Source organism: Tenacibaculum salmonis (assembly GCF_041053065.1).
GTDB classification, from domain to species: Bacteria; Bacteroidota; Bacteroidia; order Flavobacteriales; family Flavobacteriaceae; genus Polaribacter; species Polaribacter pacificus_A.
The window spans coordinates 1,160,686-1,218,356 of the sequence record NZ_JBFCVV010000001.1 but is presented as its reverse complement, the minus strand read 5'-3'; the positions used below and the strand labels follow the sequence as shown (position 1 = coordinate 1,218,356).

Genomic DNA, 57,671 nt, shown 5'->3' with positions numbered 1-57,671 from the left:
AAAGAAAAAGTTGTTGCTGAAAAAAAACTAGGTAAACAGCAAAAATATGATGTTGATTTAACTTATATCACTTCAAGAGGAAATTGGTATGATGTTTCTTGGAAAGGTGATCAAAGTAAATCAGGAGGAATTGCAACAAATATTGGTGTTCATTTTTATGATATGCTTTCTTGGGTGTTTGGTAATGTTCAAGAAAATATAGTGCATTTAAGAGAAAAAGATAAATCAGCAGGTTATTTAGAGTTTGAAAATGCAAGAGTGCGTTGGTTTTTATCAATAGATGAAAACTCATTACCTAAAGAAGTTCAAGAGAAAAATCAAAGAACATACCGTTCTATAACTGTTGATGGAGAGGAAATTGAATTTAGTGGAGGTTTTACAGATTTACATACTGAAAGTTATAAAGGGATTTTAAAAGGTAACGGTTTTGGATTAATAGATGCTAAACCATCTATCGAAATAGTTCATGATATTAGGAATTCTCCTATCGTAATTAAGGGTGAAAAACATTTTTTTTTAAATAGATAAAAGTATATTTGCCAAGCGAAAAAGAATTAAGAAAAAGAAAAAGAATGAAAGTAGGTGTCACATTTAGTGCTTTCGATTTGCTTCACGCAGGTCATGTTAAAATGTTAGAAGATGCAAAACGTCAATGTGATTATCTTATCTGTTGCTTGCAAACAGACCCTACCATTGATCGTCCAGAAAAAAATAAGCCCATACAATCAGTTGTTGAAAGGTATATCCAATTAAAAGGGTGTAAGTATGTAGATGAAATTGTTCCTTATGCAACAGAACAAGATTTAGAAGATATACTACGTTCTTTTAAAATAGATGTACGAATATTAGGAGATGAATATGCTGATAAAAATTTTACAGGAAGAGAATACTGTGAAAACAATGGGGTAGAATTGTTTTACAATAAAAGAGAGCATAGGTTTTCTAGTAGCGGATTAAGAAAAGAGGTCGCTGAAAAAGAAAGCCTAAAGATTAAAAACTAAAAAAAACATGAATATAGCAGTTGTCGGTTCAGGTTATGTTGGATTAGTTTCAGGAGCTTGTTTTTCTGAAATGGGTAATAAAGTAACTTGTGTTGATATTGATCAAAATAAGATAGATAAATTACTTGAAGGAGTTGTTCCTATTTATGAGCCAGGTTTAGAGAAAATGGTTCTTAAAAATATAGAAAAAAAGACACTTCTTTTTACAACTAAATTAGAAGAAGCTATTTCTGATGCAGAAATTGTTTTTATAGCTGTAGGAACCCCTATGGGAGCTGATGGATCTGCTGACTTACAATATGTTTTAGCTGTAGCTAATGAAATAGGTCAAAAAATGAATAGTCGCTTAATCATTGTAGACAAATCTACCGTTCCAGTAGGAACTGCTGATAAGGTGAAAGTAACTATTCAAGAGCAATTAGATTTAAGAAATATTTCAATTAAATTTGATGTTGTCTCTAATCCTGAATTTTTAAAAGAAGGAGATGCTATTAATGATTTTATGAAGCCTGATCGTGTAGTTATTGGTGCTGAAACTGAGTATGCTTTTGATAAAATGAGACAATTATATACGCCGTTTACCATGTCACACGAGCGTTTTATAACTATGGATATTCGTTCAGCAGAAATGACTAAGTATGCTGCAAATGCTATGTTAGCTACTAAAATTTCATTTATGAATGAAATTTCAAATATTTGTGAAAGAGTAGGTGCAGATGTAAATAATGTTAGAGTAGGAATTGGTTCTGATAGTAGAATTGGATATAGTTTTATTTATCCTGGAGCTGGTTACGGTGGATCATGTTTTCCTAAAGATGTAAAAGCTTTAAAGAAAATAGCAGAAGAAAATGGTTATAATGCACAATTAATTACTTCAGTAGAAGAGGTTAATAATCGTCAGAAATTTGTAATTTCTGAAAAAATTGTAAAAAGATTTGGTGAAGATTTATCAGGAAAAACTTTTGGTCTTTGGGGATTAGCCTTTAAACCAGGAACAGATGATATGCGAGAGTCACCAGCTATTTATGTAGTTAAAGAACTTGTAAAAAGAGGTGCTAAGGTAAAAGCATATGACCCTAAAGCAATAGATGAAGCACAGTATTTTTATTTAAAAGATGTTCAAGGGATTTCGTATTTTGAGTCAAAATATGATGTATTAAAAGATTCTGAAGCTTTAATTATGTTAACAGAATGGAAAGAATTTCGTTCTCCTGATTTCTCTGAAATTAAAAAACAATTAAGTTCTCCTATAATTTTTGATGGAAGAAATCAATATAATGCATTTAGATTAGAAGAGCAAGGTTTTGAATATTATCAAATAGGAAAAAATTAATGAAAATATTAGTTACAGGAGCTGCTGGTTTTATTGGTTTTCATTTAAGTAAAAGACTTTTAGAAAAAGGGTTTGAGGTTGTTGGTGTTGATAATATTAACGATTATTATGACATTAATCTTAAATATGCTAGGTTAAATGAACTAGGTGTTAAAAGAGAAGAGGCATCTCTTTTTTATAAGGAGTCTAAGAGTGAATCAAATGATAAGTTTAAATTTATCAGACTTAATTTAGAAGATAAAACAGAATTATTTGAGTTATTTAAAACTCAAGAATTTGATGTTGTTTGTAACTTAGCAGCACAGGCAGGTGTGCGTTATAGTATTGAAAACCCTGATGCATATATTCAAAGTAATGTTGTAGGTTTTTTAAATATTTTAGAATGTTCTAGGCATCATGCTATAAAACATTTAGTATACGCTAGTAGTTCTAGTGTTTATGGAGCTAATGCAAAAATTCCTTTTTCAGAAGAAGATAAAGTTGATGAGCCAGTAAGTTTGTATGCAGCTACTAAAAAAAGTAACGAATTAATGGCACATACGTATAGTCATTTATACAAAATACCAACTACAGGTTTACGTTTTTTTACGGTTTATGGACCTTGGGGAAGACCTGATATGGCACCTGTTTTATTTGCTGATGCAATGATAAATAATCGTTCTATAAAAGTTTTTAATCATGGAGATATGGAACGTGATTTCACCTATATAGATGATATTGTTACAGGTATTGAAAAAATAATTGTTAAACCAATATCAACTAGAAATCTATATAAAATATATAATATTGGAAATAACGATTCGGTAAAATTATTAGATTTTATTACTGAAATAGAAAAAAATATAGGTAAAGTAGCTCAAAAAAAAATGTTACCAATGCAACCAGGTGATGTGAAAAAAACATGGGCGAATGTAGATGAATTAATTAAAGATTATAATTATCAACCTACAACCTCTTTAGATAAAGGAATTAAAGAGTTTATTAATTGGTTTAAAATATTTCAAATTGAAAAGTAAAATAACATTTAAAAAAGAAATAATAAAAGCTGTTTTTATTATTTTTCTATCATTTTTTAGTTTTGTGGTATCTGCTCAAGGTGTATCATCACAGTTGAATAATATTCAAGTTGATAATCTTTCAGATAAACAAGTTGTTAGTTATCGTGATAAAATAAAACAACAAGGGTATACTTTAGAACAAGCTTTAGTTATGGCTAAATCTAAAGGAATGCCTGAAATAGAAGCTCAAAAATTAAAAACGAGAATACTTAATTTAGGAAACTCGAGTGTAGCTAAAACAGATGGAAATAAAATATTAAAAACTCAAGATAATATTTACTTTGGGTTAACAGGAAAAAGAAGTGAAGCTCAAAAAAAAGAAAAACTTTTTGGGTATGACTTTTTTAATAATCCGAGTATTTCTTTTACACCAAACTTAAATGTAATAGCTCCTGAAAATTATATTATCGGAGCAGGAGATGTTATTTCTGTTGATTTATGGGGTGCAGCTGAAGTTAATTACGATAAAAAAGTAAATAAGCAAGGAGCAATTAATATTCAAGGAGTTGGATATATTCATTTAGTAGGGTTACCTATTAAAGCTGCCAAATCAAAAATCAAAAATAATTTAAAGAAAATTTATGCTGGAATTGGAGCTTCTTCCAATAGTTATAATAAAGTTAATATTGCAGTTTCTATAAAAGAAGTACGAAATGTTCAAGTGAGTATTGTAGGTGAAGTTAAAGTACCTGGTTCATATTCGTTAAGTGCATTTTCTACTGTTTTAAATTCATTATACGCAGCAGGTGGACCAACAAAAAATGGAACACTTAGAAATATTAGGCTTTTTAGAGCAGGAGAAAAAGTTGCTGATTTTGATTTTTATGATTTTTTAGTAAACGGATTAGAGAAAGGAAACATAACAGTACAAGATCAAGATGTTATAATTGTTAAACCATACGATAAATTAGTAACAATTGAAGGAGCTGTTAAAAGACCAGGTTTGTATGAAATGAAAACTTCTGAAACTGTTTTAGATTTATTAAAATATTGTAGTGGTTTTGTTTCTAACGCATACAAACAAAATATTGTTGTTGAAAGAGTTAATGGGATTCAAAAAGAAATTTTAGAAATACCTCAAGCAAAATTATCTGTAGAAAAATTAAGAGATGGCGATTTTATAAGAATTAATCAAATTACAGATAAATTTTTAAACAAAATAACTATAAAAGGAGCCGTATTTCAACCTGGAAATTATCAATATAAAGAAAATTTATCGGTTGCTGACTTATTAAAAAAAGCAGAAGGAATTACTCAAGAAGCTTTTTTAGATAGAGCTATTATCACTAGAACTTATGATCAAACAAATAAAGAAACAATTTCATTTTCATTAAAAGAAAATAACGAAAATTTGTTCTTAAAAGCAAATGATAAAGTTTATATTTTTAGTAAAAATGAGCTAAAAGAAAAAGAGTTTATTACTATTAATGGTGCTGTAAATAAAGTTAAAAAAATTGATTTTACAGAAGGTTTGCAAATAGAAGATTTAATAGCGCTTGCAGGAGGTTTAAAAGATGGTGCAGATGCTACTAATATTGATGTTTCAAGAAGATTAAAGGATGGGAGTTTTGAAACCGTTAGTAAGAATTTTAACCTTAGTGCAAATACTAGCTTGAAGGGAACTGCTAGTAATAATTTCACTTTAAAACCTTTTGATATTATTTCTGTAAGATATTTAAAAGGATATACTAAACAGAAAAATGTGTTTATTAAAGGAGAAGTTAATTTTAAAGGTGCATATTCAATAGGATTAAAAAATGAAAAAATATCAGATTTAATTAAAAAAGCAGGTGGATTAACAAAATTTGCATACGTTCAAGGAGCTTTTTTAACGAGAAAAAATAATAAAAAAGAAGATAAAAAACAATTAGAAACACTTGTTGAAAATACTTCAGGTGTTAATACATCAGAAATAAAGAAGAATAAATCGTTTAAAGTAGGAATAAATTTACATAAAATATTAGCCAAAGGAGGTGAATCATCAAAATATAATTTAATTCTAGAAGAAGGTGATGAACTGTTTATTCCTTCAGAAAGACAAACCGTAAAAGTAGAAGGAGAAGTATTATCTCCATCATTAGTTAGATACGAAAAGTCAAGGAGTTTTAAACAGTATATTGAAAACTCTGGTGGTTTTTCTTCAAAAGCAAAGAGAAATAGGGCTTATGTAATTTATGCGAATGGTGATATTAAAACAACAAAAAGTTTTTTATTTTTTAAATCATATCCAAAAGTAAAAGCAGGCTCTGTAATTTTAGTACCTAATAAGCCTCAAAATGTTAGAAAAGTATCAACACAGGAAGTTATTGCTATAACAACAGGTTTAGCTACGTTAGGGATTTTAGTTAAAACATTAACAGATAAATAGTGAGCAATATGGAAGATAAAAATACATACAATACTTCTGATGAAATAGATTTATTGGGTTTATTTAAAACTATTTGGAATGGAAGAAAAACAATACTTCGTTTCTTACTTATTTTTGGATTTATAGGATTATTTATTGCTGTTTTTTCAGCCAAACAATATACTGCTTCTACTATTTTAGTACCTCAATTGTCAAAGAATAATAGTAGTAATTTAGGTGGGTTAGCAGCTTTAGCAGGGGTTAATTTAGGTAGTGGAAATACTGAAAGTATCAGTCCAAATTTATATCCTAAAATTACAGAAAGCATTCTTTTTAAAAAAGAATTGTTAAATATTCCTTTGAAATTTTCTTATCTAGAAAAAGAAGTTACCTATAAAGAATATTACCTCAAACATCAAAAAACAAACGTACTCTCTTTTGTAAAGAGTTATACTATAGGACTTCCTGGTAAATTAATTGGATTGTTTAGGAAAAAACCTAACGTTATAATAGAAACAGTAAAAGAAAACGATGGTATTTATAGGTTAGAATTACAAGAAATAAACCTTTTCAGAAACTTAGGGAATCAATTAGATTTAGATATTAATGGTAAAGAAGGGTATGTGAAAATCTCTTTTTCGATGCCTGAAGCTTTGCCTGCTGCACAAATGGCTAAAAAAGTAAAAGAGTTATTACAAAAGACAATTACTGAATTTAAGGTACAGAAAGTAAAAGAGGAATTTATTTTTATAGAAGAACGTTACAATGAATTAAAAACAGACTTCGAAAAAAAACAAGTAACATTAGCTAGTTTTAGAGATAGAAATCAAGGATTAATAACCTCGCGCTCAAAATCTCGTTTACAAAGTTTACAATCTGATTATAGTTTAGCACACACCGTTTATTCTGAATTAGCGAAACAATTAGAAACACAAAAAATTAAATTAAAAGAAAATACACCGGTATTTACAGTTATAGAACCTGTAAGTGTACCTCTTCTGAAATCTAAACCTAGTAGAGCAAAGATTTTTATAATATGGTTACTCCTAGGAGCTATAATAGGAGTAGGAACTATTTTTGGGAGAAATTGGATTAAAAAATTAAAAGATGATTAGGGTGTATTATTAGTTTAAAATTTGTTTTTTATGAGAATAAAACTTAAAAGTATTTTACATTAGCTTCTTAATAATTTAATTAAACACTATAAAAATTTCTTTACTATATATAAGGTAGAGTGACATATAAAAAATGACAAAAGAAAAAAAATCTAAAAATGTATTAATAACAGGTGGAGCAGGTTTTATAGGTTCTAATTTAGTAGCCTATTTTTTAGAAAAAAAGTACAAGGTTACAGTGTTGGATAATTTTTCAACGGGGTATCATCATAATATTGAACCTTTTTTTAATAATCCTGATTTTAATTTAATAGAAGGAGATATTAGAGATTTAGAAACGTGCAAAAAAGCCTGTGAAAACAAAGATTATGTTTTACATCAAGCAGCTCTAGGTTCAGTTCCTCGCTCTATTGAAGACCCAGTTACAACTAATGATGTTAATACTTCAGGGTTTTTAAATATGTTAGTTGCAGCAAGAGATGCAAGTGTAAAGCGTTTTGTATATGCAGCAAGTTCATCTACTTATGGAGATTCTGAATCTTTACCAAAAGTAGAAGATGTTATAGGGAAACCATTATCACCTTACGCTATTACAAAATATGTAAACGAATTATATGCAGATGTTTTTGGTAAAATGTATGGTTTAGAATGTATTGGTTTACGATATTTTAATGTTTTTGGAAGAAAACAAAATCCAAACGGAGCTTATGCAGCGGTAATTCCTAAATTTGTAATTCAGTTGATGAATTATGAAAGCCCTATTATTAATGGAGATGGAACATATTCAAGAGATTTTACATATATCGATAATGTAATTCAAATGAATGAAAGAGCAATGCTTGCTGATTCTGAAGTTGCTATAAATACTGTTTATAATACTGCTGTTGGAGATAGAACAACTATCAAAGAAATGGTTAATTTATTGAAAGAATATCTTTCGGAATATGATGCTAAAATAGGCGATGTTGAAATTACACATGGTCCTAACAGATTAGGAGATATTCCTCATTCATTAGCATCTATTGAAAAAGCAAAGAAAAATTTAGGGTATAAGCCAACACATGAATTCACAAAAGGATTAAAGGAGGCTGTTTCTTGGTATTGGGAAAATTTAGAAAAATAGTTAAAAGATGATTAAAAAAATTGCAGTTATAGGTTTAGGATATGTAGGATTACCATTAGCAAGATTATTTGCTACAAAGTATCCTGTAGTTGGTTTTGATATTAATGAAGCAAGAGTTTCTGATTTAAATAATGGACATGATGATACTTTAGAGGTATCTGATGAATTATTGCAATCTGTATTGATAAAAGAAAATCCATTTAAGCAAAATAATAACGGGTTATTATGTTCTGCAAATACACAAGATCTTAAAGATGCAAATATATACGTAGTAACAGTTCCAACACCTGTAGATAAAAACAATCGTCCTATTTTAACACCTTTAGTAAAGGCTAGTGAAACAATAGGTAAGGTTTTGAAAAAAGGAGATATTGTTATTTATGAATCTACTGTTTACCCTGGAGCAACAGAAGAAGAATGTATTCCTGTATTAGAAAGAGTTTCGGGAATGAAATTTAATGAAGATTTTTATGCTGGATATTCTCCAGAAAGAATTAATCCAGGAGATAAAGAACATACTGTTGAAAAAATATTAAAAGTAACTTCAGGTTCTACACCAGAAATAGGAGTAGTAGTTGATGGAATTTATAAATCGGTAATTACTGCTGGTACACACTTAGCACCAACCATTAAAGTTGCCGAAGCGGCAAAAGTAATTGAAAATTCACAAAGAGATATTAATATCGCTTTTGTAAATGAATTGGCAAAAATATTCAATTTAATGGATATTGATACACATGCAGTTTTAGAAGCGGCTGGTACAAAATGGAATTTTTTACCTTTTAAACCAGGTTTAGTTGGCGGGCATTGTATTGGTGTTGACCCTTATTATTTGGCACAAAAAGCACAAGAATTTGGCTATCATCCAGAAATTATTTTAGCAGGAAGAAGGTTAAATGATTCTATGGGTAAATATGTAGCCGAGCAGGTTGTTAAAACCATGATTAAAAAAGATATTCCTGTAAATAAAGCAGAAGTATTAATGCTAGGAGTTACATTTAAAGAAAATTGCCCTGATGTTCGTAATACTAAAATTATTGATGTGATTTTAGCCTTAGAAGATTACGGAATGAAAGTAACCACCTACGATCCTTGGGCTAATCCGGCAGAAGTGAAGCATGAATACGCAATAGAAAGTACACAAGAATTACCTAAAAAACAGTTTAGTGCTATTGTTTTAGGTGTTGCACATAATGAATTTAAAGACTTAGATTTAAGATTATTGAAAGAAGAGCAGTCTGTAGTTTATGATGTAAAAGGTATTTTAGGACATAGTGATAATAGGTTATAAATTAGTAATATGAAAAAAAATTTAATAATATTCGGAACTAGACCTGAGGCAATAAAAATGGCTCCTTTAGTTAAAGAATTTAAGAATAGTAATAATTTTGAAACGAGAGTTTGTGTTACTGCACAACATAGAGAAATGCTCGATCAAGTGTTAGATTTTTTTGAAATTGCACCTGATTATGATTTAGATTTAATGAAGCCTAATCAGAATTTATATACTCTTACAGCTGATATTATAACAGGATTAAAACCCATATTAGACGAGTATCAGCCGGATTATATTTATGTACATGGAGATACTACTACTACTATGGCCACATCAATAGCTGGTTTTTATAGTGGAGCAAAAATTTGTCATGTTGAAGCTGGATTGAGAACATTTGATAAGCATTCGCCTTTCCCTGAAGAAGTAAATCGTCAAGTAACGGGACGAATAGCTGATTATCATTTTGCACCAACAGAACAATCTCAAAAAAATCTATTAAGAGAGTCAGTTAAAGATACTTCTATCCTTGTTACAGGTAACACGGTTATAGATGCTTTAATGACAAGTATTGAGAGGGTGAATAATATAAAGGATGATGAAATTACTAAATTAAAAAACACTATAGATAGTAATAAAAAACTAATTTTAGTAACAGGTCATAGACGAGAAAATCATGGGCAAGGATTTATTAATATTTGTCAAGCACTAAAAGAAATAGCAATAAACAATAAAGATGTGCAAATTATTTATCCTGTCCATTTAAATCCGAATGTACAGAAGCCTGTTTATGAGCTTCTTGGGGAGATTGATAATATTCATTTAATTTCACCATTGGCATATCCTGCTTTTGTATGGTTAATGAATCAATCGTATCTAATTATTACTGATAGTGGGGGAGTACAAGAAGAAGCACCTAGTTTAGGAAAACCTGTTTTAGTAATGAGAGATACAACAGAGCGTCCAGAAGCTGTAGATGCAGGTACTGTAATATTAGTAGGAACAGATAAAAATAAAATAGTAAGTGAATGCCAATTGTTATTGACTGATGCTGTGAGATATAAAATGATGAGTGCATTGCATAACCCATATGGTGATGGTAAGGCATGTAAAAGAATTGTTGAATTTATTAATAATAAATAGATATCTATATTGAGTAATTTAGTTAAAAATAAAGTGATAGTGACTAATGTGTTATTCTTATTTATAAGAATGGTAATAACAGTTCCTATTTCTCTTTATATCTCTCGTATAGTTCTTGATTTACTTGGTGCTTCAGATTATGGTTTGTATAATCTAGTTGCTGGTTTTGTTATGATGTTCAGTTTTTTAAGTGCTTCAATGTCAAGTGCTATACAGCGTTTTATGTCTTATGAAATAGGTAAGAAAAGTAATATTAGTCTAAATCAGGTTTTTTCTATTGTTTTTAAAATACATGTATTATTAGCTACTTTAATGTCTCTCGTTCTTTTTGTAGTGGGTTTTTGGTTTATTGAAAATAAGTTATCAATACCTGTAGAAAGATTAGATGTTGCAAAAAAAATATTTATTATATCGAATGTGTCTTTTTTTATTAATATACTAATCGTTCCTTTTAATGCTTTAATTTTTTCTCATGAAAAGATGAAAGTATATTCTTTTGTTACAACGTTTCAAGTTTTACTTAAGTTAGCAGTAGCTTTACTATTATCATACATAACTTTTGATTTATTATTATCATATTCACTATTATTATTATTGGTAAGTTTAATAACAAACGTTATTATTGTTTACTACTGTTTTAGAAATATTAAAATTAATTATTTTTACTCTTATTGGAATTCTGATAAATTTAAAGAAATATTAAGTTATGCTAGTTGGAATGTATATGGTAACGTATCAGCCATAGCAAAAAATCAAGGTTCAGCAGTTATTTTAAATATATTTTTTGGAACAATTATAAATGCTTCTTACGCAATTTCAATGCAAGTTTCTAATGCTATTAAAGGTATAGTTAATAATTTTCAGGTAGCATTATATCCTCCAATAGTAAAAGCACATGCTAGTGGTGAAGATGAATATTATAAAAAATTGATGTTTTTTGGTTCTAAATTATCTTTTGTGTTGCTTTTTGTTGTTGTTTTACCATTATTTATGGAAATGGAATATGTTATATCACTTTGGTTGAAAAATGTGCCTGAAGGTGCTGTTGTTTTTTCAAAGTTATTATTGTTGAATTTATTGTTAGATTCTTTTGGTGGAATTATAGCTTCGGGTGTTCAGGCTACAGGTAAAATTAAAGTATATCAAATTGTAGTTTCTACACTCAATATTTTACCTATTATAATTGCTTATATATTATTTTACTTTGATTTTTCAGCTGATTCACTTTTCTACAGTATAATTGTGTTTTCATTTATATCGATGTTTACTAGGGTATATATTTTATCAAAAGTCAATGATGTAATTAGTTTTTATGAATATGTAAAAACTGTTATTTTTCCTGTTTTTATGGTGATAATGTTTTCAGGTATAATAACTCAGTTATGCTTACGTCAATTTGATAGTAGTTTTTTAAGGCTTCTATTAATGTGTTTTTTATCTTTAATCAGTATAGCATCAGCGTGTTTATTAATATTATTTGATAAAAATGAAATTTCAAAAATAAAGCCATTAATAATGAAATTTCAAAAAAAAATCACAAATAATTAAAATTGAAAAAGAATAAAGATGATGGGTATGTTTAATATGTTAAAAAAATACAAATTCAGAAAAACATTAAAAACACTAAAGAGTTATGGTGAGTTTAATGATATCAGTTTGGATACATTATTTATTTTTTCAGATAAAATAAAAATAGGATCCTATATTTATATAGGACCAAATGCATCTATTAATGGTCTTGGTGGTATTGAAATCAAAAATGGAACAATTATAGGACCAAATATTATTATTCATTCTGCTAATCATAATTTTAAAAAACCTAAAAGTATTCCCTATGATGAAAATTTTGAATATAGGAAGGTTATTATTGGAGAAAATGTTTGGATAGGTGGTAATGTTATTATTACACCAGGTTCAATAATAGGTGAAGGTTGTATTATTGGTGCAGGTACTGTTGTTTCTGGTAAAATACCCGCATTATCAATAGTTGTAGGAAATCCTTGTCAAATTATAAAGAAAAGAGATGAAGAAGAATATTATTCTTTAAAAGAACAGGGTTTGATTTATATGAAGTTAAAAAAAGAATTAAAGACAGTACAACCAAATTATGAATAATATAATTAATATAAAAGGTGCATACGGAGAAGAAAACTTTGGAGATGATTTATTAATGAAAGTTTTTGAGGGTTTTTTTAATCAAGAACTTGATTCTAATGTAGATTTTCAGGGTCTGAATGCAGAGTATCCTGAAAGTATTTTAGAGTATTATACTTATATGAAGAACAAACTGGATGATGGTTTACTTGTTTATGGTGGAGGAACGCAATTTTTTTCTTTCTCTAATGTAAATTTATTTTCATATAAAGGATTTGTTTTATCTTTAAAAAGAATTGTTAAAGATGTTATTTATAATGAGGAAAAAATAACTCCTGCTTATTATTTAGGTATAGGTTTAGGTCCTTTTTCAGATAGTTATATTGAAAGAAAGACTAAAAAAGCATTAAGCAATGCTCATTTTATTGGTGTAAGAGATGAAATATCATTTCAATATGCCCAAAAATGGGGGATAGACGTAACTTATGGAGCCGATGTAGTTTTTTCAAAATATTTTCAACTTCCTATAAAAATGGTAACTCCTGAAAATAAAAAAAAGAAAATAGGTGTTATTGTTAGAGATTGGAATTGGACAGATGAAGGTAGAGCATATTTAGATAAAATTAAACGACTGAAAGATAGAGAGGATTTTGATGTTCAATTTATTATTTTTTCTTCTTTGAAAGATCGATTTTGTATGGAACATTTTAAATATGATGATACTTTGATTTGGAACCCCAATTTGCACAGTATAGATGATTTTATTGTTAAATTAAATCAATTTGATGTTTTTGTTTCAGCACGATATCATGGAGCAATTATAGGAACATTATTATCAAAACCAGTAATATGTGTAGAGGTTGAGTCTAAAATTAACGGATTGGTTAATGATATTCCTGAATTAAATTTATGGGAACAACCATTTGAAGAAGAAAATTTAGATAAATTATTAAGTAAATTGGATTATAGTGTTGATTATTCAAAATCCATAGAAAAATTATCTAACAGAGCAAACGATATGTTAGAAATCTTTAAAAGAGAAATAAATGAATAAAAATATTGTTTTTTATTTACCAAAAGGTAGTTTGAATGATGCAACTAATTATTATGTTTCACTTATTGAGGAGTCTTTTGTGGAACTAGGCTGTTCTGTAACTAGAGTTGAAAATATTTTGGATGTTAAAGGTGCTGATGTTGCTCTTACAATTGAAACTCTACCATTTTTTAGAGTGAAAAAAAGATTTCCTTTTATGAAACAAATGAATTGGTTTCAGGGAGTGTTTCCAGAGGAAGCATATCTAAATAGAAGAAATATTTTTTATTATTATATATTTAATTGTTTAGAAATATTGTCATTAAGTTTTTCTAAATTGAATATTATGGTGTCAGATGCAATGTTAAAGCATTACGAGAATAAATATAGGCTTAAGTTGGCAAATAAAAGTGTCGTAATGCCCTGTTATAATAAATCATTGATAAAAGAATACTTTAATATTTTAGGTAGGTACGATAAGCCAAGTTTTGTTTATGCAGGTAGTCTATCTAAATGGCAATGTATTGAAGAAACCTTACAGATATATAGTCAAATTGAAAAAGAGATACCTAATGCTACTTTAACACTTTTAACCAAAGAAAAGGAGATAGCATTAGAGCTGATAAAAAAATACAATATTAAAAATTGTACTATTAATTATGTTTTGTTAGAGGATTTAGATAAAGAATTGTCAAAATATAAATATGGTTTTTTAATAAGGAAAGATGATGTTATTAATAATGTTGCGACTCCAACAAAGATGAATTCATATTTAGCGACAGGTCTTATTCCTATTTTTACCGATGTTATTTATGACTTTAATCAACATATTAATATGGAAGAATATGTGATAAAATTAGATAATAATAAAGAAATAGATAGTTGGGTTAGAAAAATAATAGATTTTGAGACTAACACTAAAATAGACTTTAATGATTATTTTATAGAAGTGGAAAAATGTTTTAATAATTATTATTCTGATTTGCTTTACAAGAAGGAAATTAAGAATAAAATTAAAGAAATATTGAGTTAGAATTTATGAAGAAAATACTATTTACCATATCAAATGTAGAAGCAAGAGGTGGTACAGAGCGTACTACTTATATTGTTGCGAGTGGTTTGGCTGAAAGAGGATATGATGTGTATTTGTTTTCTACTAAAGGAAAGGTAGAAGATATTGCTTATGAATATAGTGATAAAATTAATTTTATTATTCAAGAAACAGGTACAAATAAATTATTTTCATTTATACGTTATATTTATTGTTTAAGTAGGTTTTTAGTGAAAAATAAAATAACTACTTTGGTTAGTGTAGAAGCAATGTCTGTATTATTTACTTTCCCTACATTGCTACTTACATTTAGAAGAAAAAAAACACAATATGTTGTTTGGGAGCATTTTAACGCTTCGGTTACATTGGATAAGAAATTAAGAGTTTGGTGTAGGATGTTAGCAAGTAAATATGCAAATACTATCGTTACTTTAACACAAAGAGACGTAGCCTTATGGCAAGATAAATTCAATGTAAAAGCACAAATATTATCTATATCAAATGCATCACCTTTTGAAGTTTCTAACAAAAGATATGCTTGTGATAGTAAAAATGTAATCGCGATAGGTCGTTTAAGTTACCAAAAAGGTTTTGATAAGTTAATAACTATTGTTTCAAAATTGAAAGAAACACAAGATATAACAGGTTGGAAACTTCAGATTATAGGTAGTGGGGAAAATAAAGAAGCTTTAGAAAAACAAATTAAAGATTTAGATGTTGAAGATGTAGTAGAGATGGTAGCTAATACACCTAAGATAAAAGAATATTATCAAAACGCATCATTTTTAGCTATGACCTCTCGTTTTGAAGGACTACCTATGACATTACTTGAAGGGCAATCTTATGGATTACCACTTATTGCTTATGATTGTTTAACAGGACCTTCAGAGGTAATTAATGATAGTCATAACGGATTTTTAATACCTGATGATAATGAAGATTCTTTTATAAATAAATTAAAGGAGTTAATGAATAATCAAGTATTAAGAAAGCAAATGAGTACACAAGCAAAACTAGATGTCGCTAATTTTTCAGAGGAAAATATTATTAATAAATGGGTTGATTTGATAAATTAATGAATAAAATTTTAAAAAATATTATTCCTTGTTTTTTTGCTATTCTTTATGCACTATGGCTATCCGCGTTACCTTTCTCTTTATTTGCTGACAGAGATAATTATCTTGATTATGCAACAGATTCAGAAGGCTTAATTGATACATACAAGCAATTAGGTGGTTGGATTGTTTTGTTTTTTAGAGAACCTTTGTGGCTGTATTTTAATAAATGGTTAATCTTTTTAGAGGATCCTGAATTAACGGTGCAAATATTTGTGTTTTTTGTTTGTTTTTCTGTGTTCATTTTTCTTTATAAAAACACTGAAAATATTTTCTTTTTTCTTGTTTTTCTGATATTTCTGTTTTTTAATGTACAGGCATTTGCTATGCAGTTAGTTACTTTTAGACAAGGTATTGGTGTTGCTTTTTTATTTTGGTATATCTTATTATTTAAAGAGCATTTAACACATAAAAAACTAATCGTTTTATTTACATGTTTAGCCTTAATTCACGCTTCTTTTTTTATAATACTTGCTGTTATTATATTAGACTGGTTTTTGTTAAATTATTTAAAATTTAAAAACGTTTATTTAAGGGTATTTACATTTACTATTGTATTTTTAATCATAAATATTTTGATTGCTCAGGTTGCTAAATATTTAGGAACAAAAGCACAATTAAATGGAGAGATTAGTGTGGGCGGAGGTGCATTTTTAATGTATGGAGTTATTTTCTTGTATCTTCTTTTTGTAAAATCTAAAAAACAAGAAAATAGAGTACAAGAATTTTATTATATTTTTGCTTTGTCAGGATTGGTTATTTACCTTACTTCTTACTTTACCTCGGGTATAGGTGGACGTTTGATAGGTACTTTTATTCCATTTTTTTATTTAGCAATTATGTATAGGGCAAAAATGCAAGATTTGTTATTTGTATTATTACTAATCTTTGTAAATTCATCTCTATTTTTTAAAGGAGCAATTGAAGGGTTTACTAAGGTTTCAGTAGATGAATTATTAAGTGAAATTTTTAGTTTTAATATATTATGAGAATACTACAAATAATAAATAGTCTTGAGACAGGAGGAGCAGAAAAATTGATGGTTGATAGTGTACCTGTCTATTCTAAACAGGTAGAAATTATTGATGTATTGTTGTTAAAAGATTCTCAAACTAAATTTAGAGAAAAATTACAAAGTAAAAGTATAAAAGTAACTAGCTTAACAAAAGGCTCATTATATAATCCATTATTAATTTTTAAAATTATTCCTTTTTTAAAAAAATATGACGTAATACATGCACATTTATTCCCTACATTATATTGGGTAGTGTTAGCTAAGTTAATAAGTTTTTCTAAAATATCTATCGTTTATACAGAACACAGTACAAACAATAAACGAAGAAATAATATTATTTTTAAGTTAATAGATAAATTCATTTATGCAAAATTATCAAAAATTGGTTGTATATCAGAAGGAACATTTAGAAATTTAGAAGAACATATAGGAACTTCAGAAAAATTATCTGTTATTACTAATGGGATTGTATTGGAGGATTTCAATAATCAACAAGTAAAACAAAAAGCATTAACGTATGATTTTTTTTCAAAAGAAGATTTTGTGTTAATTCAGGTTTCTAGTTTCAGAGAGCAAAAAGATCAAAAAACATTGATTAAATCGCTACAATTATTACCTAAAAAAGTTAAACTATTATTGGTTGGTGATGGACATTTAAGGAAAGAAAATGAAATGCTTGCAAAAGAATTAGATTTAATAGATCGTGTAAAATTCTTAGGAAATCGATATGATATTCCTGAATTAATGAATTATGCGGATGTTGATGTATTATCTTCTGTCTATGAGGGTTTTGGTTTGGTTGTGGTAGAAGGAATGGCAGCCGGAAAACCTGTCATTGCAAGTAATGTTTCAGGTGTTAAAGAAATTGTTAAAAATAGTGGTTTATTATTTGAAGTAGGTAATGAAAAAGAACTATCTAAAAAAATACAGTTTTTAATGAATGAAAATAATTATAATGAAATAGCCGATAAGTGCTATTTGAGAGCACAAGATTATTCAATAAAAGAAATGGTAGATAATTACATTAAAATTTACAAATCATGTATAGTAAAAAACTAAAATTTCTTGTTTTTATACTTTTTTTGAGTTTAAACTCTTGTGTACATAGTCAAGGGTTTCATTATAAAAAAGTAGATGGTATTCCTGTTTTTATTAAAGATTTTAAAGAAGGAAAAGAATGTAGAGCTTTATTAAAAAACACAGAATACACTGATGTTACGGATTACCTTCCTGCTAATTATATTAAAGATGCAAGCGTAGACTATACCAAGTATTTACAACAGGCTATTGATGAAAATTTGAATATTTTAATGCCTAATTTTCCTGTTTTAATAAATGATAAAGGATTGTCTTTAAGAGATAATCAAAAAATGGTTTTTAAACGAAAATCTAAATTAATTTTAAAGCCCTCTTTAAAAACTAATTACGAAATGCTTCGTGTAAATAATAAAACAAACGTTTATATTTTTTCACCTAAATTAGTTGGTGATAGATACGAACACTTGAATGTAAAAGGAGAGTGGGGAATGGGTATTTCTATCAAATCATCAAGTAACATAGAAATAATTAATCCTCAAATTAAAAAGTGTTGGGGTGACGGAATCTACTTAGGGCAAATAGGTGATAAAATAAATAAGAATATTTCAATTAATTATGGTCTTATTGATGAAAATAGAAGAAATGGAATCTCTATAATTAGTGTAGATGGGCTATCTATCTCTAATTTAACAATAGCTAATACAAATGGAACTAATCCACAAGCTGGAATTGACTTTGAGCCTAATGCAAATAATGAAAATTTAAATAATATAAAAATTCATAATTTATATACATTTAATAACAAAAATGTTGGGATGTTATTTGTGTTAGGAAATTTAAATCTTGAAGATAATAGGGCAAATTTTTATATCGAGAATTTTTCTGATAGTTTTTCTAAACGATCAGTTGCATTTCATAATATGAAAAATACAAATATACATGGGGATGTTTTTATTAAAAATTTCAACTCTAATAATTGTAAAAATCCTATACATGTATTCAAAAACTCGTTGCCTGCAAATTTAAAAATAAAGATTGATGTTGGTAATAATAAATTAAATACAACTAATATTCAGTTGATGAATATTAAGCTATTGTATGACTAATTAAAAAGATAAATAAAACCTTAAAACGGAACTAATAATAAATGAAAAAACCAAAAATAATACGCATAACTACAGTACCTCAATCTTTAAGTAGATTACTAAAGGGGCAACACCGTTTTATGTCTGAACAAGGTTTTGAAGTGGTTGGGGTTTCTTCTAAAGGCAAACGATTAGAACAAGTAGCTAACGAAGAACAAATACGAGTGCAAGCTATAGAAATGTCTCGTAAAATAACACCTTTACAAGATTTAAAATCATTATGGAAAATGTATTTGTTTTTGAAAAAAGAAAAACCAGAAATTGTACATAGTCATACTCCGAAAGCAGGAACTATTGGTATGATGGCTGCAAAATTAGCATGCGTACCACATCGTTTACACACTATTGCAGGGTTACCCTTAATGGAAGCCACAGGTAAAAAACGATACTTATTAAATGCTGTAGAAAAATTAACTTATGCTTGTGCTACCAAAATATATCCTAATTCTAAAGGCTTATATGATTTTATTTTAGAACAAAAATTTACTTCAAAAAATAAATTGAAGGTAATAGCAAATGGTTCTTCGAATGGAATTAATATAGAAGACTTTAGTACTAAGCAAGTAAGTGAAATTACCAAAACAGAATTAAAAGAATCATTAGGGATTAAACAACAAGATTTTGTTTTTATATTTGTTGGTAGGTTAGTAAGTGATAAAGGAATTAATGAGTTGGTTGAGGCTTTTCAGCAAATAAAAGATAATACAAGTAAATCAGTTAAATTACTATTAGTAGGGTCGGAAGAAAGAGAATTAGATCCTTTAGATGAAAAAACTATAAAAGTTATAGATGAAGATACTAATATTATTGCAGTAGGTTATCAGAAAGATGTACGTCCTTATTTTTCGATAGCAAATTGTCTAACTTTTCCTAGTTATAGAGAAGGATTTCCTAACGTAGTTATGCAGGCAGGAGCTATGGAATTGCCGAGTATTGTATCAAATATAAATGGCTGTAATGAAATAATTGAAGAAAATAAAAATGGATTTATTATTCCTGTTAAAAATGTAGATGCTTTATATGATGCAATGCTAAAAATGATGCTAAATTCAGATATGAAATTAAATGCAAGAGAAATGATAACAAATCGCTTCGAACAAAAAGTTGTTTGGGATGCATTGTTAAATGAATATAAAACCCTTTAATAATGTATAAAAACTATATTAAACGTATTTTCGACTTTCTAATTGCTTTAGTGGCGTTAGTTTTACTAAGTCCAATATTTATAATTGTGTTAATTTTATTGAGCATTTACAACAACGGAAAACCTTTTTTCTTTCAACAAAGACCTGGTAAAAAAGAAAAAATATTTAAGGTTATTAAGTTTAAAACCATGAATGATAAAAAAGATGTTGAAGGGAGCTTATTATCAGATGAACTTAGGTTAACAAAAGTTGGTAATTTTGTTCGTAAAACATCATTAGATGAACTTCCACAATTATTAAATGTTTTAAAAGGGGATATGAGTTTAATAGGCCCAAGACCTTTATTAATAGAATATTTGTTATTGTATAATAACGAGCAGAAGAGAAGACACAATGTAAGACCAGGTATAACAGGTTTAGCACAAATAAATGGGCGTAATGCAATTAGTTGGAAGAATAAATTTGAATATGATGTTCAGTATGTTGATAACCTTTCTTTTATTTCAGATGTAAAAATATTTTTTAAAACTTTTTTTAAGGTATTTAAATCAGAAGGAATTAGTAAAGAAGGAGAAGCTACAACAACAAAGTTTTTAGGTAATGAATAAAAGAATTTGTTTGTTTGGAGCGAGTGGACATGGAAAGGTAATTAAAGATATTGCTATCAATAATACTATTGAAGTACTTACTTTTGTTGATGATAATCCAAAATTGGAAGTGTTACATAATATTTCGGTTATAAAATCAGCAGAAATAAAATCAGTTGACACAGAAAATTTTATTATATCAATAGGAAATAATGAAATTAGAAAAAAAATAGCAAATAAATTAAATGTTAACTTTTCAAGTTTAATTGATAAAACAGCTATTATTTCAAAATCAGCAAAAATAGCAGAAGGTACTGTCGTAATGCCATCAGCAGTTATTAATGCTGATGTTAAAATAGGAAAACACTGTATTATTAATACAGCTTCAATTATAGAACATGATTGTATTATTGAAAACTATGTTCATGTATCACCAAACGCAACAATAACAGGAGCTGTCTTAATTAAAGAAGGAACTCATATTGGAGCAGGAGCTATTGTAATACCTGGTGTTAAAATAGGGAAATGGGCTACTATTGGTGCAGGAACTGTGGTTATTAAAGATATTCCTGATTATGCAGTTGTTGTTGGGAATCCAGGTAGGATTATAAAATATAAAGAAAAAAATAATGGATAAAATTTGGCTTTCTTCTCCACATATGGGAGGAACAGAACAAAAATACGTGCAAGAAGCATTTGATACAAATTGGATAGCACCACTTGGGCCAAATGTAAACGGATTTGAAAAAGATTTAGAAAATTATATCGGTGAAAATTCAAGTGTTGCTTGTTTAGTATCTGGTACTTCAGCAATACATTTAGCTTTAGTATTATCAGAGGTTGGTTTAAATGACGATGTTATTTGTCAGAGTATGACATTTTCAGCATCGGCAAATCCTATAAAATATCAAGGTGCAAATCCTGTTTTTATCGATAGTGAAAAAGATACTTGGAATATGTGTCCGATAGCACTAGAAGAAGCTATTGAAAAAGGAATATCAAAAGGTAAAAAACCAAAAGCTATTATTGTAGTTCATTTATATGGAATGCCTGCAAAAATGGATGAAATTTCTGCTATTTCAAAAAAATATGATATTTCTTTAATAGAAGATGCCGCAGAAGCATTAGGTGCTACTTATAAAGGTCAAAAATGTGGAACTTTTGGGGATTTTGGAATATTATCATTTAATGGAAATAAAATTATTACAACATCAGGAGGTGGTGCTTTAGTTTGTAAATCAGAAAAAGATAAACAAAAAGCTGTTTTTTTAGCAACGCAATCAAGAGATGATGCAGCGCATTACCAACATTCAGAAGTAGGGTATAACTACAGAATGAGTAACGTTGTTGCAGGTATTGGTAGAGGACAAATGGAAGTTTTAGATAAACACATTGGTTATCGAAGAGCTAACAATGAATTTTATCAAGAGTTATTTAAAAATGTTGATGGGATAACTGTATTTAAAGAACCAACGCAAGATTATTATTCAAATCATTGGTTAAGTGCTATTATTGTTGATGAAAATATCACAGGATTTTCTAGAGAAGATTTGAGATTAAGTTTATTAGAAGATAATATAGAATCTCGCCCTTTATGGAAGCCAATGCATTTGCAACCAGTTTTTGAAAGTACTGATTATTATGGAACTGATGTATCTGAAAAATTATTTAATGATGGATTATGTTTGCCTTCAGGTTCAAATTTAACAGCTGATGATAGAAACAGAATTCAAGAAGCTGTACATAAATTATTGAAAAAATAATTACTAAAAAAGATTTAATAATAAAGTATATAAAAAATAAGCTCAAGGTAATTCTTGAGCTTATTTTTTATAAATTAGACGATATTATCATAAAAAAATGAAAGGCATTATTTTAGCAGGCGGATCAGGAACACGCTTATATCCGATTACAAAAGGAGTATCAAAACAATTACTTCCTGTGTACGATAAACCGATGATTTATTATCCGTTATCAGTTTTGATGCTTGCGGGAATCAAAGAAATTCTTATTATTTCAACACCTAATGATTTACCTAGTTTTGAAAAATTATTAGGCGATGGAACTGATTTAGGAATAACGTTAACTTATGCTGAACAACCATCTCCAGATGGATTAGCACAAGCTTTTATCATTGGTGAAAAATTTATAGGAAATGATGATGTTTCCTTAATTTTAGGCGATAATATTTTTTATGGTCACGGATTACCAGAAATGTTAGCTTCGGCAATCAATAATGTTCAAAATGATAAAAAAGCAACTATTTTCGGTTATTATGTAAAAGATGCAAAACGTTACGGAGTCGTTGATTTTGATGATAATGGAAACGCAATATCAATTATTGAAAAACCTGAAAATCCGAAGTCAAATTATGCAGTTGTTGGATTGTATTTTTATCCGAATAATGTTATCAAAATAGCAAAAAAAGTAGTTCCTTCAGAAAGAGGTGAGTTAGAAATAACGTCTGTAAATCAACAATATTTAGAAGATAAACAACTAAAAGTTGAACTTATGGGACGTGGTTTTGCTTGGCTCGATACAGGTACACACGATTCATTATTAGAGGCAAGTCAATTTATTGAAACCATCGAAAAAAGACAAGGTTTAAAAGTAGCTTGTTTGGAAGAAATCGCTTTATATATGGGCTATATTTCTAAAGAAAAAGTACGTGAATTAGCTGAACCGTTAAAAAAGAATGGCTACGGACAGTATTTATTAAACTTAGTAAATAATTAATATAGTCAAATGAAGTTTATTAAAACAGAAATTGCTGATGTGGTTATTATTGAACCAACTATTTTTAAAGATGAAAGAGGTTATTTTTATGAATCGTTTAGTCAAGAGAAATTTGATGCCAATATAGGTGAAAATATACAAACGACTAATTTTATTCAAGATAACGAATCAAAATCTACTTTTGGAGTTTTAAGAGGTTTACATTTTCAAAATCCACCTTTTGCACAAGCAAAATTAGTGCGATGTAATAAAGGAAAAGTATTAGATGTTGTAGTCGATTTACGTAAAAAATCAGCTACTTACGGTAAACACGTTAGCGTTTTTTTATCCGAAGAAAATAAAAAACAATTATTTGTTCCAAGAGGTTTTGCGCATGGTTTTGTGGTTTTATCCGAAGAAGCTATTTTTTCGTATAAAGTAGATAATAAATATGCACCTTCGCATGAAGATGGTATTTTATGGAACGATAAAACACTTAATATCGATTGGAATATCGAGCAAGAAAAAATAATTTTATCAGCAAAAGATGAAATTTTAGGAACATTTGAAAACTTTGATTCGCCTTTTTAATTAAATACTTTAAGAATTGTAAATTTGAAATCTATCTTAAAAACAATTCTTTTAATGAAAAGTATTTTAATTACAGGCGGTGCAGGATTTATTGGTTCACATGTTGTTCGATTATTTTCGAATAAATATCCAACATATCAAATTATTAATTTAGATGCTTTAACCTATGCGGGAAATCTAGGTAATTTAACAGATGTTGAAGATAATTTAAACTACACTTTTATAAAAGGAGATATTTGTGATGAAATTTTAGTTAAAAATATTTTTGAAGATTATAATATAGATGCTGTAATTCATTTGGCTGCGGAATCGCATGTTGACCGTTCTATTTCAGACCCATTTTCGTTTGTTAAAACAAATGTTTTTGGAACTTTAAACCTGTTAGAAAATGCCAAAAATAGCTGGAAAAATAATTTTGAAGACAAATTATTTTATCATATTTCTACAGATGAGGTTTACGGAAGTTTAAAAGAAACAGGTTTTTTTACTGAAAAAACAGCTTACGATCCTCATTCGCCTTATTCTGCATCAAAAGCATCATCTGATCATTTTGTAAGAGCTTTTTATGATACTTATGGTTTGCCAATTGTAATTTCTAATTGTTCTAATAATTATGGACCAAATCAATTTCCAGAGAAGTTAATTCCTCTTTTTATCGATAACATCATCAATAAAAAAATGTTACCTGTTTACGGAAAAGGCGAAAATATTAGAGATTGGTTATATGTAGAAGATCATGCAAGCGCAATTGATGTGATTTTTCATCAAGGAAAAACAGGTCAAACTTATAATATTGGTGGCGATAATGAATGGAAAAATATTGATTTAATTAAGCTATTAATTAAAGAAGTAGATATTGCACTGCAAAATGAAATAGGTACTTCTGATTATTTAATTACATACGTTACTGATAGGGCAGGACATGATTATCGATATGCTATTGATTCATCAAAACTTAAAAATGACTTAGGTTGGAAGCCTTCTTTACAATTTGAAGAAGGTATTCAAAAAACAATTCAATGGTATTTGCATAATCAAGAATGGTTAGGAAACATAGCAAAAAAGAAGTTGTAATTTTATTTGAAGCAATTTCCCGCTTTCCGCACTCGCTTTTTTTTGAAGAAAAATCAAAAAAAGAGCTCAAACAAATGCTTCAATCGGGGCTAGAGATTTTTACTTTATTTTAAAAACTAGACAAAACAATAAAAAAAGCGCACATTTAAAATGTGCGCTTTTTTATGTAACTTAATTACATAATGTAAATTGTTTATTTCAGTCTAGTTAAGCTAAGATCTTTATTATATTTTACAATAAATAAACCTTTATTACTCATACTTCCTGAGCTTTTCTGATAATCAAATTTGTTTTCTAAACGAAGAGATACCCCCTTATTAAAAGTATCTAATAGTTCATTTCCTGATGCTAATCTCATTAAAACATCATAAGTAATATCAAAACCTTTAATAGCGTAATCTGAAGGAATTGTATTGTTTTTTTTGTAATATTTTTTATTGAAAGTTATTACATCTTTTGAAGATTCATCAGTAAAAGTACCTGATACATATGTAAAATCAACACTTGCTAATTTATTATTTTCTATTTTATCGTACGATTTATGTTTTTCTACGGCAAAAACATGCACTTTTACATTATCAGGAATACCAATCATACTATTTAAAACATCAGCAATAGCTACATTATCGTTTGATGTTATAATCACCCAGTTATCTTTTTTAGGAGTCATTTTACTAGTAAATAATGATCTTTTAATATATCCTTTTGTAGGTTTTAGAACATGTATTTTTTTAATAGAATCATGACTTTTTAATTGAGGTACAATTTTATATATTTTACTATTAGAATCATGTTCTCCATCACCTACTACAAAAATTTGTTGCCCATTATAAGTTTCTTTTAAATGAGAAATTAAATAATCAGTATAGTTCTTTTTATCAGGAGCAGTTTTAATTAGTTTAGTTGCTGAAAATTTGTCTTGGCTACTAGAAAAGTGAGGGAATATTACAGGAACATTAACTTTACGCGCAATAACTTCTGCTTTATCTGAATAAAAAGGACCAATAACAACATCAGTATCTTTTAATTTCTCTTCAGCTAATATTGAAGTAATATTTTTACCTCTATTTCCGGTATCAAAAAGATTTACATTTATATTGATACCTTGTTTTTTTATCGAATCGATAGCTATTTCTGAACCTAAATAAAAGTCAGTAACCATATTTGCTAATTTAGCCGAGCTATTTTTTTCTTTACTGAAAATATCAACAGCATTAGCTTCAGTGTATTCTTTTGCTTTAAAAGGAAGTAAAATAGATAAGTTAATACTTGTGTTTTCCTCAATATGATCTTTATAAAAAGAATAGTTTTCATTTGGATTTACATCTCCAATTGATTTTATTTTTAATAACTGACCAACTGATAATTGATTGTTCGCTATTTCGGCATATTCAGGATTTAAACGAACTAATTCTTCTTTTGAAATATTATAAAACCGTGTTAAACTATAAACGGTTTCTTTACTTTTTACGGTGTGCGTTAAAAACTGTTCTAAAACTTCTTTTCTGTCAATTGTTATTGATTTTTCAATAGCATTTACATTTAAAACTTCTCCAACATTTAGAATATTCTTTTGAATACCTGGATAGTTAGGATTCCATTTTATTAAGTCATTCTTAGAAACATTGTATTCTTTTGTAATTCGATATACTGTTTCACCTGCTTTTACTGTATGAGTTTTATACTCATAAATGGTTTGTTTAAAAACAGTTTTAATACTGTCAACAGCAATAGAATTACTTGTGTTTTCCGAAACTTTATCTTCAGATTTATCGGTAATAACCTCATTTTCTTTGGCTATATTAGATGAAGAAGTTCCTTTTTTTGTTTCAGTATTTGGAATTACAATTACTGTATTTGCACTTGGTCGTCTGCCAACATCAGGATTTAAACGTAATAAATCCCTAGTCTTTATATTCAATCGGTTTGCAATGTCTCGCATTGTTTCTCCTTTTTGAACTTTATAAGAGATATACCTTTTCTGCTGACCGCAAGAAACGGTGAATGTTAAAATGCAAATTAAAAGTAAAAATTGTAACTTCTTCATCTAGTAGCTTTTTAGTGTAAGGAATTTATTCCCATTCAATTGTAGCAGGTGGTTTAGAGCTTATGTCGTAAACAACTCTGTTAACACCTTTTACGTTATTTATTATTTTGTTTGATATTTTTTGTAAAAACTCATAAGGTAAATTTACCCAATCAGCAGTCATACCATCAGTACTTTCAACGGCACGTAAAGCAACTACTTTTTCATAAGTTCTTTCATCACCCATAACTCCAACAGAGTTTACTGGTAATAAAATTGCTCCGGCTTGCCATACTTTGTCGTATAAACCATCTTCTTTTAATCCGTTGATAAAAACAGCATCTACTTCTTGTAAAATACGTACTTTTTCTTCAGTAATATCACCTAAAATACGAATAGCTAATCCAGGACCAGGAAAAGGGTGACGACCTAATAAGTCTTTATCAATTCCCATAGAAGCTCCTACACGACGAACTTCGTCTTTAAAGATCATTCTTAAAGGTTCAACTATTTTTAACTTCATAAAGTCAGGTAAACCACCTACATTATGATGACTTTTAATAGTTGCCGATGGACCTCCGTTTACAGAAACAGATTCAATTACATCAGGGTAAATAGTTCCTTGAGCTAACCATTTTGCGTTTTCAATTTGATTTGCTTCTGCATCAAAAACATCAATAAAAGCTTTACCAATAGCCTTACGTTTTTCTTCAGGATCACTTAATCCTTCAAGTTCTTTCATAAAACGTGCCGAAGCATCAACTCCTTTTACGTTTAAGCCCATTCCTTCGTATTGCTTTAATACATCGGTATATTCATTTTTACGTAATAAACCATTGTTAACAAAAATACAGTGTAAGTTTGCTCCAATTGCTTTGTGTAATAATACAGCTGCTACGGTAGAATCTACGCCTCCAGACAATCCTAAAACTACTTTGTCGTTTCCAACTTTTGCTTTTATACCAGCAACTGTTTCATCAACAAAAGAATCAGGAGTCCAAGTTTGAGCTACATCAGCGATGTCAACTAAAAAGTTTTGTAATAATTGTTTACCATCTGTAGAATGATATACTTCTGGGTGAAACTGAATTGCGTATGTTGATTCTCCTTCAATTTTATAAGCAGCATTTTCTACATCGTTTGTGCTTGCTAATAAAGTTCCGTTTGTTGGTAAATTTTTAATAGTATCTGAATGACTCATCCAAACTTGACTTCCTATTGAAATTCCTTTAAGAAAAGCTTCTCCTTCTTTTACAAAAGATAAATTAGCTCTACCATATTCTCTTGTATTTGAAGGTGCTACTAATCCACCAGAAAAGTGAGCTAAGTATTGCGCTCCATAACAAACAGCTAATACAGGTTTTTTACCTCTAATTTCTGCTAAATCTGGATGTAAAACCGCTTCTGAACGAACAGAATTTGGGCTACCAGAAAGAATTACGGCTTTAAAGTCGTTTAAATTTGTTGGAATTTTGTTATACGGATGAATTTCACAGTAAATGTTCAATTCTCTCACTCGGCGTGCAATAAGTTGTGTGTATTGCGATCCGAAATCTAAAATAAGTACGTTGTGTTGTTGCATACGCAAAAATAGTACTTAGGTTTCAGATTTTAAGTATTTGATTTTAGATTTTTTAAACTTTTTTAATGGCGATAAACAATTGCGTTTATATTCATTCCTGAACCTACAGAAGCAAGAATGATTACATCTCCTTTTTTTACTTCCTGATTTTTTATATTTCCTTTCAAAACCATATCTAATAAAGTAGGTACTGTGGCAACAGAACTGTTTCCTAACTCATGAATAGTCATGGGGGTTATTCCTTGAGGAACGGTTTTTTCATGAAGCTTATAAAAACGTTTAATTATGGCATCATCCATTTTTTCGTTAGCTTGATGGATAAATATTTTTTTTACCTCGTCAATTTCAATACCACTTTTATCTAAAGCTGTTTTCATTGCTTCGGGCACATTTTTTAAGGCGAATTCATAAATTTTACGCCCGTGCATTTTTAAATAACGAACATCTTTATTTAAATTCTGATTAAAAGAGCTTCCGAAAAATAAAAAATAAGCTTCTTCTTTGGTATATGTTTGTGTAGCATGGCTTAAAATTCCGCTATTACTATCTTCTTTTTCTTCTAAAATACAAGCTCCAGCACCATCACTATAAATCATAGAATCACGGTCATAATTGTCAACAACTCTTGATAAAGTTTCACTACCAATAACTAAACATTTTTTTGCAATACCTGCTTTAATAAATGCTTGTGCCTGAATAACACCCTCAACCCAACCAGGACATCCGAATAAAAGATCGTAAGCAACACAATTCGGGTTTTCTATCTGTAATAAATGTTTTACACGACTCGCTAAACTTGGTAACATATCACTTTGGATTGTACCTTTTTTAACATCACCAAAATTATGAGCAAATATGATATAATCTAAATTTTCAGGATTGATATTAGAATCTTCAATAGCTTTTTTAGCTGCTAAATAACCTAAATCGGAAGAAGTATATTCATTTTTTGCATAACGACGCTCTTCAATACCTGTTATTGATTTAAATTTTTCAATAATAACAGCATTATTATTTTTAAAAGAAGTTCCATCAGCATTTAAAAATGAACTTTCTAAAAATTGATTATTTTCTTTTTTGATAGAAGGAATGTATGAACCTGTTCCTGTAATTACTGCTGATGTCATTATAATTTTTTTGATTAAGAATACAAGTAAAGCATTTAAAATTAGATTTAAGCTTTAATGAATGTTCTTTTTTATATAATTATAGATTTCTTAAAAAAACAGGGGTATAATTAGTTATTATTAATACTAATCTTCTTTTTATTGTTGATATTTAATTACAAGTAAGAACTATCAAATGAAAAAGGTAACAAAGAAAGGAGGGAAGTTGTTTTTACAATTTTACCAATTTCTCCCATAAATAATACTTCTATCGGTTCTTTTTGATTTATTTCATATTCCGATAATGTTTGTCTACAACCTCCACAAGGACCTACAGGTTTGTTTACCGTTAAGTTTTCCGAAGCAGCAGTAATTGCTAATTTTTTTATTTTTATTCCAGGGAATTCCGAACTAACTTTCCAAACACCAACTCTTTCGGCACACATTCCTGATGGATAAGCAGCATTTTCTTGATTATTTCCTAAGATAATTTCACCATTTTCTAATAAAAAAGCAGCACCAACTTTAAATTTTGAATATGGAGCATAAGCTTTTGTTCTTGCTTCAATAGCTTTGTTCATTAATAGGGTGTCGTCTTGTGTTAATTCGGCTAGATTTTCATAAACGGTAACAGAAGTTTTTAATTCTAATTTTTCCATAATAAATAGTTTTAGTCAAAAAAAGCAGCCTTTTAAAAGACTGCTTTTATATTATGATATTAAAAAACTAAACTTTAATAATTGTCGTAAAGTTCACCTAAATCAAATGATAAAGAAAAGCGTAATGTGCTTTCTAAAGGATTATTAATTTCTGATGTATTTACTAAATATGATAAATCAATATTAAATGCTTTAGCTTTAAATCCTGTACCTAAGCTTAAAAATTGTCTTTGTCCTTTTTCTTTACTTTCATGAAAATAACCAGCTCTAAGTGCAAATGCATTATTGTATAAATACTCAGTACCTAATGCCCAAGTTGTTTCTTGAAGCTCTTCACTAAAAGGTCTATCGCTTAAAGAAGTGAACATTCCATCGAACCAACCTCTAGTTGACCCTGGAGTTGAAGGAACTAATAATTTATTAAATTCTAAATTAAGTCCTAATATGTTTTTACTATCGATTATAAAATCAAAACCACCACCTAATTTAGCATTAGTAGGAATAAAATTTTCAGTTCCAGGAGTATACTCTACTTTAGGACCAATATTTGTAATATTAAAACCTAAACGGTAACGACCATTAAAATTCCCATAATTTCTTTCATCTGATTGATAATAACCAGAAACATCAACAGCAAAAGTATTTATAGCACTAATACTATTGTCATCAACATCTAAGTTTGAATTGATGTACTTTAAGCCAATACCCATTGAAAATTTTTCACTTAATTTCATTGAGTAAATACCTGTAATAGCAAATTCACTTGGATTTTTATAACCTAAATTAATAAGCTTATCATCATTACCTAGCTTATTAAGCTCAATTTTTCCAAGAGAAAAATATTTAACATCTACTCCCCAAGCTGCATTTTCTTTAAACCTATTAACATATGAAAGATTTCCAACAAATATATCATTAGTTAAATTACTTAACCAAGGTGTGTAATTTAAACCAACACTTACTTTATTTTTATTGAAAGCGGTTTTAGCAGGGTTATGAAAAATAGAAAAAGCATCTGAAGATGTTGCTACACCTATATCGGCCATACCCCCAGCACGAGCATCAGTTGATATTAATAAAAACGGGGTTGCTGTTGTAATTTGCGTTTTAGTTTGCGCTTTAATTTGAAAGGATAGAAAAGCAATAGACAAAAAAAAGATTAATTTTTTCATGTAATATTTTGAATTATTTAGTTGAACAAATATAAGGTTTTCTTATAAAAAGTGAATTAATAGGTTTAAGTAAAACGGTAGGTATAATTAATTATTGTAATTTTTTATAAATTCATTTGTAAATGTAATTATTCTCTAATGTTTTAAGTTAAAAGTACTCTTGTAATTAGCTAAATAATATTATTTAAAGTTTTATTTTTTATTTTTTTAATATAACTTTAATACTAAATATCAAAAACATTCGTTTCTAATTTTAAGAATAAGTCTGTTTATGTTTCAATTTATATATAAATTAGTTGTTAGGAATAAGAAATATTGTAAATTGCGCCAGCCTTAAAATAGTTAAAAACACATGAAAAGCACGTTAAAATTATTTAGTTTATTGGTTATCACGACATTATTAGTTGCTTCCTGTAAAAGTAATAGTTCAAGTAAATCATCATTAACCGGATGGAACTTTAATGATCCAAATTATGGTGGATACATTAAAGGAGAAGATAAGAAAGGAAAAGAGATCCCCCCAGGAATGACTCACATAGAAGGTGGAAGTTTTACTATGGGATTAGTACAGGATGATGTAATGTTCGATTGGAATACTACACCTCAAAAAATGCACGTTCGTTCTTTTTATATGGATGAAACAGAAGTTACAAATGCTGAATACGGTTTATTTATGCAGTATACAAAAGATGTTTTTCCTCCAGAAGAAGCTCAATTTAAAAATATTTATCAATCTGTTTTACCAGATACTTTAGTTTGGAGAAAAGGATTAGGAAATACGAATTTATTATCAGAAAGTTATTTAAGACACCCTTCTTATGCAGAATACCCTGTAGTAGGTGTTAGTTGGTTACAAGCTAATAAATATTGTAAGTGGCGTACAAATGCTGTGAATTTAAAAATTCTAATGGATAAAGGTGTTATTAAAAACATTTTTAAAGAAGATTCATTAAGTTTTAAAGGTAAAAATAATTTTGATACTGATACTTATTTAACAAATCCATATGCATTGTTTGAAGGTGATTCAACAATTTATAAAAAAGGAATTCCTGTACCAAGAAAAAAAGGAGACCCTAAACCAGATAAAGATAAGTTTTCTGGAAGACAAGTTACTTCATCAGATGGTATTTTAGCTCAGAAATTTAGACTTCCTACTGAAGTTGAATGGGAATATGCTGCAAAAGCAATTTTTGAAAACCGTGAGTATAACAATATCCGTGGTAGAAAAAAATATGCTTGGAACGGTAAATATACTCGTGATAGAGATAAAAGAAGAAGAGGTGACCAATTAGGAAACTTTAAACAAGGAAAAGGAGATTATAGTGGTATTGCAGGTTGGAGTAGTGATGGATCGGATATTCCTAATGCAGCAGCAAGTTATCCTCCAAATGCTTTCGGATTATTTGATATGTCAGGTAACGTTGCAGAATGGGTACAAGATGTATATCGTCCTATAATTGATTCTGAAGCAAATGATTTTAATTATTTTAGAGGAAATATTTTTACTAAAAAATTAATAGATCAGAATGGTAAAGTAGTTATTGTTGGTGATGAATTAGGTGAAATAGAATATGATACTTTAGAAAACGGAAGAATCGTACCAAAAGAATTACCTGGTAGTGTTAAGTTTATTCCTATAACGAAGGAAGATACTTATATGAGAAGAAACTATAATTTAGCAGATAATTCAAGTTTAGGAGATGGAGATCAAGCTTCTTCTAAGGATTATCAATTAGATAAAGATCAATTAGGAGAGATGTCTAGAATGTATAACTCACCTGAAAAACCTGAAGCAGATAGAGATTCTTTAGGTAATGTAGTTGATAACTATAAGTATGATTCAAAAACAAGAGCTACTTTAATTAGTGATAAATCTAGAGTTTACAAAGGTGGTGCTTGGGCAGATAGAGAGTATTGGTTAGATCCAGCTCAAAGAAGATATTTTCCAGAGTATATGGCTACAAACTTTATCGGTTTTAGATGTGCTACTGATAAAATGGGACCAATGATGTTGAATAAACGTAAGACACCTACACCAAAATATTCAATGAATAAAAGATAAACGATTAAATTTTATATACTAAAACCTCATTGAATTTTCAATGAGGTTTTTTATTTTTACAATATGAAGATAGCAGATTTATATAAATTATATATTCAACATGGTTTAGTTGACACGGATACAAGAAATATCAGAAAAAATACTTTGTTTTTTGCTTTAAAAGGTGATAATTTTAATGGAAATAAATTTGCTAATAATGCATTAAAAAAAGGTGCTAAATTTGCTATTATTGATGAGTCTGAGTTTAAAACTTCTGATGCTATTATTTTGGTTGAAGATGTTTTAAAAACACTTCAAGAGTTGGCTAGTTATCATCGTAAAATGTTAGCAATTCCTATTATTGCTATAACAGGTAGTAACGGAAAAACAACAACTAAGGAGTTAATTAATACAGTATTATCTTCAAAATATAATACAACAGCTACAAAGGGTAATTTAAATAACCATATAGGAGTGCCATTAACACTATTATCGATGACGAAAGCTACCGAAATAGGAATTGTTGAAATGGGTGCAAATCACCTTAATGAAATTGCTTTTTTATCAAAAATGATAAATCCAGATTACGGGTATATTACTAACTTTGGAAGTGCACATTTAGAAGGTTTTGGTTCTTTAGAAGGTGTTGTAAAGGCAAAATCAGAGTTGTATGATTATTTAATTAAAAACAATAAAAAGGTTTTCGTAAATTCAAAAGATGCTATTCAGATAGAAAAAACTAAAAATGCTTCGATAATTTTATTTGAAGATTCACTTATTCTTCTTGATGCAAGTCCGTTTGTGAAATTATCATTTAAATCTATACAAATAGCGACAAATTTAATTGGAACATATAATTTTTCGAATATATGTGCTGCTATTACTATTGGTACTTCTTTTAATGTTCCTGTAAAAAAAATTAAAGAATCTCTTGAAAACTATTTTCCTTCAAATAATCGATCACAAGTAATTGATACTGATTGTAATAAAATAATACTTGATGCATATAATGCAAATCCAACAAGTATGAAAGCTGCATTAGAAAGCTTTAAAGTGTTTAGTGCTAATTCTAAAGTAATTATTCTTGGTGATATGTTTGAATTAGGTGAATATAGTGATAAGGAACATCAATCGATTGTTGATTTAGCTACAAGTTTTAATTTTGATAGATTATTTTTTGTAGGTGAAAATTTTTATAAAACAGAAAATAAACACTTTACGTTTAAGACTTTTGATGACTTAAAGAACTATTTGCAAGAAAATCCTTTAAATAAAAAATCTATTTTGATAAAAGGGTCAAGAGGTATGGCTTTGGAAAGAGTAGTGAAATTTTGTTAAAAATATATTGACTAAAACCAAATTATACTATTTTTTAGAATAATAAAAAGCAGATGATATATTTATATATCATCTGCTTTTTATTGTTACCAGATAATTTCAATAAACTAGACTTAAAATATATTTTTTTAGATAAATTTTTAACCTTTTGTAATATCTAATTTTTCGTAAACTGAATTTTTTGATTTGTATTCAGGAACAATATATTTAATAAGTTGTACTGTTTTTTGATTATTATGTTCTTTATTCGCAATACATAAATCTGATATTTTATTACTAATAACTAATGTATCTAGTTTTTGGTTTTTAGCAATCATTATCTTTTCATGGTAGGTTGGTGTTGTATTTTCTCCATTTGCTAAAAGCTCTTCATATAATTTTTCACCAGGTCTTAATCCAGTTATTTTTATATCAATATCTTCTGGAAAATTTAATCCTGATAAATGAATCATTCTTTTAGCAATTTCATAGATTTTTACAGAATTACCCATATCAAAAATATAAATTTCCCCACCATTACCCATTGTACCTGCTTCAAGTACTAAGCAACAAGCTTCAGGTATGGTCATAAAATAACGTGTAATATCTTTATGAGTAACAGTTAAAGGTCCACCATTTTCAATTTGACGTTTAAAAAGAGGAATAACAGAACCGTTAGAACCTAAAACATTTCCAAATCTTGTAATTGTAAATTTTGTTGTGTGATTTTCAGAATGACTTAAACAACTGATGTACATTTCTGCAACTCTTTTAGTAGCACCCATAACATTTGTTGGGTTTACTGCCTTGTCTGTTGATACCATTACAAAACGCTCAACATTATATTTTATTGATAAATCAGCAATATTTTTTGTACCTGCAATATTTATTTTAACAGCTTCATAAGGACTTGTTTCCATTAAAGGGACATGCTTATAAGCAGCAGCATGAAAAACTTTTTGAGGTTTATGTTGTTTAAAAATTTCTGAGATTCTTTTTTCATCTCTTACATCGGCAACTATAAATGTAATATTTTTTCTGTTTTCTTGAAGAAGTTCTTGTTGAAGATCATACAAGGCTGATTCCGCCTGATCAATCAGTACTAAATGTTTATGTTTATATAAGCTAAGTTGTCTTGAAATTTCAGAACCAATAGATCCAGCAGCTCCAGTAACTAAAATAACTTTGTCATTTACATCTCTTTGAACTATAGGATTGTCTATTGAAATAGGTTTCCTATCTAATAAGTCATCTATTTTAATGCTTTTAATCTGATTTGCTTCTAAATCTCCATCAATCCATTTTGAAAGTGGAGGTATAATTTTAACTTTAACACCTAAGTCTAATAATCTATCAGTAAGGTAAAGTAGTTTTTCAGATTTTATATTTTGGATAGAAATAATAACTTCATCAATTTCTTTACTTTCGATGAATTCTTTATTGATAGTTGTACTATTATAAATACGAATTCTATCTATTTTTTTTCCAGTCTTTTTTTCATTATCATCAATAAAACCTAATACTTCATATTTGTTTTCGGTATCTCTATTTAAAGCACCGTAGGTTATTAATCCAGAATTTCCAGCTCCATAAACTAATACATTTGTAATCGTTTTTAACTCTGTAGATATTATTTCAAAAAAAGCTTTAAATACATAGCGGCTAATAATTAAAACTAAAATAGAAATTAAATAATGAATAATTACAATCGATTTAGGAATTGTAAAACTTGGAACGATGTTAAATGTATTATTTATTAAAACAATACTAATAGTTATCATTGAAAGTAAAGTAACACCAATAAAAACGTTAAAAGCATCGCGTGTACCTGTATGTCTTACAATACCGCGGTAAGATCCAACGGTAAGAAAGCTTATTAGTGCTATAAATGCTATAAAAGGGACTTGATAATATAAGTTATTAAGATCAAAATTTAAACTAGCGTTAAAACGAACAGTATATGCTAAAATAAAAGATATACAGACCAAAAGTATATCTACAATTAAAACAACCCATCGAGAAGCATATTTTTCAAAAGCTTTTAAAGCTATTTTTTTTAGCATAATTTTTTTAATTTCAAAAGTACAAAATATTAAACAAAACTTAAATTTTCTTCATTTGTTGTTTCATCATTTGCATTTGTTCTTTAAGCATACCGTGCTTATCTAATTTTTTAGCTTCTGTCATTAAAATAGTAGCTTCCCTTTTTCTACGCTTAGTCATTGCTATTCCTGCTAATTGTAGTTTTGCCATAGCTAAATCATGATCCATTGCTAAACCAAGTTTTACTGCTTTTTTTAAGAATTTTTCGGCTTGAGTTATGTTTGTTTGACTTAACATAATTCCATGTAAGTAATTATAATAACCTTCTTGTTTTGGAATTAATGCTGTAGCTGGGTCTTTAATACGATCTAACCATTTTTTAGTTCCTTCAAAATTTTGTTTACGCAATTCCATAAAGGCAAGTAAAATAAATTCGTTTTTAAAATAGAAAAATACGAAAATACCCGCTAGTAAAAGAATTGAAATTCCATTCATTATATGAATTTGAGAAAATTCATAAATAGCCCATAATGATATTAATCCAGCTATAATTAGTTTTATGTTTTTATTGAACATGTTTTTTTCTTTTTAATCTACGCACAAAAGTACATTTTTCTGTTAAAATAATTACTGAGTTTATTTTTTATAAAACTTTTTATATTTAAGCCAAGCAAGTGTCCCAAGAATAAAAACAAAACCAACTGAGTAATATGCTGAAGCAGGCGTAATTACCTTGTCTCCGCTTGCGTATGAATGTAATCCTGATAAGTAAAAGTTTACACCAAAATAGGTCATCATTATAGAAGCATAAGCTAATATAGACCACAAATTGAAGGTAAATCGACTTCTTAATCCAGGAATTAAACGCATATGTAACACAAAAGAATATACCATAATTGATACTAAAGCCCATGTTTCTTTAGGATCCCATCCCCAATAACGACCCCAACTTTCGTTAGCCCACATACCACCTAAAAAGTTACCTATAACAAGCATAATTAAACCTACGGTTATTGCCATTTCGTTAATTATAGTTAATTCTTTTAAATGAAGATTCATTTTAACTTTATTCTTTTTGTTTGTGAAAACTATTAAGAATAAAGAGAAAATCCCTAAAATCATTCCTAAAGAAAAAGGACCGTAACTAGCTACAATAATTGATACATGTACATATAACCACCAAGAATTTAATACAGGTTGTAGGTTTGCAATTTCAGGATCTAACCAGTTTTGATGTGCAAAAAATAGAATTATCGCTGTTAAAAATGTTGTTGCAGCAATAGTTAAAGATGAATTTTTCCCTAACAATAAACCAAATAACATCGTTGCAAGTCCTACGAATATAATTGATTCATAAGCATTACTCCAAGGTGCATTTCCACTAATATGCCATCTAGAAGCTAATCCTAAAACATGCGCGATAAACAGTATAATTACAATACCAATTAAACCTTTTACTACATAATTAATCCAAGGTTTATTATTGAATATTTGAAAAAATACAAATACAATCATTAATAAACTTACGTATCCGTAATATTTAGAAAGTTTAACAAATATATTTACTTCATTATAAGCAATTTCTAATTTAATTCTATCATCCGAAGGAATAACTTCAGATCCAAATTTTCTTTGAAACTTTTTAATTCCGTCTAAAATTTTATTAGTTTCTGTATAATTACCAGTTTTTTTAGATTCTTGTAATAATTGAAAATATACAGGTAAAGATTGTCTTACAAAAACAGAATCTGTTCCTTTAAAGTTTGCTTCTGATGTTTCAGGTTGTGAAACCCATTTATTTTCATCATTATTAGGTATAGGATAGATCCTTAAAATTCCACCACCTAACGCTTGAGAAAGTAACCAAACTCTACGTTCTATTTTTATAACATCTTTTTCAAATTTACTTTGAATTCTTTTCTTTTGAGCTTCAACAACTAAATCACTAATTTTTGAAGTACCATTACTATCATAAAAATCAATAAAACGAGCATATTTTGCTTTTTCAGGAACGCTTAATATTTCACGGATTTTGGTGTTTCCTTCTTCTAGATAAACAAAAGGAACATTTAACCAAAACATTGGAGATTCTGTAATTGATACTAAAATTTGACTAGGTGTTAAGTCTTTAAAATTATTTGTATGCGCTACTTTTCTAACTAATTCAGAAGCAAAAGTGTGGGCGGGTTTCATACGTCCGCCAGTATCTTGTATTACTAATTCACTAAATAAAGCGGCGTGTTCTTTATTAACTACTGATTTTTGTAAAATAGAATCAATTTGAGCATCAGATACTTTTTGAGATGCCGATGTTTTATGTTGAGAAAAACTTAAAGAAGCTGTTAATAACAGTAAAATAGAAAGTACTGTTTTCTTTTTTCTGATTTTTTCTAATGAATTTTTTAGATGATCAAAACGTGTGTTTTTAACAAGTAATGAGGCAATTAAACCGAAGAATAATAAGAAATAACCCATATACGTAACCCAAGTACCAATAAAATCATGATTTATAGATAAGTGAGTTTGTTCTTTATCACCTTCAATTTTATAACTAGATTGAAATAATTTGTATCCTTTATAGTCTAAAATATTATTCATAAAGATTCTAAAATCAAAAGTTTCTTTTTTATCTATAATAGTAACTTCACTTGCAAATGAAGCTGCATTTTCTGAACCAGGATATTTTTCTAATTGAAAATCATTTAATTTAACACTAAAAGGAGTTTTACGTTGTTTAGAACCATACCAAGCTCTAAAATTTAAACCGTCAATACTAAATTGTTCTTTTCCTTCTACATTGAAACTTCCACCAGTTAAGTTAATACGTTCTGTTTTTCCATTAAAAGTAACATCAAAAATAACCATATCAAATTTTTGGTCATTTTTTTCACCTCTAAGGATTTTCATTTCTCCTTTAACAGGTGGTTCAGGAACTACAAATGGAAGTCCTGAAACTTGATATAAAGAACGAAGATTAAAATGTTGAATTGTATCTTTTTTAACCAATCCTTTTCTTTGAGTAGCCATAACTTGATAGTTACCCGCAGCTTTAGTTTGTATTTTTAAAGAGTCATTTTGCTTAAATATATTAATATTAGCGCCATCTCCTTTTGCATCAAACCCAACTAAAATATTATGAATATTTTGAATAGTACCTCGTTTAATATAGTGTTCGTGTCTGCTTCCGCTAGAACTTTCTACAAATTTAAGATGCTCAATACCGTTTTCATCTTCAACTAATTTTTCTTCCGCCCAAGGAATATAATCAACAAGATTAAAATTTATTTTGTAGTTTTCACTATCTTTTTTAGGTTGAAAATATTCTGTAAAATTTGCAGAATTACTTCCTAAAGCAGTTAATAATAATTTATTATTTGTTTCTTTTTGAAACTCATTATTATCAATAACTACGTTTAAATAATTAATATCAGATAAAAAAGTATTGGTAGTTTCTCCTTCATCAATAATCATTAAACCTTCAAAACTAATATAACGGGTAATTCCTGCACCAATTAAAATCAATAAAAAAGAGATGTGAAATAATAATACAGACCATTTTTCTTTTTTATATAAACGATATCTAAAAATATTTCCAAAAAAATTAATTACAAAAAATATCATTATTAATTCAAACCACCAAGTATTGTAAACAAGTGCTTTAGAGGTTTGTGTTCCGAAGTCATTTTCTATAAAAGTGGCAACTCCCATAGCTACGGCAAATATTAAAAATAATACAGCCGTTAAGCGGGTAGAGTAAAGAATGTCAATGATTTTTTTCATCTGTAAATCTGCTAAGTATAAAACTGTGCAAATTTACGTATTAATGCGTTAATATGTTTAAGATTTTAATCATTTTTAAAGAAAGAAAACGTTAAAGTAAAAAGAATTATAAACCAATTTTTTCACCCATTTTAACAAATGTTTCAATGCGGTTTTTGGTGTTTTTTAAAATATCGGCATCTATTTTTAAGTTATTTTTATCAACAATTAAAACAACAGTAGATCCTCCAAAAGCAAAATACCCCATTTCATCACCTTTTTTTACAGGTGAGTTTGGTGTGTATGTATCTATAATACTCCCAACCATAGTTGCACCAACAGGAGCTACAATAATATCTCCTTTTACTTCGGATGATAAAATGCAGTATTCTCGTTTGTTTTCGCAAAAAACTTTTGTAAAGTTAGATGCTAGGGCATAGGGTGAAACTGAAAAATAATCTCCTTTTATTTTGGTCATTTTTGAAGGAGTTCCTTTAAACGGAAAATGATATCGATGATAATCATTTGGCGCTAATCTTAAAATAATTAACGATGAATTTTTATGCTTTTCGGCTAAAGTATCATTTCCTAAAAATTCTTTTAGTGTAAATTGTCGTCCTTTTACAAAAAACTTATCAATATCAGCAATGTTTTCAAAAGCCAACATTTTTCCATCTCCAGGAGAAACAAATCCGTTTTCAATAGGACGTGCGCCTCGTTTTAGTTTTCTGTAGAAAAAATCATTAAAAGAAACATAATCTTCTATTGGTTTTTGAGCTTCGTTCATATCAATATTTAATTGCTTTACAAAGCCTTTAATTTTAGTAACCGAATTAGGTTTGTCCATTCGTTTTCCATACCAAGAAGATAAAAATTTACGTTTTGCAATTGGTAAAAGTGCCATTTTTCCAAATGGATTATTGTATAATAAATTTAAAAAACCTTCACCAGGTGGTGTTTCGGTAATTTTATTTCCTGATTTTCTGTCGATGAATTGTATTTTCATAATTTTATTCTTCTATACTATCAATTAAAATAGTTAACATTTCAATAGCGGCTTGTGCAATTTTAGTACCTGTACCAAAAATACCAACAGCCCCTGCGTCGAATAAGAATTGATAATCTTGTGCGGGAATTACGCCCCCAACAATAACCATAATATCTTCACGACCGTATTTTTTTAGTTCTTCAATTACTTGAGGCACTAATGTTTTATGTCCTGCAGCTAATGATGAAATTCCTAAAATATGAACATCATTTTCAATAGCTTGCTTTGTTGCTTCTTGTGGAGTTTGAAATAAAGGACCAATATCGACATCAAAACCTAAGTCAGCATAGCCTGTTGCAACTACTTTTGCACCTCTGTCATGACCATCTTGTCCTAATTTGGTAATCATTATTCGAGGTCTTCTTCCTTCTAATTCTGCGAATTTATCGGCAAATTCAGATGCTTTTTTAAATAATTTGTCGTCTTTTATTTCTTTACTATACACACCTGAAATAGTTTTATGTACTGCTTTATGTCGTCCGAAAATACTTTCTAAGGCATCAGAAATTTCACCTAAAGTAGCTCTGTTTCTGGCTGCTTTTATTGCTAAATTTAATAAATTACCTTTTTTTGATTTTGCACATTCAGTTAAATCTGCTAAAGATTTTTTTACTTTAATTTGATTTCTTTTCGATTTTAAATCATTTAATCTCTCTATTTGAGATAATCTTACAGATTCATTATCAATCTCTAAAATTGACAAATGATCTTCTTTTTCTAACGGATATTTATTAACACCAATAATTACATCTTGAGCACTGTCTATTTTTGCTTGTTTTTTAGCGGCAGCTTCTTCAATACGCATTTTAGGAATTCCTTTTTCAATGGCTTTTGTCATGCCACCTAACTCTTCAATTTCTTGAATTAATTCCCAAGCTTTATTACTAATATCTTCGGTTAGTTCTTCTAGGTGATAGCTTCCAGCCCAAGGGTCAACTGTTTTCGTAATGTGTGTTTCTTCTTGTAAAAATATTTGAGTATTTCGTGCAATACGTGCTGAAAAATCGGTAGGTAAAGAAATTGCTTCATCTAAAGCATTTGTGTGTAAACTTTGTGTTCCGCCAAATGCCGCAGCCATTGCTTCTGTTGTTGTACGGGTTATATTATTAAACGGGTCTTGTGCTGTTAAAGACCATCCGCTTGTTTGACAATGTGTTCTTAATACTAATGATTTTGGGTTTTTAGGATTAAATTGTTGTACAATTTTTGCCCATAACATTCTTGCAGCACGCATTTTTGCTATTTCTGTAAAATGATTCATTCCTATTCCCCAGAAAAAAGATAATCTTGGTGCAAAAGTATCAATATCCATACCTGTTTCTAAACCTTTTCGGATGTAATCTAATCCATCAGCTAAAGTATATGCTAATTCAATTTCAGCAGTAGCACCAGCTTCTTGCATATGATAACCAGAAATAGAAATAGAATTATATTTTGGCATATTTTCAGATGTATATTCGAAAATATCTGCAATAATTTTCATGGATGGGCTAGGAGGATAAATGTATGTATTACGCACCATAAACTCCTTTAAAATATCATTTTGAATAGTTCCTGATAATAATTCAGGAGCAACACCTTGCTCTTCTGCAGCTACAATATAAAATGCTAGAATAGGTAAAACAGCACCATTCATAGTCATTGAAATAGACATTTTATCTAAAGGAATTTGATCGAATAGAATTTTCATATCTTCTACCGAATCAATAGCTACACCTGCTTTACCAACATCAGCCTGTACACGTTCATGATCTGAATCGTAACCACGATGTGTAGCTAAATCAAAAGCAACAGAAAGTCCTTTTTGACCTGCTGCTAAGTTTTTTCTGTAAAAGTCATTGCTTTCTTTTGCCGTAGAAAATCCTGCATATTGACGAATAGTCCAAGGTCTTCGAACATACATTGTTGCGTAAGGACCTCGTAAATAAGGTGCAATACCTGCTATAAAATCTTCATGTTGTTTATTTTCAACAGTTGATTTTTTATTTATATCTAATTGTATTTTTGATAGGTCTTTTCTACTCATCTTCTAACCTTTTTAGTTCTAGCTTTTCAGTTAGTCTTTTTTGAATAATAGGTAGAATAAGCGTTTTATCATTTCTGATTTTTATAAAAGGATAAAGAGATAATTTATTACTCATTAAATCTTTATTGTTTTGTATTTTATTAGAACCCACTAAAACTAATTCGCCAGCATCAAATTTTGCTTGTTCTTTATCCGAAGAATCTTTAATTTTTCGTTGAATATTACCTTCTTTCAATTGTTTTAAAAATCCGCCACCTTTTTCGATTGTTTTAAATACGATTAAAGCATTTTGTGCTAGTTGTTTGGTAATTGATTCAATATAATAAGTGCCATCAGCAAAATTTTGAGCATCAGATAATTCACATTCTTGCTGTAAAATTAAAAGTTGATTTCTAGAAATTCGTTCTCCAAATTCATTTGAATGATGAAAAATATCATCATAAGAAATATTACTGATAGTATCAGCACCTCCTAAAATTGCGCTCATACATTCTGATGTTGTACGAAGTATATTTACATTATAATCGTATAATGTTTTATTTCTTGATGTTGGTTTTACAAATAAATGTGCCTTATTATTAGTAACATCGTACTCTTTTAAAAGTGCAGCCCATAAAATTCGGAAAGCTCTAAGTTTTGCTATTTCAAAAAAATAATTACTTCCTACTGAAAAGTTAAAATGAATTTGATGTGCTATTTTATTTCCGAAATAATTTAAATATTCATTAGCATGTGCAAGGGTGTAAGCTAATTGTTGCGTGCTATTTGCACCCGCATTTTGATATATAGAAGTGTTAATACAAATAGCATTATCAGCACTTTCTATTATTTTTTTAAGTTCTTTAATTCCGTTACTAGAATTGCTAAACCAATTTCCTGTACTTGCTAAATTACCAATAAGATCAATATTAAAATAACAATTTTTTGAGTTTACAAATTTTGAAATTTCAATAATAAAATCAGGAGTTAAAAATTTAAAATTAAAGTAAAGTAAGGTGTTTTTTACATCTATATCTTTTAAAAGCTCTTTATAATTAAAAGGAATTTTTGCTTTAAACTCGATTGCTTTAGCACCTCTTTTTAAAGAATCAATCGCAAAAGAATTTGCTTTTTTTGCTTCTTCAATATAAATAGATTGACAAATAGTAAATCCTTTTTCAGGGGCATTTGTGCTTATATTTGTTTGGTCTTCTTTAGTATAAAAGGGTTTAACGGTAATTCCTTCATCGGTTTTCCAGAGTAGCGTGTCATTATAATCATCGCCTTTAAGGTCAACTTGAATTTTCTGCTTCCATTGAGCAGCGCTAATTTCTTGAAAATCGTTAAATAAATAATCACTCATTATTTGGGTATCGTATCAAATTCTATAATATAAATATCTTCATTTTCCTTTTTCATCAAGTATCTTTCACGAGCGTAACGTTGTAGTTGAATAGGTGTTTGAAGTTTTTCAATAGTTTTCTTGTCTTTTTTGATTTTTTCTTCATGATATTCTATCCAAACTTCTAGTTTATCAATTTCTTTATTAAACTCTCTATGTGTAAGGTAAGAATTTTCATCAAAAAAAAGCATCCAAATAACAAATACAGTTAAAATAATTACATAAATATTTGTTGCTATTTTAAAAGGTAGTTTATTTTTTATCGATCTTAAGTTCATAATTATAGACGATTACTAATTACAGTTCTAACAATATCGATAGCTACAGTATTATATTTATCATTAGGAATAATAATATCTGCATATGTTTTTGTAGGTTCAATAAATTGTTGATGCATTGGTTTGAGTGTATCTTGATATCTACTTAAAACTTCATCAATATCTCTTCCTCTTTCTTTGATGTCTCTACGGATACGTCTTATTAAACGTTCGTCAGCATCAGCATGTACAAAAATTTTTATATCACAAAGATTTCTTAGTTCTTTGTTATTAAATATTAAAATACCTTCAATAATAATCACTTTTTTAGGAAGTGTTTTTATGGTGTCATTGATTCTGTTATGAGTTTCAAAAGAATAAATAGGTTGTTGAATAGTTTTATTATTCCTTAAATCTTTTAGATGAGTTACAAGTAAATTGAAGTCTATAGCTTTAGGGTGATCGAAGTTTATTTTTGCACGTTCTTCATAGTTTAAATTATCTGTTTTACTATAATAAGAATCTTGTGAGAGTAGGCAAACTTCGTTTTTAGGGAGTTCGTTTATTATTTGGTTTACAACGGTTGTTTTTCCACTACCAGTTCCGCCAGCTATACCTATTATAAATATATTCTTCATGTAGTTTTTTTAAAATCTATGATGAAAGCAAATTTAGTAAAATAACTGCATAAAAAAAGTGTTAACTTTTCAGTTAACACTTTTTGAGCCAATGGAGGGACTCGAACCCACGACCTGCTGATTACAAATCAGCTGCTCTAGCCAGCTGAGCTACATCGGCTTGTATGCCTTAAAGACACTGCAAATATATATCCTTTTTAAGAAGTGACAAAATTTTTTTTCACTTTTTTTCACTTTTTTTAAATAAATTTAGTTAACTTACTAGTTTTTAAAATTTTATATTTTTAAGAAAAATGAATATTTTTTATTTTTTTATAAGGAAATGATATTTTTCACTTCTTTTTTTGAATTTAAGAAATCATTAACCTCATGTAAAAATAGAATTTAATAAAGAATTCGTTATTAAAACAAAAAAGCTCTAGTTTTTAGCTAGAACTTTTTTCAAAAATAAATATTATTAAGAATAATATTTTAAAAAATATTATCCTATATATACGGTAAACAAAATTTGTTTACTGTTGTAATAAATTTAAGCAGTTAAAGGTTTTCCTTTTAATCGTTTTTCAATTCTTTGTTTTACTACTGTTAATCGTTTCATAGCATCCATTAAGGCACTATCTTTCGTTTCTTTATATACTTCGTTTATCTCTAGTATTAAAGATTTTACTTCTCTTGAAGCTAATATTCTATCACTAGTAGTAATAAATTTGAATTTTCTGTGTTCAAATTCGTCTGCTTTACTAATTAATTCTGAATTCATAAAATACCTACTTATGTTTAATTAAATTATCCTTTAAATTTTAGTCTGGTAATTGATTTTTGGTTTTATACAAAAGGGTCAAAACATAAAATAAAATGGGCGACAAATATATCTAATCTTTTTGTAATCTATAATAAAAACATCAAATTGTTTTATTTATTTATAAAATTTATTTATATAGTTCATTAAAATTTAATTTCCCATTTTCATCAATTAATAGATGTAATTTCTTAAGTTCAATATAGTAAATATTTATGTAAATGTCAACTTTATTAATAGATTTTTAACATAATACTGTTATTTTCTTGTTAATATTGTGTGTTATTTGATGAAATGACTAAGAATAAAACATTTTAAAGCTGTATTAGTTCATTTTTTAGATAAAAAACATCTAATAATTTGTTTAAAGTTATAAATTCAATGAAAAATATTTTGTTATTAATATTTATATTAACACTTAATTCTTGTGTAAATAAAGGGAAAAGAACTGTTTTTGGTGATTCAGATTATCAAAAGGAATTGAACGCTACTTTTAAAGATGCTTCAAAATCTCCCTTAACAAAAAAAGGATTAAAAAAATTTAAAGGATTAGATTTTTTCCCTATTCTAGCTAAATATAAGGTTGTTGCAAAAATAATTAAAACAGCAGATGCACCTACTTTTAGTTTTCCGACAACTACAGATAGGGTCGTGATGTATAAAAAATATGGTGTAGTTTATTTTTCTATTGATAAAAAAGATTTTGAGTTAGCTATTTATCAAGAGGAAAACCCGAAACTTACGTATATGAATAACTTGTTTTTACCATTTTTAGATAAAACAAACGGTAAAACTAGTTATGAAGGTGGTCGTTTTATAGATGTTTTAACAACAGATGAAACCAAAAACGGAACAATTATTATTGATTTTAACGAAGCTTATAATCCTTATTGTGCATATAGTAATAGATATTCGTGTCCTATTACTCCAAGAGAAAATTATTTAGATATTGAAATTAAAGCTGGAGTAATGGCTTATAAAAAATAATTTTAATAAGCCTGTATTTTAAAATACAGGCTTGTTTTTATCTTGTAGGAGGATGTAAACCTTCTTTTATATCTTCTGCGATTGCTTCTTCTAAAGATGTTAAATGAGTTTCTCTAACTTTTAATTTTGTAGCTGTGTGTGCTTTTGGGTTTAATTTTGAAAACATTTTAGCAATTTTAATTGCAGTTGGTAATAAATGATTTTCAGGAACTACTTTATCTAAAAAACCTGCTGTAACTGCATTTTCTGGAGAATACATTTCTGCATTATTTACACTACGGTTAACATAAGTAGGAGTTAAGCGTCCTTTTGCCAATTGGATACCTGCATTATGCATTGCCATTCCTATCATAACTTCATTAAAACCTATCTTAAAATCACCTTCTGTACCAATTCTATAATCTGAAGAAAGTAATAAAAAAGCTCCTTTTGCAATTGCGTGACCCGTACAGGCTACAATTATCGGATAAGGAAAAGATAACATTCTGTGTGATAATCGAGATCCTTTAGTTACCAGTTCTAAGGCTGACTCTGCTGATGCTGTCATGCTTTTTAAATCATATCCAGCTGAAAAAACACCTGGTTGACCTGTTAAAATGACTACTTTTTTTTCTTGTTCAGCTTTATCTAATAATAGATTTAACGAATCAATTACTTCGTGAGATATTGCATTTACTTTTCCGTTGTTAAGCGTAATAATTACGTGATTTTCTGCGGATGTATATTGTGTTAATTCATTCATCATTTAAATAAATTTAGTTAGAAATATTCCTGTAAAAACGGCTAAAAAACCTAAAGTAAAACTAGCAATCGTATAAAAGGCAAATGTTGTGAAATCGCCAGATTTTAAAAAAACATGATTTTCATAAGCAAAGCTTGAAAAAGTAGTAAAACCTCCACAAAATCCCGTTGCTATTAATAATGTATGGTTTTGAGTTATAGCTTCATTTTTAGCTGCCAAACCTAATATTATACCAATAATTAAACTACCTAATATATTGGCTGTAAAAGTACCATAAGGAATTCCTGTTTGTTGATTATTTAAAAGTTTTCCTATTAAAAACCTTAAAACGCTTCCAAATCCACCTCCTATAAAAACGAGTAATAGTTGTTTCATATACTTGCTAAAATAATAAAACCTCACTGAAATAGCGAGGTTTTGTATTTTTAAAATGTAAGATATTATTATTTTAAAGTAACATCATCTGCATCTGTCCAATTCCATTTACCAACAATGATTCCTTTTTCAACGGTAACAATCCCAGGGTTTGCTCTGATTACTGTTTTTAAAGCAGTTTCATCACAAAAACCAAAAGTATAAGGTAAATTAAATTCTTTTTGAGTTGCTGCTAAGTCTTCAATATAAGAAGCTGATAATACATAAATTTCATAACCTTTAGCTTTGGCATTTGCAGCTACTTTTGCTATTGCTGTAATTCCTTCTTTTTCAGTTTTATCAAAATTATACATTAAAAGAAGCATTGCTTTTTCTTTAGCTAACATACTTTCAAGTAAATCTCCATCATCTGTTTCAATCATAAAATCATGAATTGGAGGTATTTCATCACTATCATCTTTGTACTTCATACCTTCAGCAATATCAGTACCTATAGCGTAGGCTCTAAAATCAATAATAGGTAAATGATTTAAAACATGATATACAACAGCCAGTGAAAGTAATACAGATATATAAGTTGTTACAGCACTTATTTTATTAGAAATAATTGGTTTTATATATTTTAATCCAATAATTAAAATAACGATAAAAACCATAAAGACCACATTTTTATAAAAAGTTTCTTTAGGAGTTAGTTTTAAAGCATCACCAAAACACCCACAATCTGTTACTTTGTTATAAGTATATGAATACCAAGTTAAAAATAAGAAAACTAAATTTAGGCTAAACAAGCTCCAAACTGTAAGTTTAGGTTTGTAACCAACTAAAAGCATTACACCTAAAACTAATTCAACAACAATTAATAGAATAGAAAAAGGTAATGTATAAGGAATTAAAAATTCCATATTTAATACGCCTTCACTAAAATATTCTTGAAATTTATATTGAGAACCTATAGGATCTACAAGTTTTACAAATCCTGAATAAATAAATAAAAGACCAACTAATATTCTTGAAATATGTGTTAAAAGTTTTAAAATCATGCTTAAAGTTTTTAGGTTAATTATCTAGTTTTGAGTGATGAATTAATGCAAAAATAGCATAATTAATCATGTCTTGGTAATTTGCATCAATTCCTTCAGAAACCAAAGTTTTTCCGTGATTATCTTCAATTTGTTTTACACGAAGTAATTTTTGAAGAATTAAATCAGTTAAAGATGAAATTCGCATTTCTCTCCAAGCTTCTCCGTAGTCATGGTTTTTATTTTCCATTAATTCTTTGGTGATTTTTACATGTTTATCATATAAAATTGTTGCCTGATTGGTATTTAAATCTGGTTGTTCAACAACACCTAATTCTAATTGAATTAACGCCATTATTGAATAATTAATGATACCTATAAATTCTGGTTTTTCGCCTTCATCTACTTTACGTTCAGTATTTTCTTGTAATTGACGGATGCGTTGCGCTTTAATAAATAGTTGATCGGTTAATGATGGAAGCCTTAAAATTCTCCAAGCACTTCCGTAATCACTCATTTTTTTGATAAACAAACTTCTACATTTTTCTATAACGGCATCATATTGTTTGGAGGTGTTCTGCATCTTTTTTATTTAAAAGTAATCCATCAAAAGTAGTAAATATTACAAGCTTTTCATTTATTTTTACTTTGAAATTTATGATTTATAATGATGACTATTAATTGCAAAGGAAATTTAATTGACCTCACGACTCCTAAAGTAATGGGGATTTTAAATGTAACTCCCGATTCTTTTTTTGATGGCGGAAAGTATAAAAATGAAAATGATATTCTTAGTCAAACAGCTAAGATGCTAAATGATGGCGCTACTTTTATTGATATAGGCGCATATTCTTCAAAACCAGGAGCAAAAGAGGTATCCGAAGCAGAAGAACTCCAACGAATTATACCTGTAATAGAACTATTAGTACGTAATTTTCCTGAGATAATTATTTCTGTAGATTCTTTTAGAAGTGAAGTTGTAAAACAATCAATAGAAGCAGGAGCTGCACTTGTAAATGATATTTCTGGTGGAGTTTTAGACGCCAATATGTTTGATGTTGTTGCTAAATTACAAGTGCCTTATATTATGATGCACATGCAAGGAAGGCCTCAAAATATGCAATTAAATCCTGTTTATGATGATATTGTAAAAGAAGTAATTTTATTTTTCGCATCACAATTAGTTAAACTTCGTGAATTAAAAGTAAACGATGTTATTATTGATGTAGGTTTTGGATTTGGAAAAACTACCGAACATAATTATGAATTATTAAAAAAATTATCATTGTTCGAAAGTTTAGAAGTACCTATTTTAACTGGCGTTTCTAGAAAATCGATGTTGTATAAACTTTTAGATATTTCACCAGAAAAAGCATTAAACGCAACAACTGTAGCAAATACAATTGCTTTATTAAACGGAACTAGCATTTTAAGAGTTCATGATGTAAAAGAGGCTGTAGAAGCAGTAAAAATTGTAAATCAGTTATCATAAAATTTAAACACCAATATAATTAATGAATTTAGGTTTTATTGAATTTTCATTTCTTGATGTGCTTGACATTATTTTAGTAGCTGTCTTGTTGTATTATATCTACAAATTATTAAAAGGAACTGTTGCTATAAATATTGTAATTGGTATCGCCTTTATTTTTCTAATTTGGAAAGTAACTCAAGCACTTCATATGGAAATGTTGAGCGGTATTTTAGGATATTTATTATCAGGAGGAGTTATCGCTTTGATTATTGTTTTTCAGCAAGAAATTAGAAAGTTTTTATTGATGATAGGGACAACTAACTTTTCTGCTAAAAGAAATTTTTTAAATCAGTTAAAATTTATGGAAAGTGAAATTAACACTGAAATAGATATTGAAACTATTTTAAAAGCTTGTATTTCTATGGCTAAAACAAAAACTGGTGCATTGTTAGTTATTGAAAAAACAAATAATCTTGATTTTTTAATTAATACAGGTGACAAAATGAATGCTTCAGTAAACGAAGCTATTTTAGAAAGTATTTTTTATAAAAATAGTCCACTTCACGATGGAGCAACAGTTATTAGAGATAATTTTATTGTAGCAACCCGTGTAATTTTACCCGTTTCTACAAGTACTAAATTACCTGCGCGTTTTGGATTAAGACACAGAGCTGCAATTGGAGTTACAGAAAAAACAGATGCTATCTGTTTATTAGTTTCAGAAGAAACAGGAGAAATATCTTATATAAATAATGGTGAATTTGTGTTATATAAAACGTTAGAAGATTTACTAAAAAAATTACAAAATGATTTAACACCATAAAAAAAGCTCGCAATTGCGAGCTTTTTAACTTTTATGAAAATCTAAAATTATTTAGCAGGAGCCATTTTAGATTGAATAGCGCTAATTACACTATTAAATTTCTTTGCGCTTTCAGCGTCTAAAGAAGAAACAATTTCTTTTCCTTTAGCAGCTAATTCAAGACCTTTTTTAGCTAATGGAGCACTTTTTAAAACATCACCTTTAGCAGCGATATAATCGTTTGCATAAGAAGCATAGTTATTTAAGTATTCAGAAACTTTAGGATCTTTAAATGCAGGAATAGAAACTCCAGCAAGTTTAGATTTTACAGCTTCAGTAGCAGCATTAACAGCGTTAGTTGCAGCACTTGTAGTAGCGTCAACAGCTTTAGTTGCAGCATCAGTAGTTGCATCAACAGCTTTAGTTGCAGCATTAGTAGTTGCATCAGCAGCTTTAGTTGCAGCATCAGTAGTTGCATCAGCAGCTTTAGCAGCAGCTTCAACAGTTGCATCTTTAGCTTCTTTAGCTTTCTTACAAGAAGTTGCTAATAAAGCACCAGCAACGCACATAGTTAAAATTACTTTTTTCATCGTTTTATTATTTTTAGTTTATAGATTGATATGACAAATGTATTCTATTGAGCTTTGTAAACAAACTATTTAAGAAGTAATTTCAGCCTTAAATTGTTTTTTATATAAGTTTTTATAATAGCCATCCTCTTTATTTAATAATTCGAAATGACTTCCTTTTTCAACAATCTGACCTTTATCCATTACAATGATAGTATCTGCTTTTTTTATAGTAGCTAATCGGTGTGCAATTACTATTGATGTTCGGTTTTTGGTGATTTTATCAGTAGCGTATTGAATCATTTTTTCGGAATTTGTATCAACAGAAGAAGTAGCTTCATCTAAAATTAAAATACTTGGTTTACTAACATAAGCACGTAAAAAAGCAATTAATTGTCTTTGCCCTGATGATAACATTCCTCCACGTTCTTTAACATTATAAGAATAATCATTAGGTAAACTCATAATAAAATCGTGAATACCAATTTGTTTTGCAGCTTCTTTTACTTCATCCAAAGTAATATGTTTACTTTTTAAAGATATATTATTGAAAATAGTATCAGAAAATAAAAATACATCTTGTAAAACAACGGCAATTTTTTCACGCAAAGAATTAATTTCATAGTCTTGAACAGGAACATTATCTAAGCAAATAGTACCGCTATCTATTTCGTAAAAACGATTTATTAAATTGATAATAGTAGATTTTCCTGCTCCAGTAGCACCAACAATGGCAATTGTTTCTCCTTTTTGAACATCAAAAGAAATTCCTTTTAAAATTTCTTCTCCTTTAATATAACTGAAACGAACATCTTTAAAAGAAATATTTCCTTCTAAAGTATTTGTAGTAATTGTTCCGCTTTTGGTGATTGAACTTTTGGTATCAATAATATCAAAAACACGTTCACCAGCTACAATTCCCATTTGTAGTTGATTAAATTTATCTGCAATTTGACGTAGTGGTCTAAATAGCATTTGTGCCATTTTGATAAAACCAATAATTGCACCAACCGATACTGCGTTATCTGCAATAACTTGCAATCCTCCGTACCAAACTATCAAACCAATAGCTATTGATGATAAAATTTCGGCAATTGGAAAAAAGATAGAGTAGTACCAAACAGTTTTTATATAGGCTTTTTTATGTTTATCATTGATGCCAACAAAGTTTTGATACTCTATTTTTTCTCGATTAAAAAGCTGTACAATTTTCATTCCTGTAACTCTTTCTTGAACAAATCCGTTGAGGTTTGCTACTTGATTTCGTACATCCTGAAAAGTTGATTTAATCGCTATTTGAAATAATTTTGTTGCATAAATTAAAATAGGTAAAGTTGCTAATGCAATAAGTGCTAACTTCCAGTTAGTGTATAGCATTACGATGATTACAACAATCATTTTTAAAATATCGCTAATAATCATAAAAACACCTTGCGAAAAGAAATTCGCAATTGTTTCAATATCTGAAACAACACGAGTAACCAATTTTCCTACGGATGAATTATCAAAATAACTCATTTTAAAAGATAAAATCTTTCTAAATGTTTTGCTTCGGATATCTCTAATAATGTGTTGTCCTACCCAATTAGCGTAGTAAATAAAGCTAAATTGAAATAAAACTTGTATCAATAAAGTGATTAACATGGCTATCGTATAGTACAATAATCGAGTTAAATCTTTATGAGTTGTAAAATCATCGATAGCTTTCATTAAAATAACAGGGCTCAATACTGCAAATATTGCTAAAAGTATGGTAGAGCTTGCTGCTATAATAAATCGTGTACGATACTGTTTTGCAAAACTCATAAGTCTTACAAAAATTTTAATGTCAAATGCTTTTCCAGTTGTTTTGCTCACTATATATATGGATATGCTACTTTTGTTAAAAATAATCCTTTTGCGGGAACTGATGTTCCTGCGTTACTTCGGTTTTTACTTGCTATAATTTTATTAAAATCATCAATAGTTGTTTTTCCGATACCGATATCAATCAAAGTACCAACAATAGCACGAACCATATTTCTTAAAAATCGATTTGCGCTAATATGAAACGTTAATTCATTTCCATTTAACTCCCAAACTGCATTGGTAACATCACAATTAAAAGTATGCACATCAGATTTTACCTTCGAAAAACACTCAAAATCTTCATGTTCATATAAAATTGCTGCTGCTTTATTCATCAAGTCAATATCTAATTTCTGATTATATAATTGCCAAGAGGTATCTAATGAAAACGGATTTCTACCAAGCCAAATTTTATATTCATAACTTCTGCTAGTTGCATCAAAACGAGTATGTGCGTCATCATGCACTAATTTACAGTTAAAAATTACAATATCGTCAGGTAATAAGGCATTTAATCTGAAGGCAAATTTTTGTGTTAACACGGCATCCGTATCAAAATGCGCAAACATTTGCGATGCGTGTACGCCTGCATCTGTTCTTCCAGCGCCTGTAATGCTTATATTTTTTCTTAAAACAGTACTAATTGCTTTGTTTATTTTTTCTTGCACCGAAACTGCATCAGGTTGTATTTGCCAACCATGATAATTTTTTCCTTTATACGCTAATTCAATAAAATATCTCAAAAAACCACAAAATTTAGGTTGCTAAATTATGAAATAATAGATGGACTTGTTAAGGCTAGTTCAATAAATATCTCCAGAAATTTTCTTTTAGATAATAATTTTTTGAAGCAATTTCCCGCTTTCCGCACTCGCTTTTTTTATTTTTCAAAATAAAAAAATAAAAAAGAGCTCAAACAATTGCTTCAATCGGGGCTAGGCATTTGTACTAATTTTGATAATTAGAAAAAGAAACTAAATTTTTTTAAAGAATTGATTAATTTAGCGATAATATGAAAAAAATACTACTACTTTCTGATACTCATAGTTATATCGATGACCAAATATTAAAGTTTGTAAAACAAGCCGATGAGGTTTGGCATGCGGGTGATATTGGTAATTTAAAAGTTACTGATACCATAAAAGAACACAAACCTTTACGAGCCGTTTACGGTAATATTGATGATAATAACGCCAGAGCAGAATTTCTGTTAGATAATAAATTTACTATCGAAGGTGTTTCAGTTTGGATTACGCATATAGGCGGTTATCCGAATGCTTATAAACCTAGAGTGAGGGAGGAGTTGCAAAAAAAATCGCCAAAAATATTTATTAGTGGTCATTCACATATTTTAAAAGTACAATACGATCAGAAATTTAATTTATTGCATTTAAATCCAGGAGCAGCAGGAAAACATGGTTTTCATAAAATAAGAACGATGTTGCGTTTCGAATTAAATAAAGGAGAAATAAAAAATATGGAAGTTATTGAATTAGCTAAACGTTAACTTCTTTATGAAAAATCAAATATTTCTTTATGTTGAACAGGCAAAGTAATATTTATTTTTGTGCCTTTATTTTTTTCAGATTGAATAGAAAGTGTTCCTTTCATCATTTCAATTCTGGCAGCTATTTGCTTTAAACCGATACCATTATTAATATTACATGACTTTGTAGAAAATCCAATTCCATCATCATTAACAAGAATAGTTAGTTCATCTTTTTCTTGTTTTATAATTATTTGAGCGTATTTAGCTTCACTATGTTTTAAAATATTATTAGCAAGTTCTTGAATCATATTATATATTTTTATTTCAAAATCTTGTTTATACCTATCAATGTTTTTAGTAGAAATGTCAAATCTTAATTGAGAGTTCGAATATTTTTCAACTACATCTTTTAAGGCATATTCCAAACCAAATTTCAATAAAATAGAAGATACTAATTTATGAGATAAATCTCTAACTTTTTCAGAGGCATCTAATATAATTGTTTGAGTTTTTTCAATTTCAACAGGGTGATTACCTTTAAATTGTTTTTTAGTAGCACTTAAATGCATATTTGCTGACGATAATAAAGCACTTACATTGTCGTGTAAAATTTCGGCTATTTGTTTTCGTTCTGATTCTTTAGCATCTATCGTAGCATTTAATATTTTTGTTTGTGCTTCCGATTTTAATTTTTCGATACTTCGCTGTTGTTTTAAATATAAATTTTTCTGACGTAATTTATAGTTATATGTAATAATACATGAAATTATAATGACAAGTAAACTTAAAGCTCCGAATAAAAATGTAGTTTTATTGTCTTTTACTTCAATAAGTTTTCGTTGTTCTTTAACTAAGTCTACTTTTTGTTGTTCTAGAGTTTCTTTATGTTTTACGGTTATTTCTTCAACGATACCTCTAACTTCTTTTTCTCGTTGATTATCTTCAATATCATATGATAACTCTTGATAATCATAAGCTTTATAATCGTTTAAATTTCGCATAGCCCATGCTAAATTATAGTATAGTGTAGATTTGTGTTTAACAGCGATTGAGCTGTTATTATCATTTATTAATTCAATAGCTTCTAAATAAGTGCTTTTAGCTTTTTTAAATTGATTAAGAGATAAGTATATGCTAGCAAGGTTATTTAAAGAGCTTGCTTGTTTTATTTTATTCTTTCTTTTTTTCTGAATATTAATTGCTTTTATAGCAAAAAATTCAGCTTTTTCAAAGAGCGAATCTCGTTGATATATATTAGATAAATTGATGTAGGAAAAAGCTTTGTGTTTTAGATCTTCTTGGGTAATTAAATTAAGTTCTTGTAGTTTATTATAAAAATAGATAGCAGAATCTTTGTCACTTTTTATTTTTTCATTAGAAGAACTATTACTATAAATTTTTTGATAAGCACTTCCAATTCTTAGATAAATTTCAGCATAAAAATGTTCTATACTTATAGAGTTATTTTCTAGAGAAAAACTAGTGTTATTTTTCTCTAGAAAATGTAATGCTA

General features: G+C 28.4%; 52 protein-coding genes and 1 tRNA gene (2 of these 53 only partly in view). 30 read left to right on the top strand and 23 right to left on the bottom strand.

All coding sequences use genetic code 11. From position 1 onward, the window contains the following. The 24 genes from AB0T67_RS05240 to rfbB all read left to right on the top strand — a co-directional run. Positions 1-528 carry the 3' portion of a Gfo/Idh/MocA family oxidoreductase gene (locus AB0T67_RS05240; RefSeq protein ID WP_369219446.1) on the top strand. The gene continues 420 nt to the left of window position 1, outside the view, so the window shows 528 of its 948 coding nt (coding positions 421-948); the start codon falls outside the window, past its left edge; the stop codon is at positions 526-528. 44 nt (positions 529-572) lie between these two features. Then, positions 573-1,001, top strand: coding sequence for an adenylyltransferase/cytidyltransferase family protein (locus AB0T67_RS05235; RefSeq protein WP_369219445.1), 429 nt, complete (start codon positions 573-575; stop codon positions 999-1,001). A gap of 7 nt (positions 1,002-1,008) precedes the next feature. Continuing rightward, positions 1,009-2,334: a UDP-glucose dehydrogenase family protein gene (locus AB0T67_RS05230; protein WP_369219444.1), complete on the top strand. Its 1,326-nt coding sequence runs from the start codon at positions 1,009-1,011 to the stop codon at positions 2,332-2,334. Further along, on the top strand, positions 2,334-3,350 hold the full coding sequence (locus tag AB0T67_RS05225; protein WP_369219443.1) for an NAD-dependent epimerase: 1,017 nt from the start codon (positions 2,334-2,336) through the stop codon (positions 3,348-3,350). The genes AB0T67_RS05230 and AB0T67_RS05225 overlap by 1 nt, the downstream gene beginning before the upstream one ends. After that, positions 3,340-5,760 carry an SLBB domain-containing protein gene (locus tag AB0T67_RS05220; RefSeq protein WP_369219442.1) on the top strand — a complete coding sequence of 807 codons (2,421 nt, stop codon included), beginning with the start codon at positions 3,340-3,342 and terminating at the stop codon, positions 5,758-5,760. The genes AB0T67_RS05225 and AB0T67_RS05220 overlap by 11 nt, the downstream gene beginning before the upstream one ends. A gap of 8 nt (positions 5,761-5,768) precedes the next feature. Continuing rightward, positions 5,769-6,854: a Wzz/FepE/Etk N-terminal domain-containing protein gene (locus tag AB0T67_RS05215; RefSeq protein ID WP_369219441.1), complete on the top strand. Its 1,086-nt coding sequence runs from the start codon at positions 5,769-5,771 to the stop codon at positions 6,852-6,854. A 133-nt stretch (positions 6,855-6,987) separates the two neighbouring features. After that, positions 6,988-7,977: an SDR family oxidoreductase gene (locus AB0T67_RS05210; RefSeq protein WP_369219440.1), complete on the top strand. Its 990-nt coding sequence runs from the start codon at positions 6,988-6,990 to the stop codon at positions 7,975-7,977. Positions 7,978-7,984: 7 nt separating this feature from the next. Beyond that, positions 7,985-9,268, top strand: coding sequence for a nucleotide sugar dehydrogenase (locus tag AB0T67_RS05205; protein WP_369219439.1), 1,284 nt, complete (start codon positions 7,985-7,987; stop codon positions 9,266-9,268). Positions 9,269-9,277: 9 nt separating this feature from the next. After that, positions 9,278-10,393, top strand: a complete 1,116-nt coding sequence (gene wecB, locus AB0T67_RS05200) for a non-hydrolyzing UDP-N-acetylglucosamine 2-epimerase (protein WP_369219438.1) — start codon at positions 9,278-9,280, stop codon at positions 10,391-10,393. A gap of 39 nt (positions 10,394-10,432) precedes the next feature. Next, entirely contained in the window at positions 10,433-11,941 is a 1,509-nt protein-coding gene (locus tag AB0T67_RS05195; protein WP_369219437.1) for an MATE family efflux transporter, read from the top strand. An 18-nt stretch (positions 11,942-11,959) separates the two neighbouring features. Further along, positions 11,960-12,508: an acyltransferase gene (locus AB0T67_RS05190; protein WP_369219436.1), complete on the top strand. Its 549-nt coding sequence runs from the start codon at positions 11,960-11,962 to the stop codon at positions 12,506-12,508. Continuing rightward, positions 12,501-13,541 carry a polysaccharide pyruvyl transferase family protein gene (locus tag AB0T67_RS05185; RefSeq protein WP_369219435.1) on the top strand — a complete coding sequence of 347 codons (1,041 nt, stop codon included), beginning with the start codon at positions 12,501-12,503 and terminating at the stop codon, positions 13,539-13,541. The genes AB0T67_RS05190 and AB0T67_RS05185 overlap by 8 nt, the downstream gene beginning before the upstream one ends. Next, complete coding sequence (locus tag AB0T67_RS05180) at positions 13,534-14,553, top strand: glycosyltransferase family protein (protein ID WP_369219434.1); 1,020 nt, start codon at positions 13,534-13,536, stop codon at positions 14,551-14,553. Before AB0T67_RS05185 ends, AB0T67_RS05180 begins: the two co-directional genes overlap by 8 nt. 5 nt (positions 14,554-14,558) lie before the next feature. Beyond that, complete coding sequence (locus AB0T67_RS05175) at positions 14,559-15,647, top strand: glycosyltransferase family 4 protein (RefSeq protein WP_369219433.1); 1,089 nt, start codon at positions 14,559-14,561, stop codon at positions 15,645-15,647. Next, a complete protein-coding gene (locus AB0T67_RS05170; RefSeq protein WP_369219432.1) occupies positions 15,647-16,675 on the top strand; it encodes an EpsG family protein in 1,029 nt (342 codons plus the stop codon). Before AB0T67_RS05175 ends, AB0T67_RS05170 begins: the two co-directional genes overlap by 1 nt. Next, positions 16,672-17,760 (top strand): glycosyltransferase, encoded by a 1,089-nt coding sequence (locus AB0T67_RS05165; RefSeq protein ID WP_369219431.1) that lies wholly within the window; start codon positions 16,672-16,674, stop codon positions 17,758-17,760. Before AB0T67_RS05170 ends, AB0T67_RS05165 begins: the two co-directional genes overlap by 4 nt. Beyond that, positions 17,742-18,845: a hypothetical protein gene (locus tag AB0T67_RS05160; protein WP_369219430.1), complete on the top strand. Its 1,104-nt coding sequence runs from the start codon at positions 17,742-17,744 to the stop codon at positions 18,843-18,845. The genes AB0T67_RS05165 and AB0T67_RS05160 overlap by 19 nt, the downstream gene beginning before the upstream one ends. 41 nt (positions 18,846-18,886) lie before the next feature. After that, positions 18,887-20,029 (top strand): glycosyltransferase family 4 protein, encoded by a 1,143-nt coding sequence (locus tag AB0T67_RS05155; RefSeq protein ID WP_369219429.1) that lies wholly within the window; start codon positions 18,887-18,889, stop codon positions 20,027-20,029. Positions 20,030-20,031: 2 nt separating this feature from the next. Next, the gene (locus AB0T67_RS05150; protein WP_369219428.1) at positions 20,032-20,637 is read left to right on the top strand and encodes a sugar transferase; all 606 of its coding nucleotides are present in this window, start codon (positions 20,032-20,034) and stop codon (positions 20,635-20,637) included. Continuing rightward, positions 20,630-21,253 carry an acetyltransferase gene (locus AB0T67_RS05145; protein WP_369219427.1) on the top strand — a complete coding sequence of 208 codons (624 nt, stop codon included), beginning with the start codon at positions 20,630-20,632 and terminating at the stop codon, positions 21,251-21,253. Before AB0T67_RS05150 ends, AB0T67_RS05145 begins: the two co-directional genes overlap by 8 nt. Then, the gene (locus AB0T67_RS05140; protein WP_369220492.1) at positions 21,243-22,379 is read left to right on the top strand and encodes a DegT/DnrJ/EryC1/StrS family aminotransferase; all 1,137 of its coding nucleotides are present in this window, start codon (positions 21,243-21,245) and stop codon (positions 22,377-22,379) included. Before AB0T67_RS05145 ends, AB0T67_RS05140 begins: the two co-directional genes overlap by 11 nt. 97 nt (positions 22,380-22,476) lie before the next feature. Further along, on the top strand, positions 22,477-23,352 hold the full coding sequence (gene rfbA / locus AB0T67_RS05135; protein WP_369219426.1) for a glucose-1-phosphate thymidylyltransferase RfbA: 876 nt from the start codon (positions 22,477-22,479) through the stop codon (positions 23,350-23,352). A 9-nt stretch (positions 23,353-23,361) separates the two neighbouring features. Continuing rightward, positions 23,362-23,922, top strand: a complete 561-nt coding sequence (rfbC, locus tag AB0T67_RS05130; RefSeq protein ID WP_369219425.1) for a dTDP-4-dehydrorhamnose 3,5-epimerase — start codon at positions 23,362-23,364, stop codon at positions 23,920-23,922. Positions 23,923-23,976: 54 nt separating this feature from the next. Continuing rightward, a complete protein-coding gene (rfbB, locus tag AB0T67_RS05125) occupies positions 23,977-24,996 on the top strand; it encodes a dTDP-glucose 4,6-dehydratase (RefSeq protein WP_369219424.1) in 1,020 nt (339 codons plus the stop codon). A gap of 193 nt (positions 24,997-25,189) precedes the next feature. Here rfbB and AB0T67_RS05120 read toward each other — a convergent pair whose 3' ends face one another. The 5 genes from AB0T67_RS05120 to porV form a co-directional block, all read right to left on the bottom strand. After that, positions 25,190-27,043 (bottom strand): LysM peptidoglycan-binding domain-containing protein, encoded by a 1,854-nt coding sequence (locus AB0T67_RS05120; protein ID WP_369219423.1) that lies wholly within the window; start codon positions 27,041-27,043, stop codon positions 25,190-25,192. Between the two features lie 25 nt (positions 27,044-27,068). Beyond that, positions 27,069-28,604 (bottom strand): glutamine-hydrolyzing GMP synthase, encoded by a 1,536-nt coding sequence (guaA, locus tag AB0T67_RS05115; protein ID WP_271231507.1) that lies wholly within the window; start codon positions 28,602-28,604, stop codon positions 27,069-27,071. A gap of 62 nt (positions 28,605-28,666) precedes the next feature. Next, positions 28,667-29,731 carry a 3-oxoacyl-ACP synthase III family protein gene (locus tag AB0T67_RS05110; protein ID WP_369219422.1) on the bottom strand — a complete coding sequence of 355 codons (1,065 nt, stop codon included), beginning with the start codon at positions 29,729-29,731 and terminating at the stop codon, positions 28,667-28,669. 155 nt (positions 29,732-29,886) lie between these two features. Further along, a complete protein-coding gene (locus AB0T67_RS05105; protein WP_369219421.1) occupies positions 29,887-30,369 on the bottom strand; it encodes a cytidine deaminase in 483 nt (160 codons plus the stop codon). 74 nt (positions 30,370-30,443) lie between these two features. Further along, complete coding sequence (gene porV / locus AB0T67_RS05100; RefSeq protein ID WP_369219420.1) at positions 30,444-31,541, bottom strand: type IX secretion system outer membrane channel protein PorV; 1,098 nt, start codon at positions 31,539-31,541, stop codon at positions 30,444-30,446. 352 nt (positions 31,542-31,893) lie between these two features. Between porV and gldJ the strand changes: the two genes are divergently transcribed. Together gldJ and AB0T67_RS05090 are read left to right on the top strand one after the other, a co-directional pair. Continuing rightward, positions 31,894-33,603, top strand: a complete 1,710-nt coding sequence (gldJ, locus tag AB0T67_RS05095; protein WP_271231509.1) for a gliding motility lipoprotein GldJ — start codon at positions 31,894-31,896, stop codon at positions 33,601-33,603. Between the two features lie 63 nt (positions 33,604-33,666). After that, positions 33,667-34,920 (top strand): UDP-N-acetylmuramoyl-tripeptide--D-alanyl-D-alanine ligase, encoded by a 1,254-nt coding sequence (locus AB0T67_RS05090; protein WP_369219419.1) that lies wholly within the window; start codon positions 33,667-33,669, stop codon positions 34,918-34,920. A gap of 140 nt (positions 34,921-35,060) precedes the next feature. Here AB0T67_RS05090 and AB0T67_RS05085 read toward each other — a convergent pair whose 3' ends face one another. The 10 genes from AB0T67_RS05085 to AB0T67_RS05040 all read right to left on the bottom strand — a co-directional run bounded on the left by AB0T67_RS05085 (position 35,061) and on the right by AB0T67_RS05040 (position 46,811). Then, positions 35,061-36,962 (bottom strand): polysaccharide biosynthesis protein, encoded by a 1,902-nt coding sequence (locus tag AB0T67_RS05085; protein WP_369219418.1) that lies wholly within the window; start codon positions 36,960-36,962, stop codon positions 35,061-35,063. 40 nt (positions 36,963-37,002) lie between these two features. Then, positions 37,003-37,518: a DUF2892 domain-containing protein gene (locus AB0T67_RS05080; protein ID WP_369219417.1), complete on the bottom strand. Its 516-nt coding sequence runs from the start codon at positions 37,516-37,518 to the stop codon at positions 37,003-37,005. Between the two features lie 60 nt (positions 37,519-37,578). Further along, positions 37,579-40,722 carry a cytochrome c biogenesis protein CcsA gene (gene ccsA / locus AB0T67_RS05075; protein WP_369219416.1) on the bottom strand — a complete coding sequence of 1,048 codons (3,144 nt, stop codon included), beginning with the start codon at positions 40,720-40,722 and terminating at the stop codon, positions 37,579-37,581. A gap of 106 nt (positions 40,723-40,828) precedes the next feature. Continuing rightward, positions 40,829-41,707 carry a phosphatidylserine decarboxylase gene (locus AB0T67_RS05070; protein ID WP_369219415.1) on the bottom strand — a complete coding sequence of 293 codons (879 nt, stop codon included), beginning with the start codon at positions 41,705-41,707 and terminating at the stop codon, positions 40,829-40,831. 4 nt (positions 41,708-41,711) lie between these two features. Continuing rightward, positions 41,712-43,775, bottom strand: coding sequence for a methylmalonyl-CoA mutase (gene scpA, locus AB0T67_RS05065; RefSeq protein WP_369219414.1), 2,064 nt, complete (start codon positions 43,773-43,775; stop codon positions 41,712-41,714). Next, positions 43,768-45,117, bottom strand: a complete 1,350-nt coding sequence (locus AB0T67_RS05060) for a methylmalonyl-CoA mutase subunit beta (RefSeq protein ID WP_369219413.1) — start codon at positions 45,115-45,117, stop codon at positions 43,768-43,770. Before AB0T67_RS05060 ends, scpA begins: the two co-directional genes overlap by 8 nt. Beyond that, the gene (locus AB0T67_RS05055) at positions 45,117-45,434 is read right to left on the bottom strand and encodes an FtsB family cell division protein (protein ID WP_271231517.1); all 318 of its coding nucleotides are present in this window, start codon (positions 45,432-45,434) and stop codon (positions 45,117-45,119) included. The genes AB0T67_RS05060 and AB0T67_RS05055 overlap by 1 nt, the downstream gene beginning before the upstream one ends. A 2-nt stretch (positions 45,435-45,436) precedes the next feature. Continuing rightward, positions 45,437-46,042: a uridine kinase gene (gene udk, locus AB0T67_RS05050; protein ID WP_369220491.1), complete on the bottom strand. Its 606-nt coding sequence runs from the start codon at positions 46,040-46,042 to the stop codon at positions 45,437-45,439. Positions 46,043-46,137: 95 nt separating this feature from the next. Next, positions 46,138-46,211 (bottom strand) — tRNA-Thr (locus tag AB0T67_RS05045). A 369-nt stretch (positions 46,212-46,580) separates the two neighbouring features. After that, a complete protein-coding gene (locus AB0T67_RS05040) occupies positions 46,581-46,811 on the bottom strand; it encodes a hypothetical protein (protein ID WP_058884388.1) in 231 nt (76 codons plus the stop codon). A gap of 420 nt (positions 46,812-47,231) precedes the next feature. On the opposite strand from AB0T67_RS05040, the gene AB0T67_RS05035 reads away from it, so the two are divergent. Then, the gene (locus AB0T67_RS05035) at positions 47,232-47,837 is read left to right on the top strand and encodes a DUF1684 domain-containing protein (RefSeq protein WP_369219412.1); all 606 of its coding nucleotides are present in this window, start codon (positions 47,232-47,234) and stop codon (positions 47,835-47,837) included. Between the two features lie 37 nt (positions 47,838-47,874). Here the strand turns inward: AB0T67_RS05035 and AB0T67_RS05030 are convergent, their stop codons facing one another. The 4 genes from AB0T67_RS05030 to AB0T67_RS05015 form a co-directional block, all read right to left on the bottom strand. Then, positions 47,875-48,582, bottom strand: a complete 708-nt coding sequence (locus tag AB0T67_RS05030) for a crotonase/enoyl-CoA hydratase family protein (protein WP_369219411.1) — start codon at positions 48,580-48,582, stop codon at positions 47,875-47,877. Then, positions 48,583-48,954 carry a fluoride efflux transporter CrcB gene (gene crcB, locus AB0T67_RS05025; RefSeq protein WP_369219410.1) on the bottom strand — a complete coding sequence of 124 codons (372 nt, stop codon included), beginning with the start codon at positions 48,952-48,954 and terminating at the stop codon, positions 48,583-48,585. 68 nt (positions 48,955-49,022) lie between these two features. Continuing rightward, positions 49,023-49,997, bottom strand: coding sequence for a DoxX family protein (locus AB0T67_RS05020; protein WP_369219409.1), 975 nt, complete (start codon positions 49,995-49,997; stop codon positions 49,023-49,025). A 16-nt stretch (positions 49,998-50,013) separates the two neighbouring features. After that, the gene (locus AB0T67_RS05015; RefSeq protein WP_369219408.1) at positions 50,014-50,559 is read right to left on the bottom strand and encodes a DUF1599 domain-containing protein; all 546 of its coding nucleotides are present in this window, start codon (positions 50,557-50,559) and stop codon (positions 50,014-50,016) included. Positions 50,560-50,646: 87 nt separating this feature from the next. On the opposite strand from AB0T67_RS05015, the gene folP reads away from it, so the two are divergent. Both folP and cdaA read left to right on the top strand, forming a co-directional pair. Next, positions 50,647-51,468, top strand: coding sequence for a dihydropteroate synthase (gene folP, locus AB0T67_RS05010; protein WP_369220490.1), 822 nt, complete (start codon positions 50,647-50,649; stop codon positions 51,466-51,468). Between the two features lie 22 nt (positions 51,469-51,490). Beyond that, on the top strand, positions 51,491-52,273 hold the full coding sequence (gene cdaA / locus AB0T67_RS05005) for a diadenylate cyclase CdaA (RefSeq protein ID WP_369219407.1): 783 nt from the start codon (positions 51,491-51,493) through the stop codon (positions 52,271-52,273). Positions 52,274-52,320: 47 nt separating this feature from the next. On the opposite strand, the gene AB0T67_RS05000 is transcribed toward cdaA, so the two are convergent. The 3 genes from AB0T67_RS05000 to truA all read right to left on the bottom strand — a co-directional run bounded on the left by AB0T67_RS05000 (position 52,321) and on the right by truA (position 55,412). Next, positions 52,321-52,842 (bottom strand): hypothetical protein, encoded by a 522-nt coding sequence (locus tag AB0T67_RS05000; RefSeq protein ID WP_369219406.1) that lies wholly within the window; start codon positions 52,840-52,842, stop codon positions 52,321-52,323. Positions 52,843-52,911: 69 nt separating this feature from the next. Next, the gene (locus AB0T67_RS04995) at positions 52,912-54,627 is read right to left on the bottom strand and encodes an ABC transporter ATP-binding protein (RefSeq protein WP_455432242.1); all 1,716 of its coding nucleotides are present in this window, start codon (positions 54,625-54,627) and stop codon (positions 52,912-52,914) included. Positions 54,628-54,677: 50 nt separating this feature from the next. Then, on the bottom strand, positions 54,678-55,412 hold the full coding sequence (gene truA / locus AB0T67_RS04990) for a tRNA pseudouridine(38-40) synthase TruA (protein WP_369219404.1): 735 nt from the start codon (positions 55,410-55,412) through the stop codon (positions 54,678-54,680). A 269-nt stretch (positions 55,413-55,681) separates the two neighbouring features. Here truA and AB0T67_RS04985 point away from each other — a divergent pair, with 269 nt between their 5' ends. After that, entirely contained in the window at positions 55,682-56,176 is a 495-nt protein-coding gene (locus AB0T67_RS04985; protein WP_369219403.1) for a metallophosphoesterase family protein, read from the top strand. Positions 56,177-56,181: 5 nt separating this feature from the next. Here AB0T67_RS04985 and AB0T67_RS04980 read toward each other — a convergent pair whose 3' ends face one another. Then, a protein-coding gene (locus AB0T67_RS04980) for a tetratricopeptide repeat-containing sensor histidine kinase (RefSeq protein ID WP_369219402.1) crosses the window boundary here: on the bottom strand, positions 56,182-57,671 show its 3' portion. Its footprint extends 328 nt past the window's final position; 1,490 of the gene's 1,818 nt are visible here — the last part of the coding sequence; its start codon lies beyond the right edge, outside the window; it ends in the stop codon at positions 56,182-56,184.

Coding starts and splice junctions, on each gene's coding strand:
- AB0T67_RS05080 (WP_369219417.1), bottom strand. CDS start 37,518: ATGTTCAATAAAAACATAAAACTAATTATAGCTGGATTAATATCATTA.
- AB0T67_RS05090 (WP_369219419.1), top strand. CDS start 33,667: ATGAAGATAGCAGATTTATATAAATTATATATTCAACATGGTTTAGTT.
- AB0T67_RS05030 (WP_369219411.1), bottom strand. CDS start 48,582: ATGATGAATGAATTAACACAATATACATCCGCAGAAAATCACGTAATT.
- AB0T67_RS05085 (WP_369219418.1), bottom strand. CDS start 36,962: ATGCTAAAAAAAATAGCTTTAAAAGCTTTTGAAAAATATGCTTCTCGA.
- AB0T67_RS05035 (WP_369219412.1), top strand. CDS start 47,232: ATGAAAAATATTTTGTTATTAATATTTATATTAACACTTAATTCTTGT.
- AB0T67_RS05235 (WP_369219445.1), top strand. CDS start 573: ATGAAAGTAGGTGTCACATTTAGTGCTTTCGATTTGCTTCACGCAGGT.
- rfbC (WP_369219425.1), top strand. CDS start 23,362: ATGAAGTTTATTAAAACAGAAATTGCTGATGTGGTTATTATTGAACCA.
- AB0T67_RS05225 (WP_369219443.1), top strand. CDS start 2,334: ATGAAAATATTAGTTACAGGAGCTGCTGGTTTTATTGGTTTTCATTTA.
- AB0T67_RS05160 (WP_369219430.1), top strand. CDS start 17,742: ATGTATAGTAAAAAACTAAAATTTCTTGTTTTTATACTTTTTTTGAGT.
- AB0T67_RS05105 (WP_369219421.1), bottom strand. CDS start 30,369: ATGGAAAAATTAGAATTAAAAACTTCTGTTACCGTTTATGAAAATCTA.
- AB0T67_RS04985 (WP_369219403.1), top strand. CDS start 55,682: ATGAAAAAAATACTACTACTTTCTGATACTCATAGTTATATCGATGAC.
- AB0T67_RS05215 (WP_369219441.1), top strand. CDS start 5,769: ATGGAAGATAAAAATACATACAATACTTCTGATGAAATAGATTTATTG.
- AB0T67_RS05175 (WP_369219433.1), top strand. CDS start 14,559: ATGAAGAAAATACTATTTACCATATCAAATGTAGAAGCAAGAGGTGGT.
- AB0T67_RS05230 (WP_369219444.1), top strand. CDS start 1,009: ATGAATATAGCAGTTGTCGGTTCAGGTTATGTTGGATTAGTTTCAGGA.
- AB0T67_RS05155 (WP_369219429.1), top strand. CDS start 18,887: ATGAAAAAACCAAAAATAATACGCATAACTACAGTACCTCAATCTTTA.
- AB0T67_RS05185 (WP_369219435.1), top strand. CDS start 12,501: ATGAATAATATAATTAATATAAAAGGTGCATACGGAGAAGAAAACTTT.
- ccsA (WP_369219416.1), bottom strand. CDS start 40,722: ATGAAAAAAATCATTGACATTCTTTACTCTACCCGCTTAACGGCTGTA.
- crcB (WP_369219410.1), bottom strand. CDS start 48,954: ATGAAACAACTATTACTCGTTTTTATAGGAGGTGGATTTGGAAGCGTT.
- AB0T67_RS05180 (WP_369219434.1), top strand. CDS start 13,534: ATGAATAAAAATATTGTTTTTTATTTACCAAAAGGTAGTTTGAATGAT.
- cdaA (WP_369219407.1), top strand. CDS start 51,491: ATGAATTTAGGTTTTATTGAATTTTCATTTCTTGATGTGCTTGACATT.
- AB0T67_RS04995 (WP_455432242.1), bottom strand. CDS start 54,627: ATGAGTTTTGCAAAACAGTATCGTACACGATTTATTATAGCAGCAAGC.
- AB0T67_RS05190 (WP_369219436.1), top strand. CDS start 11,960: ATGATGGGTATGTTTAATATGTTAAAAAAATACAAATTCAGAAAAACA.
- AB0T67_RS05000 (WP_369219406.1), bottom strand. CDS start 52,842: ATGAAAAAAGTAATTTTAACTATGTGCGTTGCTGGTGCTTTATTAGCA.
- AB0T67_RS05165 (WP_369219431.1), top strand. CDS start 16,672: ATGAGAATACTACAAATAATAAATAGTCTTGAGACAGGAGGAGCAGAA.
- guaA (WP_271231507.1), bottom strand. CDS start 28,604: ATGCAACAACACAACGTACTTATTTTAGATTTCGGATCGCAATACACA.
- folP (WP_369220490.1), top strand. CDS start 50,647: ATGACTATTAATTGCAAAGGAAATTTAATTGACCTCACGACTCCTAAA.
- AB0T67_RS05145 (WP_369219427.1), top strand. CDS start 20,630: ATGAATAAAAGAATTTGTTTGTTTGGAGCGAGTGGACATGGAAAGGTA.
- AB0T67_RS05205 (WP_369219439.1), top strand. CDS start 7,985: ATGATTAAAAAAATTGCAGTTATAGGTTTAGGATATGTAGGATTACCA.
- gldJ (WP_271231509.1), top strand. CDS start 31,894: ATGAAAAGCACGTTAAAATTATTTAGTTTATTGGTTATCACGACATTA.
- wecB (WP_369219438.1), top strand. CDS start 9,278: ATGAAAAAAAATTTAATAATATTCGGAACTAGACCTGAGGCAATAAAA.
- AB0T67_RS05210 (WP_369219440.1), top strand. CDS start 6,988: ATGACAAAAGAAAAAAAATCTAAAAATGTATTAATAACAGGTGGAGCA.
- rfbB (WP_369219424.1), top strand. CDS start 23,977: ATGAAAAGTATTTTAATTACAGGCGGTGCAGGATTTATTGGTTCACAT.
- AB0T67_RS05170 (WP_369219432.1), top strand. CDS start 15,647: ATGAATAAAATTTTAAAAAATATTATTCCTTGTTTTTTTGCTATTCTT.
- AB0T67_RS05150 (WP_369219428.1), top strand. CDS start 20,032: ATGTATAAAAACTATATTAAACGTATTTTCGACTTTCTAATTGCTTTA.
- rfbA (WP_369219426.1), top strand. CDS start 22,477: ATGAAAGGCATTATTTTAGCAGGCGGATCAGGAACACGCTTATATCCG.
- AB0T67_RS05070 (WP_369219415.1), bottom strand. CDS start 41,707: ATGAAAATACAATTCATCGACAGAAAATCAGGAAATAAAATTACCGAA.
- AB0T67_RS05040 (WP_058884388.1), bottom strand. CDS start 46,811: ATGAATTCAGAATTAATTAGTAAAGCAGACGAATTTGAACACAGAAAA.
- porV (WP_369219420.1), bottom strand. CDS start 31,541: ATGAAAAAATTAATCTTTTTTTTGTCTATTGCTTTTCTATCCTTTCAA.
- AB0T67_RS05120 (WP_369219423.1), bottom strand. CDS start 27,043: ATGAAGAAGTTACAATTTTTACTTTTAATTTGCATTTTAACATTCACC.
- AB0T67_RS05055 (WP_271231517.1), bottom strand. CDS start 45,434: ATGAACTTAAGATCGATAAAAAATAAACTACCTTTTAAAATAGCAACA.
- scpA (WP_369219414.1), bottom strand. CDS start 43,775: ATGAGTAGAAAAGACCTATCAAAAATACAATTAGATATAAATAAAAAA.
- AB0T67_RS05110 (WP_369219422.1), bottom strand. CDS start 29,731: ATGACATCAGCAGTAATTACAGGAACAGGTTCATACATTCCTTCTATC.
- AB0T67_RS05015 (WP_369219408.1), bottom strand. CDS start 50,559: ATGCAGAACACCTCCAAACAATATGATGCCGTTATAGAAAAATGTAGA.
- AB0T67_RS05060 (WP_369219413.1), bottom strand. CDS start 45,117: ATGAGTGATTATTTATTTAACGATTTTCAAGAAATTAGCGCTGCTCAA.
- AB0T67_RS05020 (WP_369219409.1), bottom strand. CDS start 49,997: ATGATTTTAAAACTTTTAACACATATTTCAAGAATATTAGTTGGTCTT.